The 50963-nt window shown below is 63.9% G+C and carries 56 protein-coding genes; 37 read left to right on the top strand and 19 right to left on the bottom strand.

The window, feature by feature from the left end; all coding sequences use genetic code 11:
* Together FJ418_RS29480 and FJ418_RS29475 are read right to left on the bottom strand one after the other, a co-directional pair.
* A partial coding sequence (locus FJ418_RS29480) for a VCBS domain-containing protein (RefSeq protein WP_210243172.1) occupies positions 1–550 on the bottom strand: 550 nt, incomplete at its 3' end.
* Positions 551–1174: 624 nt separating this feature from the next.
* Positions 1175–2668 carry an ATP-binding protein gene (locus FJ418_RS29475; RefSeq protein WP_140786100.1) on the bottom strand — a complete coding sequence of 498 codons (1494 nt, stop codon included), beginning with the start codon at positions 2666–2668 and terminating at the stop codon, positions 1175–1177.
* A gap of 234 nt (positions 2669–2902) precedes the next feature.
* On the opposite strand from FJ418_RS29475, the gene FJ418_RS29470 reads away from it, so the two are divergent.
* Entirely contained in the window at positions 2903–3157 is a 255-nt protein-coding gene (locus FJ418_RS29470; protein WP_140647915.1) for a hypothetical protein, read from the top strand.
* Between the two features lie 621 nt (positions 3158–3778).
* Here FJ418_RS29470 and FJ418_RS29460 read toward each other — a convergent pair.
* Positions 3779–4264 (bottom strand): hypothetical protein, encoded by a 486-nt coding sequence (locus FJ418_RS29460; protein ID WP_140871696.1) that lies wholly within the window; start codon positions 4262–4264, stop codon positions 3779–3781.
* A 188-nt stretch (positions 4265–4452) separates the two neighbouring features.
* On the opposite strand from FJ418_RS29460, the gene FJ418_RS29455 reads away from it, so the two are divergent.
* On the top strand, positions 4453–4818 hold the full coding sequence (locus FJ418_RS29455) for a RidA family protein (RefSeq protein ID WP_140647917.1): 366 nt from the start codon (positions 4453–4455) through the stop codon (positions 4816–4818).
* 31 nt (positions 4819–4849) lie between these two features.
* Positions 4850–6082, top strand: a complete 1233-nt coding sequence (locus FJ418_RS29450) for an amidohydrolase/deacetylase family metallohydrolase (RefSeq protein ID WP_140871694.1) — start codon at positions 4850–4852, stop codon at positions 6080–6082.
* A 212-nt stretch (positions 6083–6294) separates the two neighbouring features.
* Here FJ418_RS29450 and FJ418_RS29445 read toward each other — a convergent pair whose 3' ends face one another.
* Together FJ418_RS29445 and FJ418_RS29440 are read right to left on the bottom strand one after the other, a co-directional pair.
* Positions 6295–8082: an NAD(P)/FAD-dependent oxidoreductase gene (locus tag FJ418_RS29445; protein ID WP_140871692.1), complete on the bottom strand. Its 1788-nt coding sequence runs from the start codon at positions 8080–8082 to the stop codon at positions 6295–6297.
* A 201-nt stretch (positions 8083–8283) separates the two neighbouring features.
* A complete protein-coding gene (locus FJ418_RS29440; protein ID WP_140647920.1) occupies positions 8284–9231 on the bottom strand; it encodes a MurR/RpiR family transcriptional regulator in 948 nt (315 codons plus the stop codon).
* A gap of 277 nt (positions 9232–9508) precedes the next feature.
* Between FJ418_RS29440 and FJ418_RS29435 the strand changes: the two genes are divergently transcribed.
* From FJ418_RS29435 to FJ418_RS29410, 5 genes are all read left to right on the top strand, one after another.
* Positions 9509–10336 (top strand): ABC transporter ATP-binding protein, encoded by an 828-nt coding sequence (locus FJ418_RS29435; RefSeq protein WP_140858125.1) that lies wholly within the window; start codon positions 9509–9511, stop codon positions 10334–10336.
* Positions 10333–11184, top strand: a complete 852-nt coding sequence (locus tag FJ418_RS29430; RefSeq protein ID WP_140858127.1) for an ABC transporter permease — start codon at positions 10333–10335, stop codon at positions 11182–11184. Before FJ418_RS29435 ends, FJ418_RS29430 begins: the two co-directional genes overlap by 4 nt.
* A 64-nt stretch (positions 11185–11248) precedes the next feature.
* Positions 11249–12421, top strand: a complete 1173-nt coding sequence (locus tag FJ418_RS29425; protein ID WP_140858129.1) for an ABC transporter substrate-binding protein — start codon at positions 11249–11251, stop codon at positions 12419–12421.
* Positions 12422–12739: 318 nt separating this feature from the next.
* Positions 12740–13831: a Gfo/Idh/MocA family oxidoreductase gene (locus FJ418_RS29415; protein ID WP_140871690.1), complete on the top strand. Its 1092-nt coding sequence runs from the start codon at positions 12740–12742 to the stop codon at positions 13829–13831.
* A 184-nt stretch (positions 13832–14015) separates the two neighbouring features.
* Positions 14016–15458, top strand: coding sequence for an amidase (locus FJ418_RS29410; protein ID WP_140871688.1), 1443 nt, complete (start codon positions 14016–14018; stop codon positions 15456–15458).
* Here FJ418_RS29410 and FJ418_RS29405 read toward each other — a convergent pair.
* Positions 15453–15983 (bottom strand): hypothetical protein, encoded by a 531-nt coding sequence (locus FJ418_RS29405; RefSeq protein WP_140871686.1) that lies wholly within the window; start codon positions 15981–15983, stop codon positions 15453–15455. The two genes, FJ418_RS29410 and FJ418_RS29405, sit on opposite strands and share 6 nt — an antisense overlap.
* Before the next feature lie 406 nt (positions 15984–16389).
* On the opposite strand from FJ418_RS29405, the gene FJ418_RS29400 reads away from it, so the two are divergent.
* From FJ418_RS29400 to FJ418_RS29370, 7 genes are read left to right on the top strand one after another with little or no spacing between them, the layout of a single operon-like run.
* On the top strand, positions 16390–16479 hold the full coding sequence (locus tag FJ418_RS29400; protein ID WP_036257910.1) for a K(+)-transporting ATPase subunit F: 90 nt from the start codon (positions 16390–16392) through the stop codon (positions 16477–16479).
* A gap of 21 nt (positions 16480–16500) precedes the next feature.
* Positions 16501–18204 carry a potassium-transporting ATPase subunit KdpA gene (gene kdpA / locus FJ418_RS29395; RefSeq protein WP_140871684.1) on the top strand — a complete coding sequence of 568 codons (1704 nt, stop codon included), beginning with the start codon at positions 16501–16503 and terminating at the stop codon, positions 18202–18204.
* Positions 18188–18442 carry a hypothetical protein gene (locus FJ418_RS29390; protein ID WP_246683268.1) on the top strand — a complete coding sequence of 85 codons (255 nt, stop codon included), beginning with the start codon at positions 18188–18190 and terminating at the stop codon, positions 18440–18442. The genes kdpA and FJ418_RS29390 overlap by 17 nt, the downstream gene beginning before the upstream one ends.
* A complete protein-coding gene (kdpB, locus tag FJ418_RS29385) occupies positions 18439–20532 on the top strand; it encodes a potassium-transporting ATPase subunit KdpB (RefSeq protein WP_140871682.1) in 2094 nt (697 codons plus the stop codon). The genes FJ418_RS29390 and kdpB overlap by 4 nt, the downstream gene beginning before the upstream one ends.
* 12 nt (positions 20533–20544) lie before the next feature.
* Entirely contained in the window at positions 20545–21108 is a 564-nt protein-coding gene (gene kdpC, locus FJ418_RS29380; protein ID WP_140871680.1) for a potassium-transporting ATPase subunit KdpC, read from the top strand.
* Positions 21109–21162: 54 nt separating this feature from the next.
* A complete protein-coding gene (locus FJ418_RS29375; RefSeq protein ID WP_140871678.1) occupies positions 21163–23886 on the top strand; it encodes a sensor histidine kinase KdpD in 2724 nt (907 codons plus the stop codon).
* Positions 23883–24575, top strand: a complete 693-nt coding sequence (locus FJ418_RS29370; protein WP_140871676.1) for a response regulator transcription factor — start codon at positions 23883–23885, stop codon at positions 24573–24575. Before FJ418_RS29375 ends, FJ418_RS29370 begins: the two co-directional genes overlap by 4 nt.
* A gap of 251 nt (positions 24576–24826) precedes the next feature.
* Here the strand turns inward: FJ418_RS29370 and FJ418_RS29365 are convergent, their stop codons facing one another.
* Positions 24827–25423 (bottom strand): invasion associated locus B family protein, encoded by a 597-nt coding sequence (locus FJ418_RS29365; RefSeq protein WP_140871674.1) that lies wholly within the window; start codon positions 25421–25423, stop codon positions 24827–24829.
* A gap of 32 nt (positions 25424–25455) precedes the next feature.
* A complete protein-coding gene (locus tag FJ418_RS29360; protein ID WP_181167140.1) occupies positions 25456–25824 on the bottom strand; it encodes a hypothetical protein in 369 nt (122 codons plus the stop codon).
* Between the two features lie 60 nt (positions 25825–25884).
* Between FJ418_RS29360 and FJ418_RS29355 the strand changes: the two genes are divergently transcribed.
* From FJ418_RS29355 to FJ418_RS29320, 8 genes are all read left to right on the top strand, one after another.
* On the top strand, positions 25885–26181 hold the full coding sequence (locus FJ418_RS29355) for a hypothetical protein (protein ID WP_140647934.1): 297 nt from the start codon (positions 25885–25887) through the stop codon (positions 26179–26181).
* Positions 26182–26429: 248 nt separating this feature from the next.
* Entirely contained in the window at positions 26430–26897 is a 468-nt protein-coding gene (locus tag FJ418_RS29350; protein ID WP_140858321.1) for an NUDIX hydrolase, read from the top strand.
* Between the two features lie 186 nt (positions 26898–27083).
* Complete coding sequence (locus FJ418_RS29345) at positions 27084–27407, top strand: metalloregulator ArsR/SmtB family transcription factor (RefSeq protein WP_140710240.1); 324 nt, start codon at positions 27084–27086, stop codon at positions 27405–27407.
* The gene (locus FJ418_RS29340; RefSeq protein ID WP_140658085.1) at positions 27404–27814 is read left to right on the top strand and encodes an SRPBCC domain-containing protein; all 411 of its coding nucleotides are present in this window, start codon (positions 27404–27406) and stop codon (positions 27812–27814) included. Before FJ418_RS29345 ends, FJ418_RS29340 begins: the two co-directional genes overlap by 4 nt.
* Positions 27815–27892: 78 nt before the next feature.
* Positions 27893–28285, top strand: a complete 393-nt coding sequence (locus FJ418_RS29335; protein WP_140647937.1) for a VOC family protein — start codon at positions 27893–27895, stop codon at positions 28283–28285.
* A gap of 39 nt (positions 28286–28324) precedes the next feature.
* Complete coding sequence (locus FJ418_RS29330) at positions 28325–28558, top strand: hypothetical protein (RefSeq protein ID WP_140786118.1); 234 nt, start codon at positions 28325–28327, stop codon at positions 28556–28558.
* On the top strand, positions 28558–29001 hold the full coding sequence (locus tag FJ418_RS29325; protein WP_140871672.1) for a DUF1801 domain-containing protein: 444 nt from the start codon (positions 28558–28560) through the stop codon (positions 28999–29001). The genes FJ418_RS29330 and FJ418_RS29325 overlap by 1 nt, the downstream gene beginning before the upstream one ends.
* Before the next feature lie 78 nt (positions 29002–29079).
* On the top strand, positions 29080–29478 hold the full coding sequence (locus FJ418_RS29320) for a DUF1801 domain-containing protein (protein ID WP_140871670.1): 399 nt from the start codon (positions 29080–29082) through the stop codon (positions 29476–29478).
* On the opposite strand, the gene FJ418_RS29315 is transcribed toward FJ418_RS29320, so the two are convergent.
* Entirely contained in the window at positions 29468–29743 is a 276-nt protein-coding gene (locus FJ418_RS29315) for a hypothetical protein (RefSeq protein WP_140871668.1), read from the bottom strand. The two genes, FJ418_RS29320 and FJ418_RS29315, sit on opposite strands and share 11 nt — an antisense overlap.
* 33 nt (positions 29744–29776) lie before the next feature.
* Here FJ418_RS29315 and FJ418_RS29310 point away from each other — a divergent pair, with 33 nt between their 5' ends.
* Entirely contained in the window at positions 29777–32263 is a 2487-nt protein-coding gene (locus FJ418_RS29310; protein ID WP_140871666.1) for an EAL domain-containing protein, read from the top strand.
* Here the strand turns inward: FJ418_RS29310 and FJ418_RS29305 are convergent.
* Positions 32260–32820: a GNAT family N-acetyltransferase gene (locus FJ418_RS29305; protein ID WP_140871664.1), complete on the bottom strand. Its 561-nt coding sequence runs from the start codon at positions 32818–32820 to the stop codon at positions 32260–32262. The genes FJ418_RS29310 and FJ418_RS29305 overlap by 4 nt on opposite strands.
* A gap of 186 nt (positions 32821–33006) precedes the next feature.
* Between FJ418_RS29305 and FJ418_RS29300 the strand changes: the two genes are divergently transcribed.
* Positions 33007–33462: a DUF2214 family protein gene (locus tag FJ418_RS29300; protein WP_140871662.1), complete on the top strand. Its 456-nt coding sequence runs from the start codon at positions 33007–33009 to the stop codon at positions 33460–33462.
* Here the strand turns inward: FJ418_RS29300 and nth are convergent.
* The gene (gene nth / locus FJ418_RS29295) at positions 33459–34265 is read right to left on the bottom strand and encodes an endonuclease III (RefSeq protein ID WP_140871660.1); all 807 of its coding nucleotides are present in this window, start codon (positions 34263–34265) and stop codon (positions 33459–33461) included. The two genes, FJ418_RS29300 and nth, sit on opposite strands and share 4 nt — an antisense overlap.
* A gap of 22 nt (positions 34266–34287) precedes the next feature.
* Here nth and FJ418_RS29290 point away from each other — a divergent pair, with 22 nt between their 5' ends.
* Entirely contained in the window at positions 34288–34782 is a 495-nt protein-coding gene (locus tag FJ418_RS29290) for a DUF2244 domain-containing protein (RefSeq protein WP_140644552.1), read from the top strand.
* Between the two features lie 84 nt (positions 34783–34866).
* On the opposite strand, the gene FJ418_RS29285 is transcribed toward FJ418_RS29290, so the two are convergent.
* On the bottom strand, positions 34867–35682 hold the full coding sequence (locus tag FJ418_RS29285) for a class I SAM-dependent methyltransferase (protein WP_140871658.1): 816 nt from the start codon (positions 35680–35682) through the stop codon (positions 34867–34869).
* 114 nt (positions 35683–35796) lie between these two features.
* Here FJ418_RS29285 and FJ418_RS29280 point away from each other — a divergent pair, with 114 nt between their 5' ends.
* From FJ418_RS29280 to FJ418_RS29260, 5 genes are all read left to right on the top strand, one after another.
* The gene (locus FJ418_RS29280) at positions 35797–36702 is read left to right on the top strand and encodes a methylated-DNA--[protein]-cysteine S-methyltransferase (protein ID WP_181167139.1); all 906 of its coding nucleotides are present in this window, start codon (positions 35797–35799) and stop codon (positions 36700–36702) included.
* 127 nt (positions 36703–36829) lie between these two features.
* The gene (locus FJ418_RS29275) at positions 36830–37735 is read left to right on the top strand and encodes a ribokinase (RefSeq protein ID WP_140871656.1); all 906 of its coding nucleotides are present in this window, start codon (positions 36830–36832) and stop codon (positions 37733–37735) included.
* A complete protein-coding gene (locus FJ418_RS29270; RefSeq protein WP_210242119.1) occupies positions 37735–39192 on the top strand; it encodes an amidase in 1458 nt (485 codons plus the stop codon). The genes FJ418_RS29275 and FJ418_RS29270 overlap by 1 nt, the downstream gene beginning before the upstream one ends.
* A 105-nt stretch (positions 39193–39297) precedes the next feature.
* Positions 39298–39912, top strand: a complete 615-nt coding sequence (locus FJ418_RS29265) for a LysE family translocator (protein ID WP_140871654.1) — start codon at positions 39298–39300, stop codon at positions 39910–39912.
* A gap of 76 nt (positions 39913–39988) precedes the next feature.
* Positions 39989–40369 carry a hypothetical protein gene (locus FJ418_RS29260; protein WP_140871652.1) on the top strand — a complete coding sequence of 127 codons (381 nt, stop codon included), beginning with the start codon at positions 39989–39991 and terminating at the stop codon, positions 40367–40369.
* A 27-nt stretch (positions 40370–40396) separates the two neighbouring features.
* On the opposite strand, the gene FJ418_RS29255 is transcribed toward FJ418_RS29260, so the two are convergent.
* Positions 40397–41341: a nucleoside hydrolase gene (locus FJ418_RS29255; protein ID WP_140871650.1), complete on the bottom strand. Its 945-nt coding sequence runs from the start codon at positions 41339–41341 to the stop codon at positions 40397–40399.
* Between the two features lie 240 nt (positions 41342–41581).
* Between FJ418_RS29255 and FJ418_RS29250 the strand changes: the two genes are divergently transcribed.
* On the top strand, positions 41582–42007 hold the full coding sequence (locus tag FJ418_RS29250; RefSeq protein WP_140710216.1) for an Hsp20 family protein: 426 nt from the start codon (positions 41582–41584) through the stop codon (positions 42005–42007).
* A gap of 63 nt (positions 42008–42070) precedes the next feature.
* Positions 42071–42328, top strand: a complete 258-nt coding sequence (locus FJ418_RS29245; protein WP_140658061.1) for a DUF1150 family protein — start codon at positions 42071–42073, stop codon at positions 42326–42328.
* 86 nt (positions 42329–42414) lie between these two features.
* Here the strand turns inward: FJ418_RS29245 and ptsN are convergent, their stop codons facing one another.
* The 6 genes from ptsN to lptC form a co-directional block, all read right to left on the bottom strand.
* Positions 42415–42879 (bottom strand): PTS IIA-like nitrogen regulatory protein PtsN, encoded by a 465-nt coding sequence (gene ptsN / locus FJ418_RS29240; protein ID WP_140644559.1) that lies wholly within the window; start codon positions 42877–42879, stop codon positions 42415–42417.
* A gap of 61 nt (positions 42880–42940) precedes the next feature.
* Positions 42941–43528: a ribosome-associated translation inhibitor RaiA gene (gene raiA / locus FJ418_RS29235; protein WP_140644560.1), complete on the bottom strand. Its 588-nt coding sequence runs from the start codon at positions 43526–43528 to the stop codon at positions 42941–42943.
* Between the two features lie 279 nt (positions 43529–43807).
* Positions 43808–45337, bottom strand: coding sequence for an RNA polymerase factor sigma-54 (gene rpoN, locus FJ418_RS29230; RefSeq protein WP_140871648.1), 1530 nt, complete (start codon positions 45335–45337; stop codon positions 43808–43810).
* A 191-nt stretch (positions 45338–45528) separates the two neighbouring features.
* Positions 45529–46347 (bottom strand): LPS export ABC transporter ATP-binding protein, encoded by an 819-nt coding sequence (lptB, locus tag FJ418_RS29225; protein WP_140644562.1) that lies wholly within the window; start codon positions 46345–46347, stop codon positions 45529–45531.
* Complete coding sequence (locus FJ418_RS29220) at positions 46347–46940, bottom strand: LptA/OstA family protein (RefSeq protein WP_140658057.1); 594 nt, start codon at positions 46938–46940, stop codon at positions 46347–46349. Before FJ418_RS29220 ends, lptB begins: the two co-directional genes overlap by 1 nt.
* Entirely contained in the window at positions 46927–47640 is a 714-nt protein-coding gene (gene lptC, locus FJ418_RS29215; RefSeq protein ID WP_140644564.1) for an LPS export ABC transporter periplasmic protein LptC, read from the bottom strand. Before lptC ends, FJ418_RS29220 begins: the two co-directional genes overlap by 14 nt.
* Before the next feature lie 390 nt (positions 47641–48030).
* On the opposite strand from lptC, the gene sppA reads away from it, so the two are divergent.
* The 4 genes from sppA (at position 48031) to FJ418_RS29195 (ending at position 50784) form a co-directional block, all read left to right on the top strand.
* On the top strand, positions 48031–48987 hold the full coding sequence (gene sppA, locus FJ418_RS29210; protein WP_140658054.1) for a signal peptide peptidase SppA: 957 nt from the start codon (positions 48031–48033) through the stop codon (positions 48985–48987).
* Between the two features lie 76 nt (positions 48988–49063).
* A complete protein-coding gene (locus FJ418_RS29205) occupies positions 49064–49348 on the top strand; it encodes an integration host factor subunit beta (RefSeq protein WP_027165368.1) in 285 nt (94 codons plus the stop codon).
* 61 nt (positions 49349–49409) lie between these two features.
* Positions 49410–49742 (top strand): lipopolysaccharide assembly protein LapA domain-containing protein, encoded by a 333-nt coding sequence (locus tag FJ418_RS29200; RefSeq protein WP_140871646.1) that lies wholly within the window; start codon positions 49410–49412, stop codon positions 49740–49742.
* A gap of 79 nt (positions 49743–49821) precedes the next feature.
* On the top strand, positions 49822–50784 hold the full coding sequence (locus FJ418_RS29195; RefSeq protein WP_140871644.1) for an ornithine cyclodeaminase family protein: 963 nt from the start codon (positions 49822–49824) through the stop codon (positions 50782–50784).
* The last annotated feature ends 179 nt before the right edge of the window (positions 50785–50963 follow it).

The raw sequence follows: 50963 nt of genomic DNA, 5'->3' as shown, positions 1-50963 counted from the left end.
TCGCCGTCAGCGTCGGACTGGCGCTGTCCTCGGTCACATCGGCCACCGTCGGGGTGCCGATCACCGCCGCGTCGTTGGCGCCATTGATCACAACCGTCAGCGTTGCGACACTGAGCGTGCCGTTCGACATCTTGATCGTGTACTGAAACGTGTCAGTGAAGGTCTGGTTGGCGCCTAGCGCCTGGATTTCAGCGCTCAGGCTACTCGCGTCATAGTGAATCTTTCCGTCGGTCCCAATCCAGATTGTCGCACCCTTTTGGGTCGTTTCGGTCGCAGCGGCGACAGACGAAACAGATACGTCCTGTATCAGGAGATCCTTGTTATAATCGGCGAAGGCCTTGTTCGTGACTGTGATGCTGGCCCCTCCGTCGTCGTTCTTGGTGCCGTCATCCACCGAATAGATCGTCGTCTTGGTCCCGCCACCGCTTGCCGCAAGCACGTCGAACGTGAACTGAAGGCTGCCGTCCTCTGTGCCGGATTGAGTCAGATCGGCTGCCGCGCCCGAATTCGAAAACGTGACGGTCGAGCCCGAAACTGTTGTGGTCGCCATTGCCAATTTCCCCCTGTGATCCCTTGCGAACAATGGAAGTGTTCGCCCCAACGGTTACTGCTGATCCTGGTGCAGACGACGCAAGCGGATGCTTCCGCCTGCGGCGGTTGGTCAGGACCAAGCCACTCTGATTGAACGTAAAGACTTCTCTCGCCGAGAGACAAAACCCCACCCCAGAGCGCTTGCACGCTCGCACCCAACATTCCTAGCTGGCGTGCCCCCCTCGGTCGCCGCAATCGCGGGACAAGCATACCTATATTCAGGTATATTAGCTTTTTACGATTTGGAAACCATAACGGAATATATATTGCCGCGTAATGTTAACGATTCATTAGACATTTAACGAATCTGCCATCCCATCGATTGATGCCTGTGTCTCCCAAAGTGGGCTGCGATTTGGAGGGAATGATACGCATCAAAACAAAGACTTAAAGTGCACGGCTCAGTCCGTTTCGGCGCAGCGTCATTTGATGGCGCAGCGTTGACTTCGCATCGCTCGGTCGCTGGCATTTCTGTCGGAAATTTTATCGGAACATGTAGCGCTGCGTGCAACCGACAAAGCAGGCTGGCCGTCAACCAATGGCGCAAAGGCCGCCAGAGCCAGATCGCCAGCGTCTTCCGATGTCAGCCAGCCAGGCTGGCTTGCTCTGCGGCATTCGGGTCGCCCGGCGCGGTCGCCCAGGCGAGTTCGACCAGCGTCACCGTGCGCCGGCCCACGCCGTCGACCTGGCAGACGATGAGGCCTTGCTCCTCGATATAGTCGAGCAGCCGGCGCGCGCGGCGCAGCGAATGCGAGCCGTAGGCCCGCGCGATCGCCGCGTCGCTCGGACATGGCCAGCCTTCCTTCGCCGCGCGGGCGATCATCATGAACACGCCCTGCATGTCCTCGGGCAGCAGCGAAGCGCGCACGGAAACGTCGCGCCAGGCGTCGTCCTCGGCCATGTCGGAGCCGACGCCCGCACGCGCCCGCGTCAGCATGCGGCGGAATTCCGAAAGGTCAGGCACGACCGACGCGAGCCCCTCGATGCGGCAGCGAACGACGAACTCCTGGTAGAGCACGCCGATGACGCGGAACCCGGCATCCGGCTCGGCCAGGATGGCGCGCAGGATGCGGTCCATCCGCTCGCGCCGCTCGGCGAGATCCTCGGCGCTGGGCTGCGGTTCCGCCGGCTCGGGGCGGATGTCCAGCGGCGCGGCCTTGGCCGCCATCAGCTGGTCGAGCAGATCGGGCGAAGGCCGGCGTTGCGGCCTGACCGTCTCCGGCGGCGGCGCCGCGAGGATGATCGCGCGCGCATCTTCCAGCATCGCTTCCGGCAGCGGCATCAGCCGCGGCGTGCCGTTGCGCGGGCTGGTTTCGGTCTGGCCGATGCGCACGCTGAGTGGACGGCGCGACAAGGCCGGACCGAGCGCCATGAAATGCCCGCGCTCCAGGTCGCGGAAAGCTTCGGCCTGGCGCCGCTCCATGCCGAGCAGGTCGGCGGCGCGCGCCATGTCGATGTCGAGGAAGGTGCGGCCCATCAGAAAGTTGGAGGCCTCCGCCGCGACGTTCTTGGCGAGCTTCGCCAGCCGCTGCGTGGCGATGATGCCGGCAAGCCCGCGCTTGCGGCCGCGACACATCAGATTGGTCATGGCGCCCAGCGAGAGCTTGCGCGCCTCGTCCGAAACCTCGCCGGCGGCGGCGGGCGCGAAGAGCTGCGCCTCGTCGACGACCACGAGCATCGGATACCAATGGTCGCGCGCGACCTCGAACAGCCCGCCCAAGAATGCCGCGGCACGCCGCATCTGGTTCTCGGCATCGAGCCCTTCGAGGTTGAGCACCGTCGAGACGCGATGGATGCGCGCCCGCTCGCCCGCCGCCTGCAGGCCGCGCTCGGTATGCTCCTCCGCATCGATCACCAGATGGCCATAGCGTTCGCCCAGAGACACGAAGTCGCCTTCGGGATCGATGATCGTCTGCTGCACCCAGGGCGCGCTCTGTTCGAGCAACCGGCGCAGCAGATGCGACTTGCCGGAGCCCGAATTGCCCTGCACCAGCAGGCGGGTCGCCAACAACTCCTCCAGGTCGAGGGCCGCCGGCGCGCCCGCCGTCGTCTGCCCCATTTCGATTGCAACGGTCATGTCTCGACTCGGATCGTCTCCCTGCGCGCGACGGGCTTACCAACCTGAGCGCGGTGCGTCGAGCATGGGTCGCAGCCGTCGGCTCGGTGTTCCACACCTAAGGGCGGGCCCGTCCCTGGCGCGAATGGCGGCAGGCTGTCGCCAGCCACACTGGTCGGACCACCATTTCACTGGCGCTTTCCAACCATTGGCGTATCATCTTTTTCTGGGAGGGTTCATGGCAGGAGGAGGCCAATGAACGTCGCTGCGGAAGTACCCGTCATGGACCCGACGGTGCAAGACCTTGTTTCGTCTGCTCTTTCGAAATTTCGCGCTGGCGACACCGTCTCGACCCGGGCGATGCTCGACGTCATCCGCCGATCCGACCCGGCCTGCCAGGACAGTGACGACCATCTGATCGAACTGATCGTCATGGCTGCCGTTGGTAAGACCATGGGCGTCGTCTTCGACCACCGCTCCCCGGACGAACGATCGCCGCTTCTGTCATAGGCTGCCGATTGGCCCCAACGTCGTCATGTTGGTGCGTAGCGACGCGAAGCGGGAGCGAAGACCCAAGGATCCTGTGCCATTGAGCCTGCCGAAGAATGCCTGCGGTGCCAAAGCCTGCACCGCTGCGACGCCTCGAAGTTACGGAATGGATCCTCGGGTCTGCGCGCGTCGCTTCGCTCCTTGCTCCGCCCGTAGATGACGAAGGAGAGGCGATCTAGGCCAACCTCCGAAGCAACTTATGCGGAATGGTATGCGCTCAACCGGACCGAGGCTTCTGCAACCAAGAAAGCCGAGTTCGAGGCAAGGCGCCAAAGGATCATTAGCGATGCCGAACGCTTACGCGGCTTCGTCATTCTAGGGCGGAGCAAGGAGCGAAGCGACGCGCGCAGACCCTAGAATCCATGCCGTTACGCGTGCCGAAGAATGCCGCGGTCCAGAAAAAGAGGATGCATACGCAGGCGCTGCGGTGCCAAAGCCTTCACCGCCGCGATGCCTCGAAGGTCACGGCGTAGGATCCTCGGGTCTGCGCGGCCGTTCCGCCCTAGGATGACGAACTGACCGGCGCTTCGGCTATCTCCACAATGGTCGATTTTACCAACGCCGGCGCCGTCCGACGGGCCGCTAGCTTCCCAGCGGATGCGGCATATAGCCGACAAAACCGGCGATCTTCCAGCGTCCGCCGACCTTGCGGCAGAAATAGAGCGTCTGCCATTTGAGCCGGTCGACGCCGCCGTCGGCCTTGGCGATCGAGCCGTCGAACTTCTTGTGCAGCACCGCGCGGTCGCCATCGACATCGATGTCGCGCATGTTGGTGACGCGGAACAGCGCCTCGCGCAGCGGTTCGGCGAATTTCGTCGCCGCGGTTTCCTTGGCCTGCCGCAGCCATTCGTCGCGATAGACCTCCAGCCTCGGGAATTGCAGCCTCCAGGCATCGGCATTGTTGAGGAAATGCGCGTGCATGCCGAAGAAGCTTTCGGCGATGAAATCGTCCTCGACCATCGACCAGTCCTGACCGAGGAAAGCATCGATATCGCGCCGCACCAGCATTTCCCAAAGCGCGTGGCGGTCGGCATCGCCCTCCGGAAACGGATTCTTGTCTAAGGTCATGCTGGATCTCTCCTCATACGCGCGGCCGGTCGGAGGCGGCGTCGAGCGCAAGATGCTCAGGCTTCTGTAATAAAGCAACATGGATTTCGAAAAAATGTTGCTTTCCGACATTGCCTCTAGGAGGATCGTGCCGACGAGCGTAGACGGCTATGTGAACGGTCCCGCTCGATCGCCAGGAGGAGGCTCACTTGCCCAAGCAATGCTTTGGAAAATCGCATGTTCCGCTCTCGCCCGCCGTGCGCGCCGGCGATTTCGTCTATGTCTCCGGCCAGGTGCCGGTAGGCAGCGACGGGCTCGTGGTCAAGGGCGGCATCGCCGAACAGACCGAGCAGGTGCTGCAGAACGTCAAGGCGGCGCTGGCGCTTGCCGGCTGCACCATGGACGATGTGGTGAAGACCACCGTCTGGCTGGAGGATGCGCGCGATTTCGGCACGTTCAACACCGTTTATGCAAAGCATTTCCCGCAGGATCCGCCGGCGCGCACCACCGTCGAATCCCGCCTGATGATCGACATCAAGATCGAGGTCGAGGCGGTCGCCTACCGGCCGCTCTGATCGCGAACACGCAGCAGCAGGGAGTGCACCGATGCAGTTCGATCTCCTGATAAAGGGCGGGCGCGTCATCGATCCCGCATCGGGCCTGGACGCGCAGCGCGACGTCGCCATCGCCGATGGGCGTGTTGCGGCAATCGAGGCCGCCATCGATGCCGAACATGCCACGCAGGTGGTCGACGCCAGGGATTGTATCGTCGCGCCCGGCCTCGTCGATCTGCACAGTCACGTCTATTGGGGCGGAACCTCGCTCGGCGTCGATGCCGACCGGCTCGCCGCCAAGAGCGGCACCACCACCTTCATCGACGCCGGCAGCGCCGGCGCCGGCAATTTCCTCGGCTTTCGCCGCCATGTCATCGAGCGCTCGAAGGTCCGCATCCTCGCTTACGTCAACATCTCCTTCGCCGGCATTTTCGGATTTTCGAACACCGTGTCTGTCGGCGAATGCAGCGACCTCAGGCTTTGCGAGCCGCGCGAGACGGTTGCCGCGGTACGCGAGAACGCCGACGTGGTCGTCGGCGTCAAGGTGCGTTCCGGCAAGCATGCCGGCGGTTCGAGCGGCATCGCTCCGGTGGACCTGGCGTTGGAGGCCGCCGACAAGGCCGGCCTGCCGCTGATGGCGCATATCGACGAGCCGCCGCCGGGCCGCTCGGAAGTGCTGCCCAGGCTGCGCCGCGGCGACATCCTCACCCATTGCTTCCGCCCCTTCCCCAACGCGCCGGTCTTCGCCTCAGGCGCGGTGCGGCCGGACATGCGCCTCGCCCGCGAGCGCGGCGTCATCTTCGACATCGGCCACGGCATGGGCTCCTTCGACTTCGAGGTCGCCAAGGCGATGCTGGCCGAAGGCCTGGCTCCCGACGTGATTTCGAGCGACGTCCATCTCTACTGCGTCGACGGCCCGGCCTTCGACATCCTGGTCTGCATGTCGAAGCTCATGGCGCTCGGCATGCCGCTGGTCGAAGTGTTGCGCGCGGCGACCATGCATCCCGCGCAGGCGATTGCCCGGCCCGAGCTCGGTGCGCTGAAGGTCGGCGGCATCGGCGATGTCGCGGTGCTCAAAGTGATGCCAGGACGCTTCACCTTCGTCGACGCTGTCGGAGCGTCACTGGTCGCGGACCAGCGTCTGGTCTCCAACGGCATCGCCATCGGCGGCAAATGGTGGCCGAACGAGGCGCCCGACCACAATGAGACCGAGCGTTTCGAGGCGCCTGCGCGCCACACGCATGTGGATGTGGCGGCGAGACATTTTGGGCGGGGGTATGATTAGCTGATCTCTCCCTGAGGGGAGATGGCCGGCAGGATTGCGGCGGCGGTGCGTTTGACGAATGACTTCCCCCACTCCGTCGCTGCTTCGCAGCGCCACCTCTCCCCCCTCCGGAGGGAGAGGAAGGGAGCCAGCTGGAATAAGCGCGCGCCTTCCTCTCCCCCGTCGATCGGGGGAGAGGTGTCGAGCGAAGCTCGACGGAGTGGGGGTCGACCTTACCTCGCATTACTCGGCTCGCCATAGACAGGCGTCGCGATCCCCTCCATCCGCGCCTTGAGCTGCAGCGCCACATATTTCGAATAGAAGCGCGACAGCGCCAGGTTGCCGCCGTGGAACCACAGCGCTTCCTGCGCCGTCGGCTTCCACATGTTGCGCAATTCGCCCTGCCACGGACCCGGATCGCCCTTGACGCCGGAGCCCAGCCCCCAGCACGGGCCGACCTTGTCGGCGGCCTCGCGCGAGACGATCCCCGCAACCGTCTCGTTCATCGACTGGTAGCCGGTGCAGCAGACGATGGCGTCGACGGCGAGCTCGCTTCCGTCCTCGAACAGGATGCCGGACGGCGTCAGCGTCTTGATGCCGACGCCGCTCTTGACCTTGATCTCGCCCTTCAGGATCAGCTCGCAGGCGCCGACATCGATGTAATAGCCGGAGCCTGTGCGGTAGGCCTTCATCAGCAGCCCGGTCTCGTCCTCGCCGAAATCGATGGCGAAGCCGCTGTCGCTGAGGCGTTTATAGAAATCCGCGTCGCGCGCCCGGATCGCGTCATAGAGCGCGCGCTGGCCCTTCGGCACCAGCGCGAAGGGCGTCGAGGCCACGATCATGTCGGCCTTGTCGGTGGTGATGCCCCGGGCCAGCGCCTTCTCCGAAAAGATCTCGAAGCCGACATCCATCAGCGTGTCGGATTTCACCACGGTCGTCGGCGAACGCTGGACCATGGTGACCTTGGCGCCCGCTTCCCAGAGATCGACGCTGACATCGTGCCCCGAACTTGCAGCGCCGATCACCGCGACGCGCTTGCCGCGAAATTTCTCGCCGGTGGAATACTGGCTGGAATGCAAAAGCTCACGCTTGAAGCTGTCCGTGCCCGGCAATTCGATCGGCCGCGGCGGACCATAGGCGCCGGTGGCGAAGACGATGTGTTTCGGCTTCAGCGTGACGCGCTGGCCGACGCGGTCGACCACCACCGTCCACACCTTTTCGGCCTCGTCATAGGCGGCGCTGATGCATTTGGTGGCCACCCAGTAGTTCAGCTCCATGACGCGGGTATACATCTCCAGCCAGTCGCCCATCTTGTCCTTGGGCGTGAAGACCGGCCAGTTTTCCGGGAACGGAACATAGGGCAGATGGTCGTACCAGACCGGGTCGTGCAGCACAAGCGAGCGATAGCGGTTGCGCCAGGAGTCGCCGGCGCGCGCGTTCTTCTCGATGACAAGGGTCGGAACGCCCAGTTGCCGCAGCCTGGCGCCCAGCATGATGCCGCCCTGCCCGCCGCCGATCACCAGGCAATAGGGCTGCTCGTGCACGCCGAGGTCGCGCGCCTCGCGCGCCCTGGCTTCCGCCCAGGTTTCGCGTTTGGGGTCGGCCTTGTGGCGGATGCCGAGCGGCCGGGCCGGGCCTTTCCGCTCTTCGAAACCCTTGAGCTCGCTCATCGCGGTGAACAGCGTGCGGCAGCGGCCGTCCTTGAGCCGCAGGATCCCCTCGCCGCGCGCCACCGTCGTCTCGAAGCTGAACCAGGCTTCGACGATGCCATCGTCGACGCCTGGCTCTCCGGTCAGCCGCCAGTGCGACGGCTGCGCCAGGTGGAGCGTGGCCTTCAGCATCGCGCGGATCGCGGCCTGCCCCTCCATGGTCTTGATGTTCCATGTGAAAGTCAAAAGATCGCGCCAGTAGCAATCCTCCGCGAAAAGACCGATCGCAGCGTCGATGTCGCCGGCATCGAGCGCCCGGCCGAAAGCGCCGAGCCAGGTTGCCGCCTGTTGCGATGGTGCGATGTCGAGCATTTTTGTTCTTCCCTCCGAATATAATCGAACGACACGGCCACCTTTGTCGACCTTGTCGAAACTCGCCTTGAGGCGGTCGAGATTCAGGTCAGGCCGAGTCGAGAATGGTGGGTTCCGAGAACCGGAGCGGAGCGTACTTAGGTACGTGAACACCGGAAGCGCAGGAAACCGCCATTTGCAGGCCGGCCTCACCTGAATATCTCAATCCCCCAGCGGCTCCATCTCCTTGCCGGTCCGGTGGATCTGGGCGTTGTATTTGATCCGGCGCACCGTTTCGCGCGCCGGGCCGTCGATCCTGTAGGCGGTCGCCACCGCCAGCAGATCGATGGCCGCCAGGAAAGCATAGCGCGACGCCGTCGGCTTCAGCGTGTCGGGATATTCGGGAACAGCCATCGTCAGCCGCACATCGCAGACGCGCGTCAATTCGGTATCCGGCGCCGTCACGCAGATCGCGTTGGCGCGGTAATGCTTGGCGAGCTCCACCGCTTCGATCACCTCGCGCGTGCGCCCCGTTGCCGAAATCGCGATCACCAGATCGCCCGGCTTCAGCGTCGAGGCGGTCATGCGCATCAAATACGGATCGCATTGCGCGCTGATGGTGATGCCGTAGCGGAACAGGCGGTATTGCGTCTCCTGCGCCAGCGCCGACGAACTGCCGCCGAGGCCGAACACCGTCACCTGCCGCGCCTTGGCGATCAGTTCCGCGGCCTTTTGCAACTGTCCCGGATCGATCTGCCGCTCCGCCTCCTGCAGCGCGCGCCGCGCCTCGCCGAACACCGCGTTCCAGAACGGCATGCCGCTGTCGCCGTTCGCGGGTTGCGGCTTGGTGGCGAGATAGAGCGCGCCGACGACAAGGCTCTGCGCCAGCTTCAGCTTGAAATCGCGCACGCCATCGCAGCCGATGGCGCGGCAGAAGCGGGTGACCGTCGGCTCGCTGACCCCGGCGCGCTGGGCAAGCGCGGCGTTGGAAGCGTCGACCGCATATTTGACGTCGTCGAGCACGACGTCGGCGACGCGGCGCTCTGCCGGCCGCAATTCCGCATAACTGTCCTTCACCTGCGAGATGATATCGGGAATGCGCCGGAGATGGTCGTGCCGCTCGTCGTCCTCGTCGGTCGCTCGCAACGCCTGGCTGTCAGCTTCGGTCATTCGCCAAGTCCTCCCCAGCCCGCTTCTGGAACTATCATCTTCGCGATTATCCGCCCGCTGGCCATAGGCAATCAACCGAGACGGAGTATGTAGGAAAGTAACACACACGGCAAGGGATCATAAAATTTATGAAAACCAAACAGTTAGACAAAATCTGATTGGACCTGATTGCATCCGCCATCTGTCGCCGCTTGACAGTAAAGTAGGATAGTTACAGACTGATTTCGTGGACAGATGGGGCCTCCGGCAACGCATCGCGCAGTCTCCGAGGGGGAGCATGAATACGGCAAGCGCAACAACGCCGAAGCTTGGCGTGCAGGCAGCGACCAAGGTCTATCAAACGGCCTCCGGCGATCTTCTGGCGCTGGATCGCTGCAGCCTGGATGTGCGGCCCAACGAGATCGTATCCATCGTCGGCCCCTCCGGCTGCGGCAAGACCACGCTGTTGTGGTCGATGTCGGGCCTGCATCGCCTGACCACGGGGGCGATCCTGCTCGACGGCAAGGAGATCACCGGCCCGCGGCCCGAGATCGGCATCGTCTTCCAGGAAGCGAACCTCCTGCCCTGGCGCAATCTCGACGCCAACATCAACTTCCCTTTCGAGATCAAGGGCGAGAAACCCGATCGCGCCTGGATCGCGCATCTGTTGAACCGCGTCGGACTCGACGGCTTCGGCGGCAAGTTCCCGCGCGAGCTTTCCGGCGGCATGCAGCAGCGCGCCGCGATCGTGCGCGCGCTGGCGCTGAAACCCTCGGTGCTGCTGATGGATGAGCCTTTCGGCGCGCTCGACAGTTTCACCCGCGAGGAGATGAACCACCTCGTCGAGGAGATCTGGCTCGACACCAAGACCACCATCGTCTTCATCACCCACAGCATCGAGGAAGCGATCTTCCTTTCCGACCGCGTGGTGGTGCTGACGACGCGGCCCGGCCGCGTCGCCAAGGTCTACGACGTGCCGTTCCCGCGGCCGCGCTCGCTGGAAATCATGGCGACGAAGGAGGTTTTCGATCTCACCAACAAGATCAAGATGGACATTGTCGGCGAGCGCGTCCGGCCGAGCACGCCGGAGCGGCCGTCGGCCGAAATCGTGAGGATCAGGCCGTGAGCGGGGGCGACGCCATTCCGGAATTCTCCAAGGTGAAGTCAGGCGGCGATGGCCAGGATGTCAGCCTGACCAATCTTTCGGCCTTCGCCAGCGGCCCCGGCATCAAGTCCGGCGCCGAGGTGGCGGCCATCCTCGCCGTCGCGGTGGTGATCGTCGGCGGCATAGAGCTCGCGCTGCGCATCTTCCACGTGCCGCAATACATCATGCCGCCGCCGAGCTCGATCGCCTACGCCTTGTTCGACGAGTTCCCGCTGATCGCGCCGCATCTCGGCTACACGCTGGTCGAGCTCGTCTCGGGCTTCGCCATCGGCGCCATAGTCGGCCTGGTGATGGCGGCGGTGATCACCCAGTTTCCCTTCGCCGAAAAAATCGTCGCGCCCTACATCCTCATCCTCGTCACCACGCCGATGTTGGCGCTGGTGCCGCTGCTCATCCTGCGCTTCGGCTTCGGCTATACGCCGCGCATCATCGCCGTGGCCTTGGCCGCCGGCCCGATGGTGATGATCAACGCCGCGACCGGCTTCCGCCGCGTCGACAGCGCCAAGATCGCTTTGGCCCGCTCCTATGGTGCCAGCACACTGCAGATCTTCTGGAAGATCCGCGCGCCGATGGCGCTGCCGATGATCCTGGTCGGGCTGATGATCGGCGCGATCTTCGGGCTGCTCACCGCCGTCGGCGCCGAGATGGTCGGCGGCGGCTTCGGCCTCGGCAACCGGCTGACCTCCTATTCGTCGATGATCCAGATGCCGCAATTCTTCGCGGTGGTGCTGATCCTCTCGACGCTCGGCATCCTGATCTACGTGCTGTTCTTCCTGATCGGCAAGAAATGGGCGAGCTGGGAAACATAAGCGCGAAAGGACGAGGTCGCCCGGGAGGCGGGCGAAGGCAAGCAATCAACAAAAGGGGAATGCCATGATCAACGAAAGCTCATTCGACACAGCGACAAGAGCGGGCATCAGCCGCCGCTATTTCCTGCAGGTGACGGCGGCCGGCGTCGTGACCGCCACCGCGCTCGGCGCGTCTGGCCTGAAGGCCAGGGCGGCGGCTTATGAGAAATTCACCTGGATCTCGCCGCGCGGCACGCTCGAGGTGCTGGACGACTATCCCTACTGGTCGGCCAAGAAGGCCGGCTATTTCGGCGACCTCGCCACCGACATGCAGCCGGGCCCGTCGGATGGCACCGCGACGGTGAAGTTCGTCGATGTCGGCCAGGCCGACATGGGCTTCCCCTCGCCCGGCGTCTTCTCCTTCGCCATCCAGAACGGCATGAAGCTGAAGTCCGTCTTCCACATGGGCGCGCGCGACACCTTCAGCATCGCCTTCCGCAAGGGCCAGGGCACCAAGAACCTCAAGGATCTCGAAGGCAAGACCATCCTGCTCGGCTCCGCCGCCTGGCAGGCGATCGTCGATCCGCTGCTTGCGGCCCAAGGCGTCGACATCAAGAAGGTGAAATATGTCGAGGCCGGCTGGCCGACCTGGGGCACCGCGCTTGCCGGCGGCCAGGGCGATGCCGCGCTCTCCTGGGAGGGGCTGCGCGCCGAATGGATCGCCAAGGGCCTCGACTTCGAATACTGGCTCGGCGTGCAGAACTCGAAGCTGCCGGCCAACACCTTCGTCGTGCGCGCCGCCGATCTCGAGGACGCCGACAAGAAGGCTTTCCTGGAGAAATATCTGCGTGGCTGGGCGATGGGTCTCGAATTCGGCTACCAGAACCCGCGCGCCGCGGTCGAGGCCGTGTTCGAGCAGTTCCCGACCTTGGCCAAGAACCTCGGCCCCGAACTCGGCACCACCTCGATCCTGCAGCAGATCAACGTCTTCCGCGGCGACATGGACAAGCGTGGCGGCTGGGGCTCGCACGACATGGCGAGCTGGCAGGGCTTCTTCGACGAGATCCTCAAGATCGGCCAGATCACCGCGCCGGTGAAGGCCGAGGACGTCTGCACCAACGACCTGATCCCGGCCGCCAACGACTTCGACAAGGCCAAGGTCAAGGCCGACGCCGACGGCGTGAAGCTGTCGGAAGGCTTTGCCGCGCTCGACGTCGACAAGATCAAGGCGCACCTGTTCGATTCGGCCGTGAAGTAAGGGGGCTGGCTCCTTTCCTCTCCCTCCGGAAGGGGGAGAGGTGGCGCCGCGAAGCGGCGACGGAGTGGGGGAAGGCGTTCGCCAAACGCGTAGCCGCTGCAAGACAGGCACAATCTGGCGCGCAAGAAACCAGGCGCGCGGCGAAGGTCGACCCCCACTCCGTCGAGCTTTGCTCGACACCTCTCCCCCGATCGACGGGGGAGAGGAAGGGGCCGGGTGATGAGCGGCGGCGCTGACCTAAGGTGGTTGTCCCAGATAGGCATACGAGCGGCGATCGATCGCCGCCCATGACTGAATCAAGAAATTAGGGAGGCTGAAATGGCCGACAAAGTTAAAATTCTGGTGGTTGGTCTGGGCAATATGGGCGCCTCGCATGCCAGCGCCTATCACCGCTCCGACGGCTTCGAGATCGTCGGCATCATGAGCCGCAGCATCAAGAGCAACAAGAAGATCCCGAAAGAACTCGCCGGCTACCCGCTCTACGAGGATTTCGACCTGGCGCTGAAGGAGGCCAAGCCGGACGCGGTCTCCATCAACAGCTGGCCGAACACGCACGCCGAATACGCGCTGAAGGCGATCGCCGCCAACTGCCATGTCTTCATGGAAAAGCCGCTGGCCACCAACATCGCGGACGCCGAGAAGGTTGTGGCCGCGGCGCGGGCGAAGTACCGCAAGCTGGTGCTCGGCTACATCCTGCGCGTCCACCCGTCCTGGATCAAATTCATCGAGGTCGGCAAGACGCTCGGCAAGCCGTTGGTGATGCGCCTCAACCTCAACCAGCAGAGCAGCGGCACCGCCTGGCACTGGCACAAGAACCTGATCGATTCGCTGATCCCGATCGTCGACTGCGGCGTGCACTATGTCGACGTCATGTGCCAGCTGACCGGCGCCAAGCCGGTGCGCGTGCACGGCATCGGCGCGAAGCTGTGGGCCGAGGCCGACAAGCAGAATTACGGCCATTTGCACGTCACCTTCGATGACGGCTCGGTCGGCTGGTATGAGGCGGGCTGGGGCCCGATGATGAGCGAGACGGCCTATTTCGTGAAGGACGTGGTCGGTCCCAAGGGCGCCGTCTCGATCGTCGCCGGCCAATCGGGCAGCAGCGCCAAGGACGCCGAGGAGGTGTCTGATTCCGCCGACATCGACCGCCACACCAAGACCGACGCGCTGAAGATCCATTATGCGCAGGTCGACGGCGACAAGAATTTTGCCAAGCCCGACGAGATCGTCAGCATGGAGGACGAACCTGGGCATCAGGAGCTTTGCGACCGCGAGCAGGCCTTCTTCCTGCGCGCCATCCGCGAGGATCTCGATTTGACCGAACAGATGGATGCCGCGGTGAACAGCCTGCGCATCGTCCTGGCGGCCGAGCAGAGCATCGCGGAAAAGCGCACCGTCGAGCTGGGCTAAAGCCGTCGCTCCCTCATCCGGCCGCCTCGCGGCCACCTTCTTCCCTGCGCGGAGAAGAGGTTGGCGCCGACGCCGACAATCTCTTCTCGCAGCGGGGAGAGGCCAGCCGAGCGAAGCGGAGGCTGGGTGAGGGCGAGTACGGGTCAGTTCTCAGCTGACAGCACTTGCAAGTGGGAGGAAACACATGGTCGCGATCTCGAAGAGCTTGCTCGAAACCTACACCCAGTCCGACGCGCTGGCTCTCGCCGGACTTGTGAAGCGCGGCGAGGTTTCTCCCGCCGAGCTCGTCGAAGCGGCGATCACCATGATCGAGCGCCTCAACCCGGAACTCAACGCGGTCGTCCATCGTCTCTACGACCTGGCGCGCGCCCAGGCGGCGTCGGTTGACAAGAACGCGCCCTTCGCCGGGGTTCCCTATCTGCTCAAGGAGCTCGCTTCGTCCTGGACCGGCGCGCCTCTCACCAATTCCTGCCGCTACCTCAAGGACTTCGTCGCCGATTCCGACAGCGAGGTGGTGCGCCGCATCAAGGCGGCGGGCCTTGTCCTGGTCGGGAAATCCAACGCGCCGGAGAATGGCTGGTCGATCACCACTGAGCCGAAACTCTACGGCACGACGAAGAACCCGTGGAAGGAAGGCGTCACGCCGGGCGGCTCGAGCGGCGGCGCTGCTGCCGCGATCGCCTCGCGCATGGTCCCGATCGCCGAAGCCAGCGACGGCGCCGGCTCGATCCGCGTTCCGGCTTCCTGCTGCGGCATTGTCGGCCTGAAGCCATCGCGCGGCCGCGTCAGCCTGGCGCCCTTCGGCGACTATTGGTATGGCGGCGCCTATTTCCTCTGCTGCTCGCGAACGGTCCGCGACACCGCCGCCTATCTCGACGCGGTGGCCGGCGCCCTGCCTGGCGACGCCTACACGCCGCCGGTGCCGGCGGACAGCTGGCTCAGCCTTTCCGCGCGAGCGCCGAAGAAACTGCGTATCGGCTTTACCGTCACGCCGCCCAACGGCACGGCGATTGATCCTGACGTCAAGGCAACCGCGCTCTCCACGGTCGCCGCGCTGGAACGTCTCGGCCACGACATCGAGGAGCACGACATGCCGCTCGACGCCGATGCCGTCTGGAAGATCTACACCGACATGACCTGCGTGCAGACGGCTGCCACTTTCGGCTTCCTGGAGACGCTGGTCGGCCGCCCCGTCACGCCGAACGATGTCGAACCGTTGACCTGGGCGATCATCCAGCGCGGCCGCGCGACCAGCGGCATCAAGCATATTTCGGATGTCGAGCAGTTGAGGTTGATCGGCCGCGATATCGTCGGCGACCTCAACCCCTATGACATCTTCATCACCCCGACGCTGACGCAACTGCCGCGTCCGCTCGGCTATTACGACATGTCGGAGACCGATCTCGATCGCTACAACGCCAAATGGGGCGACGCGGTCTTCAACTTCCCCTTCAACATCTCCGGCCTGCCGGCGATCTCGCTGCCGCTCGGGCAGTCGGCCGGCGGCGTGCCGATCGGCGTCCAGCTCGTTGGCCGCTATGGCGACGAGGCGGCGGTGTTGGCGCTTTCCACGCAGTTGGAAGGGGAGATGCCGTGGAAGGATCGGCGGCCGGGAACTGGATTATAATCCACCACCTGAGAGCGGCGGTTCTGACGACTGCTCGGGCTCACGACTTAACGCCTGGAGCCGATAGACGTTCAGGGTTTCGACCATCTGCTCGGCCGACAACGGCCATACACCGGGCAACAAGGCTTCAGCTCCCAGTTTTTTGCTGATCCGCGTAAGCGGTGAAGCGGTTTTAGCCCCCGGTCGAAAATTGTAAGCAACTGCCTGGTTGCCTTTGGGTAAATTATAGACAAAGAAGCCGTCAATGTCTGCCCAAAGAACTTGCTTCTGTGAACGGACTAGTCCGCCGCATAGAGTAAATCCGCAGCTATTCAGCCGCAGCGATTGTGGACGGATTATCAGCCAGCCGAACAGAGGTAAGCACAACCCAAAGAGAACCAGTCCAAGCTCGGTTAGGACACGTTCGAAATCGGTATCCGGCACAATCGTTGCACCGGCCCAGAAGAGTGCCAAGCTTCCAACAAGATACAGCACGGCTTTGCCTCTGGATCCACTTATGATCTTGGGTTCAAAGATCTCGCTCACTTCCTCGCCTTCCGCTGCAGGTATGTCGATTGACCCGGTCTTCAGAATTTCACGGACTAAACCACCATATAAGTTTACGGCGCCTATTCAGCAGGTTGGATAACGCGGTCGCCACCCGCCCAAAACCCCTATAAAATTCCTATATCTTTCCCATCCCTCCCGTCTCGAACCTTTATGGCGATCGGGTCCATATTTCCATTCGAAGAAACGCTGTGAACCGCCGTCGCCGCCAAGGTGACGAGCGCGTGCGTGCAGTTTTCAGCCCGCCTATGCGGTCTGTGGACACAAGTGGAAAACAAGGAACACCTGCAATGGACCTCATAGTTCTCGGGATCGGGATTTTATTCTTCGCCCTGTCCTTAGCCTACGTCAAAGCCTGCGAGAGAATCTGAGAAAGGGCCGTACCATGCTTTTTGACTACATCCTCGGCGGCGCGGTGACCTTGTTCCTGCTTGCCTACCTCACCTACGCGCTGATCCGCCCAGAGCGCTTCTGACCGGCACGCGGAGAGCCCATCATGACCATAAATGGCTGGATACAGATCCTTGTCTATTGCGGGATCCTGCTTTTGCTCGTGAAGCCGCTCGGCTTCTATATGTACCGCGTCTTCAGCGGCGATCACACCTTGCTGTCGCCGGTGCTCGTCCCTATCGAGCGTGGCCTCTACCGCCTCGCCGGCACGAGCGACAGGGAAGAACAGCACTGGGCCGTCTACGCGACGGGCATGCTGCTCTTCAATCTCGCCGGCCTGCTGGTCCTTTACGCGCTGCAGCGGCTGCAGGGCGTGCTGCCCTACAATCCCGCGGGCATGACCGCGGTCGACCCGCAGCTGGCCTTCAACACCGCCGCCAGCTTCATCACCAACACCAACTGGCAGAACTACGGCGGCGAAAGCACGATGTCCTATCTCGTGCAGATGGCCGGCCTCACCGTCCAGAACTTCGTCTCGGCCGCTACCGGTATTGCCATCGCGATCGCCTTGATCCGCGGCTTCGCACGCGCCTCCGGCAAGTCGATCGGCAATTTCTGGGTCGACCTCACCCGCTGCACGCTCTACGTGCTCCTGCCGCTCTGCATCGTGCTGACGCTTGCCTATGTGTGGCTCGGCATCCCGCAGACCCTTGGGCCGTATGTCGATGCCACCACGCTGGAAGGCGCCAAGCAAACGATCGCGCTCGGGCCGGTCGCGTCGCAAGTCGCCATCAAGATGCTCGGCACCAATGGCGGCGGCTTCTTCAACGCCAACGCCGCGCATCCGTTCGAGAATCCGGACGCCATCTCCAACCTGATCCAGATGCTGTCGATCTTCGCGCTCGGCGCCGGCCTCACCAATGTCTTCGGCCGCATGGTCGGCAGTGAGCGCCAGGGCTGGGCGATCCTCGCCTCGATGGGCGTGCTGTTCCTCGTCGGCGTCGCCGTCTGCTACTGGGCCGAGGCCGCCGGCAACCCGCTGGTCCATGCGCTCGGCATCGACGGCGGCAACATGGAAGGCAAGGAGACGCGCTTCGGCATCGCCGCCTCGGCGCTGTTCGCGGTCATCACCACGGCCGCCTCCTGCGGCGCCGTCAACGCCATGCACGATAGTTTCACAGCGCTCGGCGGCATGATCCCGCTGATCAACATGCAGCTCGGCGAAGTCATCGTCGGCGGTGTCGGCGCCGGCTTCTACGGCATCCTGATGTTCGTGGTCGTCGCCGTCTTCGTCGCCGGCCTGATGGTCGGCCGCACGCCGGAATATCTCGGCAAGAAGATCGAGGCCAGGGAGGTCAAGATGGCGATGCTTGCCATCCTGTGCCTGCCGCTGGCGATGCTTATCTTCACGGCCATCGCCGTTGTCCTGCCGAGCGCCGTGGCCTCGATGGCCAATGGCGGTCCGCACGGCTTCACCGAGGTGCTCTATGCCTATACCTCGGCCGCCGCGAACAACGGCTCGGCCTTCGGCGGCCTCTCCGGCAACACGCCCTGGTATAATCTGACCATGGCGGTCGGCATGCTGATGGGCCGCTTCCTGGTCATCATCCCGGCTTTGGCCATCGCCGGCTCGCTGGCCGCCAAGAAGACCGTGCCTGCCTCCGCCGGCACCTTCCCGACCGACGGCACGCTGTTCGTCGGCCTGCTGGTCGGCGTCATCGTCATCGTCGGCGGCCTCACCTTCTTCCCGTCGCTCGCCGTCGGTCCGATCGTCGAGCATCTGGCGATGATCCATGGACAGACCTTCTGAGATGACCATGCCCCGCTTCAACGACATACGTGGCAACGACCGTCACCAGACCGGTGACGGAGCGCCCGACAACGGAAGGGACGAAAAGCCTCGTCCTTTCCCGACCCTTTCGACCTTTCTCGGCATGGCGGCCGTGCTGTTCGTGCTGTGGCTGCTGGCCATCGGCCTTCCGCGCCTTTTCCCGAAGACCGAACACCCGGCGCCGTCCAACATAACCGATACTGGAGCCCAAAAATGAGCCAGTCCAAATCCGCTGTTATCATGGATGCGCGCATCCTGGTGCCCGCCATCGGCGGCGCCTTCCGCAAACTTGATCCGCGCACACTGGTCAAGAATCCGGTGATGTTCGTCGTTGCGGTCGTCTCGCTGCTGACCACCGTGCTTTTCATCCGCGATCTGATCGCCGGCGGCGGCGATCTCGGTTTCACGCTGCAGATCATCATCTGGCTGTGGTTCACCGTGCTGTTCGCCAATTTCGCCGAGGCGGTGGCCGAGGGCCGCGGCAAGGCGCAGGCCGACTCGCTGCGCAAGGCGCGCACCGAAACCCAGGCCAAGCTGCTCACCAACGGCGACCGCACCAAATTCAAGTTGGTGCCGGGCACCAGCCTGAAGGTCGGCGATGTCGTGCTGGTCGAGGCCGGCGACATCATCCCATCCGACGGCGAGGTGATCGAAGGCGTGGCCTCGGTCAACGAAGCGGCGATCACCGGCGAATCCGCGCCCGTCATCCGCGAATCCGGCGGCGACCGTTCGGCCGTCACCGGCGGCACCCAGGTTCTGTCCGACTGGATCCGCGTGCGCATCTCAGCCGCTTCCGGCCAGACCTTCCTCGACCGCATGATCTCGCTGGTCGAGGGCGCCGAGCGCCAGAAGACGCCGAACGAGATCGCGCTCAACATCCTGCTTGTCGGCATGACGCTGATCTTCGTGCTGGCCACCGCGACCATCCCGAGCTTCGCCTCCTATTCGGGCGGCTATATCTCGGTGACGATCCTCGTTGCGCTCTTCGTGACGCTGATCCCGACCACGATCGGCGCGCTGCTGTCGGCCATCGGCATCGCCGGCATGGACCGCCTGGTGCGCTTCAACGTGCTCGCCATGTCCGGCCGCGCCGTCGAGGCCGCCGGCGACGTCGACACGCTTCTCCTCGACAAGACCGGCACCATCACGCTCGGCAACCGCCAGGCAACCGAGTTCCGTCCGGTCAAGGGCGTCACCGAGCAGGAGCTGGCCGATTCAGCACAGCTTGCATCGCTGGCCGACGAGACGCCGGAAGGCCGCTCGATCGTCGTGCTCGCCAAGGAGAAATACGCCATCCGCGCCCGCGACATGGCAACCTTGCACGCGACCTTCGTGCCCTTCACCGCGCAGACCCGCATGAGCGGCGTCGACATCGACGGTTCGTCGGTGCGCAAGGGCGCGGTCGATGCGGTGCTCAATCACGTGAATCAGGCGACCGTCGCCGCCCATGGCACGCGTCCGACGACGGAAACGATCCGCGACCTGCAGGCGATCGCCGACGAGATCGCCAAGGCCGGCGGCACGCCGCTGGCGGTCGAGCGCGACGGCCGCCTGCTCGGCGTCGTCCACCTCAAGGACATCGTCAAGGGCGGCATCCGCGAACGTTTCGCCGAGCTGCGCAAGATGGGCATCCGCACGGTGATGATCACCGGCGACAACCCGCTCACCGCGGCTGCCATCGCCGCCGAAGCCGGCGTCGACGACTTCCTCGCCCAGGCGACGCCCGAGAACAAGCTGTCGCTGATCCGCGAGGAGCAGGCCAAGGGCAAGCTGGTCGCCATGTGCGGCGACGGCACCAACGATGCGCCGGCGCTGGCCCAGGCCGATGTCGGCGTCGCCATGAACACCGGCACCGTCGCTGCGCGCGAGGCCGGCAACATGGTAGACTTGGACTCCGACCCGACCAAGCTGATCGAGATCGTCGAGATCGGCAAGGCGCTGTTGATGACGCGCGGCTCGCTGACGACCTTCTCCATCGCCAACGACGTGGCCAAGTACTTCGCCATCATCCCGGCGATGTTCGCGGTCTTCTACGTCGCGCCCGGCCAGTCCACCGGTCCGCTGCAGGCGCTCAACGTCATGCATCTGGCGACGCCGCAGAGCGCCATTCTGTCGGCCATCATCTTCAACGCGCTGATCATCATCGCGCTGATCCCGCTGTCGCTGAAAGGCGTGAAATACCGCGCCATCGGCGCGGGCTCGCTGCTCACCCGCAATCTGCTGATCTATGGCCTCGGCGGCATCGTCGTGCCGTTCGTCGGCATCAAGGCGATCGACCTGGTCGTCACGGCCCTAGGCCTCGCATAAGGATTTGCCCCGATGTTCAAGCAACTCAGACCCGCCTTTGTCATGATCGTCTTCTTCACCGTGCTGACCGGCCTCGTCTATCCGATCGGCATGACCGGCATCGCCCAGGCGCTGTTTCCGAACCAGGCCAATGGCAGCCTTATCGAAAAGGATGGCAAGGTCATCGGCTCCAGCCTGATCGGCCAGGCTTTCGCCAGCGACCGCTATTTCCACGGCCGGCCGTCGGCGGCCGGTGACGGTTACAACGCCGCCTCCTCCGGCGGCTCGAATCTCGGCCCTACCAACCCCAAGCTCATCGACCGCATCAAGGGTGACGCCGGGAAGCTGAAGGCCGAGAACCCGAACCAGCCGGTGCCCATGAACCTCGTCACCACCTCGGGCAGCGGCCTGGATCCCGACATCAGCCCGGAGGCCGCCTATTTCCAGGTGCCGCGCGTCGCCAAGGCCCGCGCCATGGACGAGGCCAAGGTGAAGGCGCTGGTCGACAGCCATGTCGAGGACCGCGAGCTTGGCGTCCTCGGCGAGCCGGTGGTCAACGTGCTGGCGCTGAACCTGGCGCTGGACGAGCTGAAGTAATCCGCCCGCGCCGGGGATCGACACGATCCCCGGCGCAATTCATGATTGGACCTGATGCCGGACGACAGGACCGACCCTAAGAACCGACCCTCCCCCGACGCGCTCCTCGAGCATGCCGAGCGCGAGGGCCGTGGCCGTCTGCGCATATTTCTCGGCGCCGCGCCCGGCGTCGGCAAGACCTATGAGATGCTGATGGCGGGCCGCGCCCGCCGCGCCGACGGCATCGACGTCGTGATCGGGATTGTCGAGACCCATGGCCGCAAGGAAACCCAGGCCCTGGTCGACGGCTATGAGGTGATCCCGCGCCGCCTGGTCGAGTATCGCGGCCAGACGCTCGACGAGATGGACATCGACGCCATCCTGAAGCGGCGCCCTGCGCTGGTCCTGGTCGACGAGCTTGCCCACACCAACGCGCCCGGCAGCCGGCACCCCAAACGCTATCTCGATGTGCAGGAGATCCTGGCGCAAGGCATCGACGTCTACACCACGCTCAACATCCAGCATGTCGAAAGCCTGAACGACGTCGTCGCCCAGATCACTCGCGTCCGGGTGCGCGAGACGGTTCCCGATTCCATCATCGACGAGGCCGACGACATCGAGATCATCGACCTCACACCCGACGACCTGATCAAGCGCCTGCAGGATGGCAAGGTCTATTTCCCCAACACCGCGCAGCGCGCGATCGAGAATTACTTTTCGCCGGGCAATCTGACGGCGCTGCGCGAGTTGGCCCTGCGCCGCACCGCCCAGCGCGTCGACGAGCAGCTGCTCAACCACATGCAGTCGCATGCCATTCCGGGCCCGTGGGCGGCCGGCGAGCGGGTTCTCGTCTGCGTCGACTCGCAACCTGGCGGGGCGGCCCGCATCCGCTATGCGCGCAGGCTCGCCGACCGGCTGCGCGCGCCCTGGACGGCGCTGCACGTGGACACGCCGCGGCTCGCCGGCTTGTCCGAGGAGGACAAGGACCGCCTGGCCAGGAATCTGCGCCTTGCCGAACAGCTCGGCGCCGAGATCGCCACCATTCCCGGTCAGAACGTCGCCCAGGACATCGTGCGCCACGCGACGGCGAACAACTTCACCCATATCGTCGTCGGCAGGCCGACCCGCTCGCGCTGGCGCGAGCTGATCGAGGGCTCGCTTACCTATGACCTGATCCGCAATGCCGGCGACATCAGCGTCCATGTCATTTCAGGCGCCGAGCGCGATGGCGACACACCGCCGGCACGGGTCAAGGCCGCGCCCGAGCAGAAGCCTGTCCAGATCTGGCCCTATCTGTTCTCGACGGCCTATGTCGCCGGCGCGCTAGCCGTCAGCTCGATCCTCGACCAGTTCCTCGACGTCCGCAATCTTGCCAGCGTCCTTCTTCTGGCCGTGCTGACCGCGGCCGTGACCTTCGGGCTCTGGGCGGCGCTCTATGCGTGTTTTCTCAGCGCGCTTGCCTTCAATTTCTTCTTCCTCGAGCCGCGCTACACGCTGACGATCAGGGATCCGGAAAGCATCGTCGCCTTCACGGTCTTCCTCGTCGTAGCCGTGATCGCCAGTAACCTGACCGCGCGTGTTCAGCGCCAGGCGGTTGCCGCGCGCTCGCGGGCGCGCGCCACCGAGGACATCTACTCCTTCTCCAAGAAGCTCGCCGGCGCCGGCACGCTCGACGACGTGCTGTGGGCCACCGCCTTCCAGATCGCCTCGATGCTGAAGGTCCGCGTCGTGCTGCTCCTGCCGGAAAACGACACCATCACCGTCAAGGCCGGCTATCCGCCGGACGACACGCTGGCCGAAGCTGATATCGCGGCCGCCCGGTGGGCCTGGGAGCACAACCGTGCCGCCGGCCGCGGCGCCGACACCTTGCCTGGCGCAAAACGCCTCTATCTCCCCCTGCGGACGGGGCGCACCGCGATCGGCGTGGTCGGCCTCGACAACGACAAGCAAGGGCCCCTGCTGACGCCCGAGCAGCAGCGGCTGCTCGACGCCCTGGCCGACCAGGCAGCGGTCGCCATCGAGCGCGTCCAGCTCGTCGCCGATGTCGACCGCGCCAGGCTGGCCGCCGAAGCGGACCGCTTGCGCTCGGCGCTGCTCACCTCGATCTCGCATGACTTGAAGACGCCGCTTGCCGCGATCATGGGCGCGGCCGGCACCCTGAAGGAATTCGCGCCAGCGCTGCCGGAAAACGATCGCGCCGAACTTCTGGCGACGGTCGTCAGCGAAGCGGAGCGGCTGAACCGCTTCATCGCCAATCTGCTCGACATGACCAGGATCGAGTCGGGCGCTATGGAGCCAAACCATGCATTCCACTATGTCGGCGATGTCGTTGGATCGGCGCTGAACCGGGCGCGGAAGATCACCGCCGAACACAGAATAGAAACCGACATTTCGGCCGACCTGCCGATGCTGCGGCTCGATCCCGTTCTGTTCGAGCAGGCATTGTTCAACCTCCTCGACAATGCCGCCAAATACGCCTCGCCCGGCTCCGCCATCCGGCTGCAGGCCTGGGTCGACAACGGCGCCGTCATCCTGCAGGTGATGGACGAGGGACCGGGCATTCCGCCCGACGACCTGGAGCGGATATTCGACACCTTCTACCGCGTGCGCAAGCGCGACCAGGTGCGCGCCGGCACGGGTCTCGGCCTGTCGATCAGCCGTGGCTTCATCGAGGCGATGGGCGGCACGATCGCGGCGGCCAACCGCACCGACCGTCCGGGCGCGATCTTCACCATCCGCATGCCGGTGCCGACTGAGTTGCCGGCGCTCGGCGCACCCCTTACGGACGACGCGGCATGACGAACCAGACCGTCTCCATCCTGGTCGTCGACGACGAACCGCCGATCCGCAAACTGCTGCGCGTCGGCCTCGGCAGCCAGGGCTACGCGGTCTTCGAGGCGCCTAACGCCAAGGCGGCGATCGAACTCATGCAGGCCGAACGGCCCGACCTTATCCTGCTCGATCTCGGCCTGCCCGGCATGACCGGCCTCGAGTTGCTCGGCAAATGGCGCGGCGACGGCCTCGACGTTCCGGTCGTCATCCTGTCCAGCCGCACCGACGAGGCCGGTATCGTCGCCGCGCTCGAGCTTGGCGCCGATGACTATGTGACCAAGCCTTTCGGCATGAACGAGCTGGTCGCGCGCATTCGCGTGGCGCTGCGCCACAAATTCCAGCAGCAGGGCGAGAAGCCGGTGTTCCACACCGGCGACCTTTCCGTCGACCTGGTGAAGCGCATCGTCAAGGTCGAGGACAAGGAAGTGAAACTGTCGCCCAAGGAATACGACATCCTGCGCATGCTCGTGCAGTATGCCGGCAAGGTGCTGACGCACCAGTTGCTGATGAAGCAGATCTGGAACGACTCCACCGACGTCCAGTATCTGAGAGTCTATGTGCGCCAGCTGCGGCAGAAGATCGAGAAGACGCCGGACCAGCCGCGCTACATCATCACCGAGACCGGCGTCGGCTACCGTCTGCGCGAGGTGGAGTAGCGAGGCAAACCGTGGTGGTTGGCCGAAGCCTTCCAACCTCGTCATCCCTGGGCGGAGCAGCCGCGAAGCGGCGTCGCGGAGACCCTGGGATCCATTCCGTAACCTGGATTGTAGAGCGCAGCGGTGCAGAATTCTGCACCGTGAGCGGCGCTCCTATGTCACGGAATGGATCCTCGGGTCTGCGCCGCGTCGCTTCGCTCCTTGCTTCGCCCGTGGATGACGAAGCGTTCAGTCGGCCGGTCTCCGACAAACTAGTCCGCCGACAGGTCCGCCGTCCGCGCCAGCGCGCTGCCGAAGCCGTTGAGCGAGATGGTGAAGGAGATCGGCTGCGTCGTGTCGGCCGCCGTGGCGTTGATCTTCAGCGTGGTCCCGTTCTGCAAGAGCGGCGTGGTATCGGCATCGAACGTCACCGGCACCAGGCAGCCGACCGCCTGGCAGGTGTTGAATTGCAGCGTCCCGTCCAGCTTCTTGTCGTCGATCTCGAGCGAAATGCCGTTGGCCAGGGCAAGCCCGAAGGGCAGCGCCAGCGTGCCGGCGGCGTCCTGGCCTGTCTTGGTCGTCAATTCGATCGCCAGCAGCCGCTGGCCGCTCTGCTTGTTGAACTGCTGATGCGACAGGCTGCAGACCTTGCTGGTGCCGGTGACCTGGCAATTGACCGTCCAGTCGCCATGCGTTTCCGACAGCGCCGAGGCGCCGCCCGGCAGTTGCGGCTTGGCCGCTGCGTCGGCGGGCTGGGCCGCTGGCGCCACCTTGTCGCCCTTGTTCTGCGCGGCAAATCCCACCGCCGGCACACCGGCAATGCAGGCGGCTACCAGCATCGCCGCGAGATACGCGTACTTCGTCCTCATGACTTCCCTTCTTGGCCGCCGCCCCGCGTCAGCTAGAAGCTGACCTTGAGAGACGCGCTGACCGCGTTCTGCTTGACCGTTTCCCCGAAGGCGCCGTTGTACCTGACCGCCAGACCAACGCCGTTGACGCCATTGAGCTCCAGCCCGGCGCCGACCCGATAGAGCGGCGAATCGATGGCTTCCGTCAAGTGCAATGCCGGGTTGCCGGGCAGATTCTCGGCGGCGGCGAAACGCCCCTCGATCTCCCACTGCTTGGTGGAGAATTCGACGCCGGCCTTTCCGTAGATGCGGAAGCTGGCGATGTCGCTGACCGGGATGTCGGCCCCGACCTCCAGTGCCGGCGTCACGGCATAGCCAATCGCCCAGCTTCCGTGGGCCGCATCACGTTTCGCAGTGCCCATGGCGTTATTGACCGCCCGCACTATATGAAGTGCATGGTTTTTCGTATGGGAGCCGTGCGGATGCTTCGTCACACTCTGGCTGTTCTGGCAGGCGCCGTGCTGGCGGCAGCGATTTCTCAGGTTGCGTCGTCTCATGCGCAGATCGTCATCCCGACGAATCGCGACGCATTGGTGCAGCAGAACCAGCTGCAGCAGTTGCAGAACCGCTTGCAGCGGCAGCAATACCAGCAGCAACAGCAATTGTATCGCGAGCTTGACCGGCAGAGCGCGCCCAAGCCCAAGCCCGATGTGCCGGTATATGACAAGACCTGTCGGATGGAAGCGGTCGGCAACACGATTTCACGGGTTTGCCGCTGACATTTTGTTTTTTTCAGTTTATTAGCCGACTTACTTGCTGGCAAAATGGCGGATTGCAAGGGCGGTGTTTCTAGAGCAATTCCAGGAAAAGTGTGACACGGTTTTCCGTCGGGAATAGCGTCAAAACTAAAGAGATAGAGCGGTTCGCCGTTTCCGAGAAACGGTGAAACGCTCTAGGGTTTGCAGGAGGACAGGTTTTTGCCGCGCGAGAGCGTATGGCAGGGATGCTGCTCTCACCGGAATTTGGGATGGCAACAACCAAGAAGAAAGCAGTTCGCAGAGCCAAGAAGGGCCAACGGATCCGCCAGGTGGCGGCCATTCCGTATCGCTTGCGGGAAGACGGCAACCTGGAAGTGTTGCTGGTCACCTCACGCACCACACGGCGCTTCATTGTGCCAAAGGGCTGGCCGATGAAGGGCAAGAGCGGGCGCAAGGCGGCAACGATCGAAGCCCAGGAAGAAGCAGGCGTTCTCGGCAGGACGCTGAAGCAGCCTGCCGGCACCTATTCCTATTGGAAACGCATGACCAATGGCTTCATTCGCGTGGACGTCGCGGTCTATTTGCTCGAGGTCACCGAGGAGCTTGCCGACTGGCAGGAAGCCGCGAACCGGCAGCGTGCATGGCTTCCAGCAGCCGACGCCGCCCTGCTCATCGACGAACCGGAGCTTTCGACGCTGCTTAGGGATCTGACCGTTCCGGTGGTCGATCCGGCATAAAGCAACCATCCTATTCGGTGTCGTTCGGGAAAGGTCGTGCCGGCGTGTCGGTATAGGCCCAAAGCCATTTCCCTGGGCAGCGGCCCCCTTGTTGCGGTCGCTTTGCTGCGGCTGGCGATTCGCTGCTTGACTCATACATATCCCAGTGGTTATACGTAATCAATAGCCAACGGGTTATTGATTGAGATGTCGGCCTCGCACGATATACTGTTCAGGACGCTTGCCGATCCGACACGGCGCGCCATCTTCGAACGTCTCTGCCGCCAGGGCGAGCAGACGGTCGGTGCCCTGACCGCGCAGGCCGGCGTATCGCAGCCGGCGGTGTCGAAGCATCTCGGCGTCCTCAAGGAGGCGGGCCTGGTGCGCGACCGCCATGAGGGCCGCCAGACCCATTACAGCGCCCAGCTCAAGGCGCTGGCGCCGTTGATGGACTGGACGCGCCACATGGCGGGGTTTTGGGAAAGCCGGTTCGACGATCTGGAGGAACTGCTCAAAAGGATGGATCAATGAATGAAGTGCCGGCCGCAACGCGCTCCGTTATCGTCGAGCGCGAGATACCTTTTCCGCCGGAAAAGATCTGGCGCGCGCTCACCCAACCGCATCTCATCGAGGAGTGGCTGATGAAGAACAGCTTCAAGCCGGTCGTGGACCATCGCTTCAATCTGAGCGCCGAATGGGGAGGCGTCGACTGCCAAGTGCGGACGGTCGAGCCCAACAGGACCCTGTCCTACAGCTGGGACACCAAGGACCTCGAGAGCGTCGTCACCTGGACGCTCACCCCGACTGGCACGGGCACGCATCTGCGCATGGAGCAGGTCGGCTTCCGCACCGATCAGGAGCCGTACTACCGCGGCGCCACGGTGGGCTGGAAGCGCAACTTCACCGCCCTGGAGCAGCTGCTTTCGCGGATCGATTGAAGTCCGCCGAAGCTTCAAAAGACAGACACGGTCCTGGCGGGGCGGCAAACCGCGGGCGCAAGCAATGGAGACACGACAATGAAGATCAAGCTGACCAGCATCTATGTCGACGACCAGGAAAAGGCTCTTCGTTTCTACACCGACGTCCTGGGCTTCACCAAGAAGGCCGACTTCACCAACGGGCCTTTTCGCTGGCTGACAGTCACCTCGCCTGACGATCCGGACGGCACTGAACTGCAGTTGGCCCTCAACGACAATCCGGCTGCAAAGACTTATCAGCAGGCCATCTTCAAGCAGGGCCAGCCGGCTCTGATGCTATTCACCGACGACATCAAGAGCGACCATGAGCGCATCAAGGCCAATGGCGGCAGCTTTGCCATGGCGCCGACCGCGGTGACCGGCGCGACCATCGCCCAGCTCAACGACACCTGCGGCAACCTCATTCAGCTTTCGCAGCTGGCGCGCTGGTAGGCAGCTCGATCCGTATCGTCATTTGCAAGGGAGGTTAGATTGAACTGGAGCAAATGGATCAGGCAGCTTCACCGCTGGCTGTCGATCATCTTCACCGTCACCGTCATTGCCAATTTCGCCGCCATGGCCATGGGCCCACCGCCCGCCTGGATCGTCTATTCGCCGTTGATCCCGCTTTTCCTGCTGCTGTTCAGCGGGCTCTACATGTTCGTGCTGCCCTATGCCGTCAGGTGGCGCAGCGAGCAGACGAGCGAGCGAACGGGATCGGCCTGATGGCGAAGGCAAAAGCAAAGGTTGCGCGATCCGTGGACGCGGAACCTGTCCTGCTTTCAGGCGGCAACCCGCAGATCGCCAAGGGCTATGGCGACGCGCCCGTCCAGGCCTATATCGCGGCGATGCCGGGCTGGAAGAGCGAGGTCGGGCGCCGGCTCGACCAGCTCATCGTTGAGGCCGTTCCCAACGTGCAGAAGGCCGTCAAATGGAACTCTCCCTTCTACGGAATGGAAGGCGAAGGCTGGTTCCTCGGCGTCCATTGCTTCGCCAGATACATCAAGGTGGCCTTCTTCCGCGGCCTGTCGCTGGAACCCGTGCCGCCCGTCGAATCCAGGAGCAAGGATACGCGCTATTTCCACATCCATGAGAGCGACCGGCTCGACGAGGAGCAATTCGTTTCCTGGGTGAAGCAGGCGAGCCAGTTGCCCGGTGAACGGATGTAAGCGCACGAAAGATCAAGCGTCGCCTCCCTGAAAAGGCCATGGTGGCGATCTCTTATCAAGCCCGAAGGAGAACCGGATATGCAAGAAGGCAGCACGCAGGACGACAAGTCTGCATCCGAGCTGATCGACGGAAGGATCAAGGAACTCGGCGACTGGCGCGGCGAGACGCTTGCCCGGCTCCGCGCCCTGATCAGGCAAGCCGCGCCGGAAGCCGTCGAGACATGGAAATGGCGCGGCGTGCCGGTCTGGGAGGATGCCGGCATCATCTGCACCGGCGAGACCTACAAGGCCGTCGTCAAGCTGACCTTCGCCAAAGGCGCGGCGCTGTCCGATCCCAAGAAGCTCTTCAACTCCAGCCTCGAAGGCAACACCAGGCGCGCCATCGATTTCAAGGAGGGCGACGCGGTCGACGCCGATGCCCTGAAGGCGCTCGTCCGCGAAGCCGTGGCCCTCAACAAATCCAAGGCTAAACGCTGAGAGACAGCTGGGGCGCTATCGGATTGATGTTGCCGGCTTTTTCTTCCGAGTCCCCGCACTCTGGATCGATACTATGCACAAAAATATCGGCATCAAGCGGCGTACGCATCCTTTTGTTGCTGAGCAACAACTCATAAAACAAATACTGAACAAATTTATCGGCTGTTAAGCCAGGCACGCTATCTGGATTGATGTCGCCAGTAACCGGACGACATGTGGGGAAAAACATCGTCTCAACCGGCGGATGAGCCAGTCGGACAGACACCGAGGGAGCCCGCGCACGCTCCATGGGAATGGGATGAAGCTGTCATCGACCGATGCCGCCCCGCGTCTCATCGGGCTCGTCTGGCCTTTCGTCGCGGTCGTCCTGATCCAGGCACTGGTTGCGACGCTTAGCCTCCACACGCTGTCAGCTGTCCGCGCCTATGTCGGCGGCGAAAGCCAATGGTCGAAGGGACAGAAGCACGCCATCTATTTCCTCAGCCTTTATGCCGACACCGGCCGGGGAGAGTATTTCAGCGAATATCGTCAAGCCATCGCCGTGCCGCTCGCCGATCGCGCCGCGCGGCTTGCGCTCGAACAGGCCGAGCCCGACGCGAATGCGGCCAGGCTCGGCTTTCTTGGCGGCAACAACCATCCCGACGATGTCGCCGGCATGATCTGGCTGTTCCGGAATTTTCGCGCCGTGAGCTATCTCGACATCGCCATCCGCCACTGGGCTACGGCCGACGAAATGATCCTCGCCATCGAAAGCCTTGGCGACGACATGCATCGCAGGCTCGAGAACGGACCGGCCTCGACGGCCGAGATCAGTCTCTGGAAGGCGCAAATCCACCAGCTCGATCTCCGGATCGGGCCGCTCTCCAAAGCCTTTTCCGACAGTCTGGGCGAGGGATCGCGCTTCATCAAGATGGCGCTGACGGCGGCCAATCTCGCCACCGCCGCACTGCTTATCCTGCTTGCCGTCTGGCGCACGCGCAAGCTGATGAAGCAACGCCAGGCCTTCCAGAACGCTCTCAATGCCGAGCGCGAGCGTGCCCAGATCACATTGGCTTCGATCGGCCAGGCCGTCATCAGCACCGATGCCGAGGGGCGGCTGGACTATATGAATGCCGGAGCGGAAAGGCTGCTTGCTTGTTCGCTGGCCGCCGCCAAGGGCAGGCCGGTCGCCTCATTGTTCCGGCTCGTCGACAAGGACAGCGGCGTCGAGGAGACCGATCTGGTCCCGCGCCTGCTGGCGGGCGAGCCGCGCCGCTCCAATGTGCGCCCGCAGCTTCTGGAGCGTCCCGACGGTTCGGTCGTGCCGGTGGCGCTGAACGGTGCTCCGCTGATCGTCTCCGGCACGGTCCTGGGGTCCGTCCTGGCCCTGCACGACATGACACGTGAGCAGGACTATATCGAGCGGCTGTCGTGGCAGGCATCGCATGATGCGCTGACCGGTCTCGTCAACCGCCGCGACTTCGAGAACCGTCTGGCGAGCGCGATCTCCGAAGCGCCGGAAAGGCCGCGCCGGCACGCGCTGATGTATCTCGACCTCGATCAGTTCAAACTGGTCAACGATACCTGCGGCCATGCCGCCGGCGACCAGCTGCTGCGCCAGATCTCGGTGCTGCTCGCCAATGAGCTGCCGCCCGGCGACATCCTGGCGAGGCTGGGCGGCGACGAGTTCGGCGTGCTGCTCTTCGATTGCGATACCGACTGTGCCGCCGCCACCGCCGAACGGTTGCGCGCGACGGTCCAGGATCTGCACTTTTCCTGGGAAGGGCGTCCCTTCAACACAAGCGTCAGCATCGGCATGGTCGAAGTCGCCAATGTCGGCATGACGCTGGAGGAGGTGCTGCGCGCCGCCGATGTCGCCTGCTACATGGCCAAGGAAAAGGGCCGCAACCGCGTCCAGATCCACAGCGACGGCGACACGGCGTTGCGCGAGCGCTTCGGCGAGATGGCCTGGGTGCAGCGCCTGCATGCCGCACTGGACGAGAACCGCTTCAGGCTGCATGCGCAGGAGATCGCGCCGCTGCGGGACGATATTGCCGAGCCAGGCGAGCATATCGAAATCCTGCTCAGGCTGACCGACGACGACGGCAGCTTCGTCACCCCGCAGAGCTTCATTCCGGCGGCGGAGCGCTACGGATTGATGCCCGCGATCGATCGCTGGGTGGTGCGCAACGCTTTCGCCACATTGGCGGCCAGACGCACCGATCCGCGCGCGACGCCGATATCCACCTGCGCGATCAATCTCTCCGGCGCCACGTTCGGCGACGAAACGTTTCTCGGCTTCATGCGCGAGCAGTTCGCCGCGCACGCCATTGCGCCCGAAACGATCTGCCTGGAGATCACCGAAACCAGCGCCATCGCCAATCTGACCGAGGCCATGCGTTTCATCGCCGACCTGCGCGGGCTGGGCTGCCGCTTCGCGCGCGACGATTTCGGCTCCGGCATGTCGTCCTTCGCCTATCTGAAGCATTTGCCGGTCGATTACCTCAAGATCGACGGCAGCTTCGTCAAGGACATGCTCGACGACCGCATCGATCGCGCGATGGTCGAGATGATCCATCATATCGGCAAGGTGACCGGAAAACGCACCATCGCCGAATTCGTCGAAAGCGACGGCATCGTCGAAGCCTTGAAAGCGATCGGCGTCGACTATGCGCAGGGCTATGCGATCGCGCGACCCCAGCCATTCGACGCGGCCGCGGTCCTGCACGGCGGGCACACGGCACAGGGTGCGGTGACGGATGCCTGGGACACGCTGGCCAAGACCCTGCGCCGCAAAGCTGGTTAGGCCTTGGCGCCGCTCGATCCGGCCGGCCTCTCCAACAGGATCGTCGGCTTTTCGTGATAGGTGGTGCGCAGGATCTCGCGATAGCCGTTCTTCTCGGCCACCTTGAGCGACGCGCCGTTTTCCGGATCGATGATGCAGACGGTTCTCGCCAGCCCCAACGCCTCGTCGCTCCAGGCGACAATCCGCCCGACGACTTCGCTCGCAAGCCCCTGGCCATGCGCCTCCGAGACCAGCGCCCAGCCTGCCTCCGGCACGCCTTCGATCGACGGCTCGATCTCGCGCTTCAGATCGTGGAACCCGGCCTCACCGATGAAGCGCTTCGTCTCCTTGTCCTCGATCGCCCAGAAACCGTAGCCGATCAGCGACCACAGGCCGGCATGGCGCAGGAAGCGCATCCAGCTCTCCTCGCGCGTGCGCGGCTTGCCGCCGATGAAACGGGTGACGGCGGGCTCCGCCCACATGACGGCATAGGTTTCAAAATCGTCCAGCCTGTGCGGCCGCAAAACGGTGCGCGCTGTTTTGAGAAGCGGCACGCCGGCTTCCGTCTTGATGCTCATGGCATTGCCCTCCATCGACGCGACAGCGCTTAGCAAAACAGCACGCTCGATCAAGAGCCAGGCCAATGCGTTGGCTCTTCCAGCCATAATGGCCAGGCACGGCTGCATCGCTATGGGCTTTTCGCCTGGCGATGCTAGTTTGCGCGCGAAACCAACCCAAAAGCGCAAGTCGACCGGAGACGCACCATGGACACCACGGACCTGTTGCTGGCGATCGCGCATCACCTTCTGGTGTTCTCGCTGGCCGGCATCATCGGCGCGGAGTTCGTGCTGGTGCGCGGCGATCTGGCAGCGGCGACGCTGAAGCGCCTTGCCGGCATCGATCGCTATTACGGCATCGTCGCCGCGCCCATCGTCATCGTCGGCGTCTGCCGTGTGTTCTTCGGCCTGAAAGGCTGGGAATTCTACATCTACAATTGGGTGTTCTGGGCAAAGATGGTGGCCTTCGCCATCGTCGGCCTGCTGTCAATCGCGCCGACCATGCGCTTCATCTCCTGGAACAGGCAGGCGAGCGGCAATCCGTCTTTCGCGGTGCCGGCGGCGGAACTGGCTTCGGTGAAGAACTATGTCCGCGCTGAGGGCTTCATCTTCCTGCTGATCCCCGTCTTCGCCGCGGCGATGGCGCGCGGCTACGGCTACTAGGCCTCGGCCGGAAACGTCTCGTCCAGTGGCGCGATCGGCACCAGCGGGGCCGGCACGTCGGTGGTCTTTTCCTTAGACTTGCAGATATCGGCGATGACGCAGGCCGGGCAATCGGGCTTGCGCGCCTTGCAGACATAGCGGCCGTGCAGGATCAACCAGTGATGCGCATGGCGCATGAATTCAGCCGGGATGACCTTGAGCAGCCCTTCTTCGACCTGCTCCGGCGTCTTGCCGGGCGCCAGCCCGATCCGGTTGCCGATGCGGAAGATATGTGTGTCGACCGCCATTGTGTGCTCGCCGAAGGCGACGTTGAGCACGACATTGGCGGTCTTGCGCCCGACGCCCGGCAGCTTCACCAGCTCGTCGCGATCCTGCGGCACCTGGCCCGCATAATCGTCGATCAGCGCCTTCGACAGCGCGATCACGTTCTTCGCCTTGTTGCGCCACAGACCGATGGTGCGGATATAATCGCCGACCTTGGCCTCGCCCAGCGCCAGCATCTTGGCCGGCGTATCGGCCGCCGCGAACAGCGCCTTCGTCGCCTTGTTGACCCCGGCGTCCGTCGCTTGCGCGGACAGCACCACCGCGACCAGCAGGGTGAAGGCGTTGACATAGTCGAGCTCGCCTTTCGGCTCAGGCCGCTGCACGCAAAAGCGCCGGAAAATCTCATGCACCTCGGCGGGGCTATAGAGCGACCGCGAGGCGGCCTTTCGCGGCCGCCGACCAGGCGCCCGGCTGCCACCGGCAGTGGAGGGTTGAGACTTTTTGACAGCTACGGATTTTTTCGATTTGGGAGGCGCCATTTCCTTCCTATAATATTCCCTCATGAGCGACACAAACGCCTCGTTCCAGGCCGACGAGCCATTTTTCCAAGCCTTGCTGACGCCGCACCGCTCTCTCGGCCGCACCGGCTTCCTGATCCTGATGGGAGCGCTTCTGTTCGGCTGGGCGGTCACCGGCGCCTTCTTCCTGGCGCACGGCGCCTGGCCGGTGTTCGGCTTCTTCGGCCTCGACGTGATCGCCGTCTACATCGCCTTCCGCGCCAATTACCGGGCCGCGCGCGCCCGCGAGGAAATCTCGGTCTCGCGCACCAGTCTCGACATTCGCAAGACAGCGCCGTCCGGTCGTTCGGAGGCGCATCATTTCAATCCGTTCTGGACGCGGTTTTCGATCGCCCGCCACAGCGAGATCGGCATCACCAAGATGGCCGTCGAAGCGCAGGGCAAGAGCGTGGCGATCGGCGGCTTCCTCAATCCCGACGATCGCGAGAGTTTTGCCACCGCCTTCTCGCGCGCGCTGGCGACCGCCAAGACACGCTGAGCATGATTCCGAACCGAAGATCCGCGTCAGCGAAAAGTGGACGCCGGTTTTCGGACAAGATCATGCTCGGAGCAAACAAGCCTTTCAGAACCGGTAGCGCAACAGCCTGCCGACCTTGCGCATCGCTGGGATGAGCTTCCAGAGACCGACGAACAGACGCGCCGACCAGCCCAGGCGCGCCCCTTGCTCCGGCTTGTAGGATGGGATCTCGCCGATGAAGCGAAGTTTGGGCACCGCCCGCTCCAATTCGCGCGGATCCTCTATGGCCCAATGGACTTCTGCGCCGGTTGCCTTGATGGCCGGATTGAGGCGCATCAGTTTCAGGCCGAACCGGCTATAGGCGTCGAACATCAGCTCGCCGCCGGCAAGATGCGAGACAAGCCGCGCAAGCAGCCGCGGTCCCTCCTCGGCTGGAAGATAGGGTGTCAGCCCCTCGGCCGCCACGATCGCCAGGCGATTGCGGGGCACCGCGGCCAGCCAGCCCGGTTCGGTCACCGAGGAAGCGATCAGATGGTAACGGTCCCTGGACGGATAGAGCCTGCGCCTGAGCTCGACGACGTCCGGATAGTCGACGTCGAACCAGTCGACGCCTTGCGGCGGGTCGACGCGAAATATCCGCGTATCGAGCCCGCATCCCAGATGCAGCACGATCGCGTCCGGATATCTTGCGAGGAAATCCGCGACGCAGACGTCCAACGTCTTCGCCCTGATCGCAAATCCCAGCCCGAGATTGCCGTCGACCTTGAGCCTTGCGAAATCATAGTCGATCTTGCGCACCGCCTCGTCGGCGAAGCGATCCTGAAGCAACGAATTGGGCAGCCGGCTCTCCAGCGCCTTGCCGTAGAGCGTCATCAGCAAGGTTTCCCTTGCCCCGGTCAGATCAACCTTTTCGCCGGCCATGATCGTCCTTGTCGGCTCGAAGCTCACTCTATCTGGGCGTGGATGGCAGGAAGGCAAGTTTCGGGTGGAGGCAAAGTTCTGGAAGACCGATATTCGGGACAAGGAGATATTGCCATGAACGCTCAGATGACCATGAATACCCGCATGAAACCGACCGCGATCCTCCAGAACGACATCACGCCGGAAGGCAGCGACTACGAGGTCGTGCGCCGCGCCATCGAGAAGATCAGCCTCGACTATCGCGACCAGCCCTCGCTCGAGGTCCTGGCCGAAGAGGTCGGCGAGACGCCCACCGGCCTGCAGAAACTCTTCACCCGCTGGGCCGGCCTGTCGCCCAAAGCCTTCCTGCAGGCGGTGACGCTCGACCATGCGCGCAGGCTGCTCGATGCCGGCATGCCGCTGCTGGAGACCTCGTTCGAGCTCGGCATGTCCGGTCCCGGCCGGCTGCACGACCTCTTCGTCACCCATGAGGCGATGTCGCCCGGCGACTACAAGACCCGGGGCGCGGGTCTCACCATCCGCTACGGCTACCACATCTCGCCTTTCGGCATCGCGCTGATCATGGTCACCGACCGGGGTCTCGCGGGCCTCGCCTTCTGTGACGCCGGCGGCGAGCGGGCGGCCTTCGCCGACATGTCCGGCCGCTGGCCGAACGCGACTTACGTCGAGGACATGTCGGCCACCCAGGCTTACGCCGCGCGGGTCTTCGACCCGACGCAATGGCGCGCCGACCAGCCGCTGCGCGTGGTGATGATCGGCACCGATTTCCAGCTTCGCGTCTGGGAAGCGTTGCTGCGCATCCCGATGGGCAGGGCCTGCACCTATTCCTCGATCGCGGCAAGCATCGGCGCACCCAGCGCCAGCCGGGCCGTCGGCGCGGCCGTGGGCGCCAACCCAATGTCCTTCGTGGTGCCTTGTCACCGGGCGCTGGGCAAGTCCGGCGCGCTCACCGGCTATCACTGGGGCCTGACGCGCAAACGCGCCATCCTCGGCTGGGAAGCGGGGCAAGTAGCGTCGTGAAGTCGACGGCCAAGGCCCTGTGGAGATCTTCCTAGCACTTTGATTTTGCGCATGATCCTTTCTAAAATCGGTTCCGATTTTCGGGGGCATGCGTTAGCCTCCCGCGCAACCAGCGGGAGGCACTTTCTTGATTATCGTTGTCGGCTCTATCAACCTCGACCTCATCGCCAATGTCGACCGCTTGCCGGCGCCGGGCGAGACGGTGCGCGGTTCCGGCTTCGCCACCGCGCCCGGCGGCAAGGGCGCCAACCAGGCCCTGGCCGCGGCGCGCGCCGGCGCGCAAGTGCGCATGGTGGGCGCGGTCGGCAAGGATAGCTTTGCCGCCGAGGCGCTCGCTCTTCTCAAGGCCGGCAATGTCGATCTGTCCGGTGTCGGCCAGAGCTTCGCCTCCACCGGCACGGCGTTGATCCTGGTCGGCGCCGACGGAGAGAACGTCATCGCCGTCGTGCCGGGCGCCAATGATTCGGTGGTGCCGGGCGATATCGCCAAGGCCTTCCTCAAAAAGGGCGACGTCGTGCTCTTGCAGCATGAGATCCCGCTGCAGGCGGTCGAGGCCACACTCGACGCGGCGCGCGCGGCGGGCGCCGTCAGCGTGCTCAACACCGCCCCTTTCCGTGCCGAGGCCGCCAGCTTCGTCGGCAAGGCCGACTTTGCCGTCGCCAACGAAACCGAGTTCGATCTCTATGGCGAGGCGCTGGCGCTTTCGGGGCGCGATCGCCCTGCCCGCATGCGCGACTATGCCAAGAAGACAGGCCGCGCCATCGTCGTCACGCTCGGGGGCGACGGCGTGCTGGCCGCCACGCCGGACGATTTCCTCACGGTTCCGGCGCTGAAGATCACGCCGGTCGACACGGTCGGCGCGGGCGACACCTTCTGCGGTTATTTCGGCGCCGGCCTGTCGTCCGGCCTGCCGCTTCAGGAGGCGCTCACCCGCGCCGCCGCGGCCGGCTCGCTCGCCTGCCTCAAACCCGGCGCGCAGCCGGCAATTCCACCGGCAAAGGATGTCGATGCCGCCTTGGCGGCGGCGCGGTAATGGCCATGCGTCCCGTCACCAAGCACGCAGTGCCGCCGGCCGGCGATATCTGCCGCCTCCCCGCTGTCGAGCTTGCAGGGAAGATCAGGCAGCGCCATTTGTCGGCGCGCGAGGTGGCCGGCGCTTTCCTCGACCGCATCGAGGCGGTGAACCCGCTGGTCAACGCCGTCGTTTCGCTGCGCGAGCGCGCCGATATCCTGGCCGAGGCCGACAGGGCCGATGCTCATCTGGCCCACGGCGGCGAGGCCGGATCGCTCTTCGGCCTGCCGATCGCCATCAAGGACCTCGCCCTGACCAAGGAGCTCAGAACCACCTTCGGCTCGCCGATCTTCGCCGATTTCATCCCCGACGTGGACGATTTCTTCGTCGAGCGCGTCCGCAAGGCCGGCGCCATCATCATCGGCAAGACCAATGTCCCGGAATTCGGGCTGGGCTCCAACACCTACAATCCGGTCTTCGGGCCGACGCTCAACGCCTTCGACCCGGCGCTGACCGCCGGCGGCTCGAGCGGCGGCGCGGCCGTGGCGCTGGCGCTCGACATGGTGCCGGTCGCCGATGGCAGCGACTTCGGCGGCTCGCTGCGCAACCCGGCAGCCTACAACAATGTCTACGGCTTCCGTCCCTCGCAGGGCCTTGTGCCTGCAGGCCCGGACTTCGATGTCTTCCATTCGCAGATGGGCGTCGAAGGGCCGATGGGCCGCAACATTCGCGACATCGCGCTTTTGCTCGACGAACAGGCCGGCTATCACCCGCGCGCGCCGCTGTCATATGCCAAGGAGGGTTCGTTCCTCGACGGCTTGAGCGCGAAAGCGTCCGGCGGCCGCATCGCCTGGCTGGGCGACCTCGGCGGCCACCTGCCGACGGAACCGGGCGTGCTCGACCTTTGCGAGGCCGCGCTTGCCCGCTTCGCCGCTGCATCCTTCCGCAGCGAGGCCCTGGTTCCAGATGTCGATTTCGAGGCGCTCTGGCAGGCCTTTGTCACCTTGCGCCAGGCGAGCAGCGGCTGCGGGCTGAAGGCGCACTACGACGACCCGGCAAAACGCAAACTTCTGAAGCCCGAGGCTGTCTGGGAAGTGGAGCAGGCGATGGGCCTGACCGCGCCGCAGGTCCATGCCGCCAGCGTCCGGCGCACCTCGTGGCACCGAACGCTGCTTTCGCTGTTCGAGCGTTTCGACCTGATCGCGTTGCCGACCGCGCAGGTCTTCCCATTCGACGTCACGACCCACTGGCCGCGCGAGGTCGCGGGACGACCCATGGACAGCTATCACCGCTGGATGCAGGTCTCCGCCTTCGCCACCCTGGGCGGCTGCCCGGCGCTTAGCGTCCCGGCGGGGTTCGACGAGAAAGGCCGACCCATGGGCATGCAGTTGATCGGCCGCCCACGCGGCGACCTCGCTGTGCTCAAGGCTGGCGCCGCCTATGAGGCGATATTGCCGTGGACGGCGGGCGCCTGCTGAGCAGCCTCTGAATCGGGCAAGTCGGCACCGCTTGCGCCAACAGTGAAGCCGTGCATTGATCCAGCAGCCACCGCCGCATCACCTCTGTCCGTCCGAGGAAAGACCATGTCGCTGGAACTTTACGCAACCTATGTCGTTGCCTGCATCGTCATCATCCTGGTGCCCGGTCCGACGGTGACGCTGATCATCGCCAACAGCATCCGCCACGGCTCGCGCGCGGGCCTGGCCAACGTCGCCGGCACCCAGGCCGGGCTCGCGATCATGATCGCCATCGTCGGCATCGGCCTCAACACGCTGATCGCCGGCATGGGCCACTGGTTCGAGTGGGTGCGGCTGATCGGCGCCGCCTATCTGATCTGGATGGGCGTGCAGATGTTCCGCTCCAAGGGCACGCTCAATCCTGACGGAACGGCGAGAAAACCGCGCGGCGGCTTCTTCCTGCAGGGTTTTCTGGTGGCGATCAGCAATCCGAAGACCTTGGTCTTCTTCGGCGCCTTCTTCCCGCAGTTCATTGCGCCACAGGGCAATTACACGCTACAGATCGTCGTGATGGGCCTGACCGCGATGACCTTCGCCCCCATGTCGGATTCGACCTATGCCCTTGCCGCGGGCCGCGCCGGGCGCGTTCTGTCGGCCAGCCGCGTCAGGCTGATGTCCAGGATCAGCGGCAGCTTCCTGGTCGGCGGCGGGCTATGGCTGGCGTTTTCGAAGGCGAAGTGAGCGACGGACCCGCCGTCCCCCCAATTATTTTTGCAAGCATATTGAAGAGCTGTGAGCGCCCCCACAACTCTTGGTCATGAACAAGTCAAACGTTTCCTTTCGGAATCGCTTGCTTATTTGGCGATACGAGTACAGCGACGCCATCCTCGGCGTCGCTTTCTTCTGCGCCTTGGCACTGACGGTTGGGGCTTCCGTCTTAAGGCTGCAGAACGATCCTGTCGTTGCAACGCAACGTGTGACGGGCGTAGTTGAGCATGTCAGCTTGGCACCTATTAATCCCAAAGCCGCAGTTGGTCGCGGGATCTACTATATCTACGACGTCCGTCTTCAAGACGACAATGCGCTGGTCTTGGTCGATGGCGATGTGGGGACTCCTCACTCTATCGGCTCGATCATCCCCATCGAGCGGCAGCACCACAAGCGGGGCGTCGACACCTACCGATTGTTCAACGGGTGACGGCGCACGCCTTGTAATCCTCGACGGTCAGTTGAGTCGCCCCAGCCTCTCGACCAGCAGCGCGAAGAAGCCGTCATGGTCGATGTCACGCATCACCATGGCGTTCTTTTTCCGCTTGGTGACACCCCACCAGTCGATCACCGTCATGCCAATGGTGAGCTCCGACGCGGTCTCGACGCTGACGTTGCAGTGGCGGCCCTTGAACAGCTCCGGCTTGATCAGATAGGCGATCACGCACGGATCGTGCAGCGGTCCGCCATCGGTGCCGTATTTTTGCTCGTCGTAGCGCTCGAAAAACTCCAGCATCTCGGCGGTCGCGGTGCCGACCTTGGTGCCGAGCTGGCGGAAAGCCTGCGTGCGCTTGGACGTGGTCAGCGCCTTGTGGGTGACGTCGAGCGGCATCATCACGATCGGAATGCCCGACTTGAACACCAGATCGGCGGCCTGCGGGTCGACATAGATGTTGAATTCGGCGGCCGGCGTGACATTGCCGCCCTCGAAGAAGCCGCCGCCCATCAAGACGATTTCCTTGATGCGGGGCGCGATTCTCGGCTCGCGGATCAGCGCCAGCGCGATGTTGGTGAGCGGTCCGAGCGGGCAGAGCGTGATCGTGCCGCTTTCCTCGCGCATCAGCGTCTCGACGATGAAATCGACGGCGTATTGTTCCTGCAACGGCATGGTCGGCTCCGGCAGTTGCGGGCCGTTCAGGCCGGTCTTGCCGTGCACCTCCTCGGCGGTGACGAGTTCGCGCGCCAGCGGCCGGATGGCGCCGGCATGGACCTTGATGTCGGGCCGGCCGGCCAGTTCGCAGATCTTGCGGGCGTTGTTCTGGGTCAGTTTCAGCGGCACGTTGCCGGCAACCGCAGTGATGCCGACGATCTCCAGCTCCGAACTGCCGAGCGCCAGCAATATGGCGACGGCATCGTCCTGGCCGGGATCGGTGTCGATGATGATCTTTCTGGACTGGGGCATTTCAATTCCTTTGGGGAGTCTTTTTGGGCGGGATTTAGAGCATGATCCCGAAAAGTGGGACCGGTTTTCGGACAAGATCATGCTCCAACGAAGTGCTGAACCAGGATGGCGGTTCAACGAAACGTCATCCTGATTTCAGTGGCTTGAACTTGATCGCGCGGCGGACCATATCAAGACCATCGGGAAAAATGCCATCCGGGTTTTTCCAGTTTGTGTCGCTCTTCAGAGGACAGTGTAACAATGAGTCGAATGACGCCCTTCTCCAGCCCGCTTCTTCTGGGCTTCGATGCTATGGAAAAGACGCTTGAGCGTCTGGCGAAGTCCGGCGACAGCTATCCCCCGTACAATATCGAGCGCCTCAACGCCGCCGATGGCAAGGCCGAAAGGCTGCGCATCACGCTGGCCGTTGCCGGTTTCGCCGAGAGCGACCTCGATGTCACCACGGAGGAAAACCAGCTAATCGTGCGCGGACGTCAGACTGACGACACCGAGCGCGAATTCCTCCACCGCGGCATCGCCGCGCGCCAGTTCCAGCGCTGTTTCGTGCTGGCCGACGGCATGCGGGTGATCGCGGCGGAGCTGAAGAACGGCCTGTTGTCGGTCGATCTCGACCGGCCGGAGGCCGAGCGGCTGGTACGGAAAATAAACATATCGGTGAAAGACTGATCTTTGCCGATGGCTCTATGCGAGGCGGCCAATCCTGGCGTCCTCGCGCCAAGGAGGCTTGAAATGACCAGAACTGACGAAACGACCACCATGACCAGCGGCGAACTCGCCCATCTCGGCGAAGGTTCGGTCGCCTATCTCAGGAAAGTGTCGAGCGACGACCTGCGCGGCCGCTTCCCCGGCCTCGACGAAATCGCGCCCGGTATGGAGCTGTGGGCGCTGTTTGCCGCCAACGGCCAGCCGATCCTGCTTTCCGATGCCCGTGACCGGGCGCTGGCGGGTGCGCTGGAGAACGACCTGACCACAGTCGCGATCCACTAACGCGACCCCTGGCCTTCGAGACTCCTGGCCTTCGAAATTAAAAGGGCCGCCCACGGCGACCCTCCGAAGGTTTCAATCCTAAGATTTCAGGCCGCGTGCGAGGCCTGTGTGTCCGACAGCAAAGCGTGGATCGCCACCGCGTCGCGCGTCCCCCTGATCTTGGCCACCGTGTCGGCGTCGCGCAGCACCCGCGCGATGCGCGACAGCGCCTTGAGATGGTCGGCGCCGGCGCCTTCCGGAGCAAGCAGCAGGAACACCAGGTCGACCGGCTGGTCGTCGAGCGCCTCGAAATCGACCGGCGTTTCCAGTCGGGCGAAGACGCCGGCGATCCGCTTCACGCCGGCGAGCTTGCCGTGCGGAATGGCGATGCCGTTGCCGACGCCGGTCGAGCCCAGCCGCTCGCGCTGCAGGATGGTGTCGAACACCTCCCGTTCCGGAATCCCCGAAATCGCCGACGCCCTCTCCGACAGCAATTGCAGAAGCTGCTTTTTGGAATTCGCTTTCAACGCCGGCATGATCGCCGGGACGCTGATGAGATCACTGAGATCCATGCTTGAAAAATCCCTTGCTCGCCTGCCGCGCCAGTCGTCGCCCCCTCGCGCGGCTGGCTTTTTATCCCTGCGCGACTTTGGTCGTCGACGGATCGATCCAGCCGATATTGCCGTCCGGCCGGCGGTAGACGATGTTGAGATGGTCGGTTCCGGCGTTGCGGAACAAGAAGACCGGGCTGTCGCTGTTGTCGAGTTCGATGACCGCCGACGCCACCGACATGGTCCGCAGCGTCATGCTTGATTCGGCGACGATGACCGGAGCGAAGTCCTCCGGAATATCTTCCTCATCGTCGGTGAGAGGAGCCATCACGGTGTAGGCGATGTCGGTCGGCTCTTCGCCATTGCCGTTGCCCGTATTGCGCGACTTCAGCCGGCGCTTGTAGCGCCGCAGCCGTGTTTCAAGGCGGTCGGCGGCCGCCTCGAAGGCCAGCGTCGGATCCTGGGCGTCGCCGGTCGCCTGCAGCGAAGCGCCGGAATCGAGCCGGACCATGCAGTCGGCGGAGAAACGCGACCCCGATTTGATGACCGTGACATGTCCTGAAAAACCCCGATCGAAATATTTCTCGATCGCCTCGCCGACCCGGTCGTTGATGCGCGTACGGAACGCATCGCCGATGTCCATGTGTTTTCCCGAAATGCGTAGATTCATCTGAAAACTGACCTTCCTTGCTCAGGCTTCAAACTGTTCCCGAGTTTATACCCGTGGTGCGCGCGCACAAGCTTTGCAGCGGCATGCGCGCCGATTTTAGACCCGAACTTTCCGGTTGATCACAAGTCGCCTTCTTGGCCGTCCGCGGCCTTGTCTGACGGACCCATTCGCAAGCTGGCATTACCGCCCTGCTCATGCGGGCGGGCTTCTAGCCACTTCATTGCGGCTTGTCAATCAAGCATGGGAATTGTGGAGAATAGTCGAGATTCCGGGGGCGGCCTAGCGGCCGGCGTTCGCCAGCGCTCGCTTCTCCCGCCGCCGCTGCACCGACGATGGGATGTTCATGCCTTCGCGGTATTTCGCGACGGTACGGCGCGCGATATCGACGCCGCTTTCCCTGAGCATGTCGACGATGGCGTCGTCGGAAAGCACGTCGGCGGGCTTTTCCTCGTCGATCATCTGCTTGATGCGGTCGCGCACGGCCTCGGACGAATGCGCTTCGCCGCCTTCGGCCGAGGCGATCGACGCGGTGAAGAAATAGCGCAGCTCGAAAACGCCGCGCGGCGTCAGCATGTATTTGTTGGCGGTGACGCGGCTGACGGTCGATTCATGCATGCCGATGGCGTCGGCCACTGTGCGCAGGTTGAGCGGCTTGAGGTGGCGCACGCCGTGGACGAGGAAGGCATCCTGCTGCCGCACGATCTCGGACGCCACTTTGAGGATGGTCTTGGCCCGTTGGTCGAGACTGCGCGTCAGCCAGTTGGCGTTCTGCAGGCATTCGGCGAGAAAGTCCTTTTCCGCCTGGTCCTTGGCGTGGCTCGAAATGCGGGCGAAGTAGACATTGTCCACCAGCACGCGCGGCAGCGTGTCGGCGTTGAGCTCCACCGCCCAGCTGCCGTCATTGGCGGCGCGGACCTCGACATCGGCGACGATCGCATCGCTCGCGCCGCCCGAAAACGCCAGGCCGGGGCGCGGATCGAGCGCGCGGATCTCGGCCAGCATGTCGAGCAGATCCTCCTCGTCGACGCCGCAGATGCGTTTCAGCGTCTGGAAATCCCGCCGCGCCAGAAGCTCCAGATTGGCGACCAGCGCCTTCATCGCCGGATCGAGCCGGTCGCGCGCAGCAAGCTGCAGCGACAGGCACTCGGCAAGGTCGCGCGCGAAAAGTCCCACCGGCTCGAAGGTCTGGCAGACGCCAAGCACATGCGCCATCGCCGCCTTATCCGCGCCGAGCCGGACCGCGATCTCATCGAGTTCGGTGCGCAAATAACCGGCTTCGTCGAGCCCGTCGGCCAACTCACCCGCGATCAGCCGCTCGCCGGGGCTGAGCGAAGCAAGCGCGATCTGCTCGCCGACATGCTCGCGCAGCGTAATGGCGGCCGCGGCCATGTCGCCGACGTCGAACCCCTCGGACGATGCTGCGCCCGCGCCGCCCCCAGCGGCCGACTTCCATTGCGCCGTGAGATCCGGCCCCAGCCTCTCGCTGGTGCCTGGATCGTCGGGAAACAGGTTCTCCAGGGAAGAATCGAGCTTTTGCGAGATCGCTTCCGCGCTCCACTCCGTCTCGCCCTCGAACCAATCGCCTTCGGTATCCTTTTCCGGCGACGCCTCGCTTTTCTGGGATAGATCGCCGGCGGCATCGTCCTGCGGTTCGGCCCGTTCCAGCAGCGGGTTGCGCTCGATCTCCTCGTCGATGAAGCGCTCGAGCTCGACATGGGTGAGCTGCAGCAGCCGGATCGACTGCATCAGCTGCGGCGTCATCACCAGCGACTGGGACTGTCTGAGCTGCAGTTTGGCTGCCAGCGCCATGGTGTGATTCAAACACCTCGTCTACGCATCGGACTGTGCCGAAGCAGATTTTCCCGGCCAGGCATAGAAACTGGCCCGGCTTTTGCTTGTCAAGGAAAACGCTAGCAGTTGCGGCTTACCGGAGCGTTATCGAGCGCTAAAATGACCGAAAGCCGTGACGCGGCCATCGAAACCGCGTCGGAACCCGCGGGTCAGAGCGTAAAACCCTCGCCGAGATAGAGACGCCGCACATCGGCGTTGGCGACGATCTCATCGGCGCGGCCATGCGTCAGCACCTGGCCGGCATGGATGATGTAGGCGCGGTCGATCAGGCCGAGCGTCTCGCGCACATTGTGGTCGGTGATCAAGACGCCGATGCCGCGCGCCGTGAGATGGCGAACGAGCTGCTGGATGTCGGCGACGGCGATCGGGTCGATGCCGGCGAAGGGCTCGTCGAGCAGCATATAGGCCGGCCGCGTCGCCAGCGCCCGCGCGATTTCAAGGCGACGCCGTTCGCCGCCCGACAGCGACATGGACGGCGCCTTGCGCAGATGGCTGATGTGAAACTCCTCGAGCAGTTCGTCGAGCGTGCGCTCGCGTTCCTTGCGGCTCTTTTCCACCACCTCCAGCACGGCGCGAATGTTCTGCTCGACATTCAGGCCGCGAAAGATCGACGCTTCCTGCGGCAGGTAGCCGATGCCGAGGCGAGCACGCCGGTACATCGGCATCGAGGTGACATCGAAGCCGTCGATTTCGATCGAACCTTCGTCGACGGGAACAAGGCCGGTGACCATGTAGAAACAGGTGGTCTTGCCTGCGCCGTTGGGGCCGAGCAGGCCGACCGCCTCGCCGGCGCGCACGCCGAGCGTCACCCCGCTCACCACCTTGCGGCCCTTGTAGCTCTTGGTCAGCCCCTTGGCGATCAGGGTGCCCTTGAACTTCGCCTTGTCGGTGCCGACCGTCGCCGGCGCAGCGGGTTGTGCGGCCGCCCGTCCCGGAAGACGAGCCAGCAGCGAAGTCACGCCGGCCATTAGTTGCTCGACGCTCCCTGCTGCTGCGCGTCCTGTTTCTGCGGCTTGAACATCATGATGACGCGCGGACAGCCCTCGACGTTGCCGAGGCCGCTCTTCATCTGCACGGTGAGCTTGCAGCCCTTGAGCACATTGTCGCCCTGCGACAGCACCACTTCCTTGCCCGAAAGCACCAGCACCTGCGTCTTCATGTCGAATTTGCCGGTGTCGCCGGTGGCGATCTGGTCGTTCGATTTGATGTAGACTTTGTTCTCGACCTCGAGGTGGTCGATATTGGCCGCGCCCGTCATCGCCGACGCGCCGGCCGCCGCGCTTTTGTCAGCTTTTGGGTCCTTGACGTAGTAGACCGTCATCTTGCCGGCTTTGAGCAGGGTCGGCCCTTGATTGACGGTGACGTTGCCGCTGAATATGGCCATGCTGTCGGCCTGGCGGACCTCAAGCTTATCGCTTTCGATCTGGATCGGCTGGTCGCCTGACAGTTTCAACCCCGGGATCTGGCTGGTCGCGCTCGATTGCGCGAACGAATGCACGGTTGCCAAAAGCAGCAATGCGGAAGCAGCGCCCGGAAGCCATGCGGATTTACTGCGACGCATTCTGTTCTCCACCGTTTACCCCCGCTGCCTTCAGCGCAGTTGGATCTATGTTGACGCGAACCCGGTTCTCGAAGACCACGAGCCTGCCATTGTCCTCGACCGACATCGAATCCGCGGTGATGCGCGACCCGCCGCGGCTGACGTCGACCGGATTGCTCGTCTTCATAGAGCCTTTGCCCATGTCTAGGAAGATCGATTTGAACTTCGCCACCAGGCCGTCCGTCGTCGTCACGCTGACCTCGCTGGTCAGGTCCATCGTATTGGCGTCGCGATTGTAGATACCGTGCGCAGCGTCGACCGACACGATGTTGTCGGTAGCGACGGGCAGTTTGGCATTGATGCCGTCGAGGTCGATGACGGCTTGCTGCCCGACATCCTGCGTCGCCCGGGTCGCCGTAAGCGAATAGGGCAGCTTCTGCTTGGTGAAGCCGTTGAGCTTCGGATTGGCCATCACCAGCTTGCCGTCGGAGAACGCCGTACCATCGGCCTGCACCGAGACGGACAGGGGCGCCTTGAGGTAGGAGTAGACCGGAAAGGCGACGGCGATCGCGACCGCGAGCAGCGGCACGGCGAATTTCAGCACGCGGACGCGGCGGGAGTGCCGCTGCGCGCGGTTGAAGGCATCGCCACGCGTGCCGTCTTGGCTCGCGGGAGCCGATGCCTCACCGGCATCGCTCGTTTCGTCAGATCGCGCCAACATGACTTTTCTAATGGACCTTTGCCCGCCCAAACACCGCCTATAGGTGGTATGCCGGCACCTACAAGCAAGCACAAGCGGAGGAAAACTGCAAAAATGTGACAACTGCCGCCCGCAAAATCGAGAGGAATCCGGCGAGACGGCTTGTACTTCATAGCAGATACGGACTGCTTGCGTTAATTTTTCGTGAGGCCGGCGTCAACGCCGAAGCCCCAAACCAGGTCTTTCAAGGCAATTCCAGGACAAGTCCGAGCGGTTTTCCGACGGGAATTGCATCAGGACAAGGAATAGTGCGTATCACCATTCCGTGAAGCGGTGACCGCTCCAGGAAACGGTAGCCGTGCGCCGAGGCTTGCTTTAAAAGCGTGCTTCCACCCATCCACGAGGCTGACGATGGCAATGAGAGCCGACGACCTGATCGACCGCCGCCGCTTGCGCCGCAAGCTGACGTTCTGGCGCGTCGCCGCGTTTCTGGTTCTGGCGGCTGCAATTATCGCCTTCTCGGCCTGGGTCTATGACGACAATTTTACCGGCCGGGCAGTGCCTCATATCGCCAAGGTCAAGATTGAAGGCACCATCACCGAAGACGAGGAACTGCTCAAAAGGCTGGAAGCTATCCGCACGTCGCCGGAGGTGAAGGGCGTCATCCTCTCGATCGATTCGCCCGGAGGCACCACGGTCGGCGGAGAGTCGATCTTCGATCAGGTGCGCAAGCTTGCCGGCGACAAGCCGGTGGTGGCCGAAGTCGGCACGCTGGCGGCATCCGCCGGCTACATGATCGCCAGCGCCGCCGACCACATCGTCGCCCGCAAGACCTCCATCGTCGGCTCTATCGGGGTGCTGATCCAGTATCCGGACGTCAGCGGCCTCATGGATAAGCTCGGCATCAAGCTTGAGGAAGTGAAATCGTCGCCGCTCAAGGCTTCGCCCTCGCCCTTCAAGCCGACCAATGACGACGAGCGCGCCATGGTGCGCAAGCTGATCCTCGACAGTTACGACTGGTTCGTCGGCATCGTCGCCGACCGCCGCAAGATGACGCATGATCAGGCGCTGGCGTTGGCCGACGGTTCGATCTTCACCGGCCGCCAGGCTTTGGCCAACCATCTGGTCGACGCCGTCGGCGGCGAGCAGGAGGCGATCGACTGGCTGGCGACAAAGGGCGTGGACGGCAAGCTCAAGGTCGTCGAGTGGAAGGACAAGGACAGGCGCGGCGGTTTCCTGTTTTCCCAGTCGATGGCAAAAATGGCGGCCAAGGCGCTCGGCCTGCCCGATGCCGGCGGCGATGTCATTCACGAGCTCGGTGCCGACCGCTTGTTTCTTGACGGTCTCGTTTCGGTCTGGCACCCTTGAGGGCCGTTGGTACCAGCCAAAAAAGCAATAAAATCATCCTGATAATCGATCGCTGTGGTTTTACGGGGAACGTTGTATGATCAAATCCGAGCTTGTGCAGATCATTGCTGCACGCAACCCGCACCTTTTTCTGCGCGATGTCGAAAACATCGTCGGCGCGATCTTTGACGAGATCACCGATGCGCTTGCCGAGGGCAACCGGGTCGAATTGCGCGGTTTCGGCGCCTTTTCGGTGAAAAACCGTCCCGCCCGCACCGGCCGCAATCCGCGCACCGGCGAATCCGTCGAAGTCGAGGAAAAGTGGGTGCCGTTCTTCAAGACCGGCAAGGAGTTGCGCGAAAGGCTGAACGGCGGCAAATAGGCGCCGCGCCGGCGGGTTGAAACGGGATCTTGGCGCAAAGCCGCTTCACCATGGAGATCTGATGTTCAATCGCTTCATCCTCGTCGTGGTCTTCGTGCCGCTGGCAATCATCCTGATCGCGCTCGCCGTCGCCAACCGCGGCGCCGTCGCCTTCACGGTCGACCCATTCCATCCCGGCAACCCGGCGCTGACGCTGAGCCTGCCGCTTTTCATCCTCCTGTTCCTGGCTTTGGCCATCGGCATGGTCGTTGGCAGCTTGGCCACCTGGGTGAAGCAGGGTCGCTATCGCAAGCTCGCGCGCCAGCGCGGCCTCGAGGCGGAGAACCTGCGCCAGGCGGTGAGCCGCGCGCCCGTGGCGCCCAACGGACCGGCGCTGCCCAGGCCGACGAATTAGAGTATGATGCCGAAAACCGCGAAGCGGCTTTCGGGCGACATCATGCTCAATCTTTAGCTAACGCCTCACGGAGCCTCCGATGCTGACCATTTCGGCCGCCGAGGTCGACCGCGCGCTGACCTTTCCGGGCCTTGTCGAGACATTGCGCACCGCCTTCCGCGAAGGCGCCGTGCAGCCGGTTCGCCATCATCATGGCGTGGAGCGCCCGGATGGCGCCGCCTCGACCCTGCTTTTGATGCCGGCCTGGACCGACTTCAACGCCGCCGGCACCTCTGCGGGAGGCCATATCGGCGTCAAGATCGTCACCGTGTCGCCGGACAACAACACAAAAGGCAAGCCGGCGGTGATGGGCCTCTACCTTTTGCTGGACGGCGTCACCGGCGAGCCGCAGGCGTTGATCGACGGCCAGCGGCTGACCCAGTGGCGCACGACCTGCGCCTCGGCGCTCGCCGCCTCCTATCTCGCCCGCAAGGACGCCTCGCGGCTTCTGGTGATCGGCGCCGGCGCGCTGTCGCCCTTCCTTGCTAAGGCGCATTCGGCGGTCCGGCCGATCACATCCATCCGCATCTGGAACCGCACGCCGGCCAATGCCGAAAAGGTGGCAGCCGCCTTGCGCGCCGAAGGCTTTCCGGCGAGTGCCGCCGGCGATCTCGACGCCGAGCTTGCCGAGGCCGACATCGTCGCCTCGGCGACGATCTCGAACACGCCGCTGGTCAAGGGCGCGCTGCTGAAACCGGGCGCCCATGTCGATCTCGTCGGCGGCTTCACGCCCGATATGCGCGAGGCCGATGACGACGCCATTTCCCGCGCCCGCGTCTATGTCGACACCCGCGCCGGCGCCACCAAGGAGGCGGGCGACATCGTCCAGCCGCTGGCCTCGGGCGTGCTGAAGCCGGAAGCGATCGTCGCCGATCTGCACGAACTCGCGCGCGGCGAGAAACAGGGCCGGCAAGACGACAGCGAGATCACGCTGTTCAAGTCGGTTGGCGCGGCGCTTGAGGATCTCGCCGCCGGCATCGCCGTCTACAAGGCGCTCAAGTAGCCGCTAATGCATGTCGCGCAAAAGTGACCTCGGTTTGGAGTGCGCCCCTGGGGGTGGACAATGATCAGGCCGCTGTTTTGCCAGTCTGCCGGATGTGTTGATCTCGAACTGCTGCGGGCTCAGATAACCGAGCGCTGAATGAAGTCTGCGGGTGTTGTAAACCTCCTCTATGAAGCGGG

The organism is Mesorhizobium sp. B2-8-3 (genome assembly GCF_006440815.1).
GTDB lineage: Bacteria > Pseudomonadota > Alphaproteobacteria > Rhizobiales > Rhizobiaceae > Mesorhizobium.
The sequence above is the reverse complement of the archived record's forward strand: the minus strand, read 5'-3'. Positions and strand labels throughout refer to the sequence as shown.

What these genes read in the sequence shown, in the direction of transcription:
- lptC (WP_140644564.1), bottom strand. Translation starts at nt 47,640, where the DNA reads ATGTTGGCGCGATCTGACGAAACGAGCGATGCCGGTGAGGCATCGGCT.
- ptsN (WP_140644559.1), bottom strand. Translation starts at nt 42,879, where the DNA reads ATGGATCTCAGTGATCTCATCAGCGTCCCGGCGATCATGCCGGCGTTG.
- raiA (WP_140644560.1), bottom strand. Translation starts at nt 43,528, where the DNA reads ATGAATCTACGCATTTCGGGAAAACACATGGACATCGGCGATGCGTTC.
- nth (WP_140871660.1), bottom strand. Translation starts at nt 34,265, where the DNA reads ATGGCGCCTCCCAAATCGAAAAAATCCGTAGCTGTCAAAAAGTCTCAA.
- FJ418_RS29445 (WP_140871692.1), bottom strand. Translation starts at nt 8,082, where the DNA reads ATGCTCGACATCGCACCATCGCAACAGGCGGCAACCTGGCTCGGCGCT.
- FJ418_RS29285 (WP_140871658.1), bottom strand. Translation starts at nt 35,682, where the DNA reads ATGGCCGGCGAAAAGGTTGATCTGACCGGGGCAAGGGAAACCTTGCTG.
- FJ418_RS29435 (WP_140858125.1), top strand. Translation starts at nt 9,509, where the DNA reads ATGAATACGGCAAGCGCAACAACGCCGAAGCTTGGCGTGCAGGCAGCG.
- FJ418_RS29280 (WP_181167139.1), top strand. Translation starts at nt 35,797, where the DNA reads ATGAACGCTCAGATGACCATGAATACCCGCATGAAACCGACCGCGATC.
- FJ418_RS29470 (WP_140647915.1), top strand. Translation starts at nt 2,903, where the DNA reads ATGAACGTCGCTGCGGAAGTACCCGTCATGGACCCGACGGTGCAAGAC.
- FJ418_RS29340 (WP_140658085.1), top strand. Translation starts at nt 27,404, where the DNA reads ATGAATGAAGTGCCGGCCGCAACGCGCTCCGTTATCGTCGAGCGCGAG.
- rpoN (WP_140871648.1), bottom strand. Translation starts at nt 45,337, where the DNA reads ATGGCGCTGGCAGCCAAACTGCAGCTCAGACAGTCCCAGTCGCTGGTG.
- FJ418_RS29450 (WP_140871694.1), top strand. Translation starts at nt 4,850, where the DNA reads ATGCAGTTCGATCTCCTGATAAAGGGCGGGCGCGTCATCGATCCCGCA.
- FJ418_RS29305 (WP_140871664.1), bottom strand. Translation starts at nt 32,820, where the DNA reads ATGAGCATCAAGACGGAAGCCGGCGTGCCGCTTCTCAAAACAGCGCGC.
- FJ418_RS29300 (WP_140871662.1), top strand. Translation starts at nt 33,007, where the DNA reads ATGGACACCACGGACCTGTTGCTGGCGATCGCGCATCACCTTCTGGTG.
- FJ418_RS29390 (WP_246683268.1), top strand. Translation starts at nt 18,188, where the DNA reads ATGGACAGACCTTCTGAGATGACCATGCCCCGCTTCAACGACATACGT.
- FJ418_RS29410 (WP_140871688.1), top strand. Translation starts at nt 14,016, where the DNA reads ATGGTCGCGATCTCGAAGAGCTTGCTCGAAACCTACACCCAGTCCGAC.
- kdpA (WP_140871684.1), top strand. Translation starts at nt 16,501, where the DNA reads ATGACCATAAATGGCTGGATACAGATCCTTGTCTATTGCGGGATCCTG.
- FJ418_RS29205 (WP_027165368.1), top strand. Translation starts at nt 49,064, where the DNA reads ATGATCAAATCCGAGCTTGTGCAGATCATTGCTGCACGCAACCCGCAC.
- FJ418_RS29345 (WP_140710240.1), top strand. Translation starts at nt 27,084, where the DNA reads ATGTCGGCCTCGCACGATATACTGTTCAGGACGCTTGCCGATCCGACA.
- FJ418_RS29260 (WP_140871652.1), top strand. Translation starts at nt 39,989, where the DNA reads ATGAACAAGTCAAACGTTTCCTTTCGGAATCGCTTGCTTATTTGGCGA.
- FJ418_RS29460 (WP_140871696.1), bottom strand. Translation starts at nt 4,264, where the DNA reads ATGACCTTAGACAAGAATCCGTTTCCGGAGGGCGATGCCGACCGCCAC.
- kdpB (WP_140871682.1), top strand. Translation starts at nt 18,439, where the DNA reads ATGAGCCAGTCCAAATCCGCTGTTATCATGGATGCGCGCATCCTGGTG.
- FJ418_RS29360 (WP_181167140.1), bottom strand. Translation starts at nt 25,824, where the DNA reads ATGGGCACTGCGAAACGTGATGCGGCCCACGGAAGCTGGGCGATTGGC.
- FJ418_RS29415 (WP_140871690.1), top strand. Translation starts at nt 12,740, where the DNA reads ATGGCCGACAAAGTTAAAATTCTGGTGGTTGGTCTGGGCAATATGGGC.
- FJ418_RS29220 (WP_140658057.1), bottom strand. Translation starts at nt 46,940, where the DNA reads ATGCGTCGCAGTAAATCCGCATGGCTTCCGGGCGCTGCTTCCGCATTG.
- FJ418_RS29320 (WP_140871670.1), top strand. Translation starts at nt 29,080, where the DNA reads ATGCAAGAAGGCAGCACGCAGGACGACAAGTCTGCATCCGAGCTGATC.
- FJ418_RS29365 (WP_140871674.1), bottom strand. Translation starts at nt 25,423, where the DNA reads ATGAGGACGAAGTACGCGTATCTCGCGGCGATGCTGGTAGCCGCCTGC.
- FJ418_RS29270 (WP_210242119.1), top strand. Translation starts at nt 37,735, where the DNA reads ATGGCCATGCGTCCCGTCACCAAGCACGCAGTGCCGCCGGCCGGCGAT.
- FJ418_RS29255 (WP_140871650.1), bottom strand. Translation starts at nt 41,341, where the DNA reads ATGCCCCAGTCCAGAAAGATCATCATCGACACCGATCCCGGCCAGGAC.
- FJ418_RS29200 (WP_140871646.1), top strand. Translation starts at nt 49,410, where the DNA reads ATGTTCAATCGCTTCATCCTCGTCGTGGTCTTCGTGCCGCTGGCAATC.
- FJ418_RS29440 (WP_140647920.1), bottom strand. Translation starts at nt 9,231, where the DNA reads ATGACCGAAGCTGACAGCCAGGCGTTGCGAGCGACCGACGAGGACGAC.
- FJ418_RS29335 (WP_140647937.1), top strand. Translation starts at nt 27,893, where the DNA reads ATGAAGATCAAGCTGACCAGCATCTATGTCGACGACCAGGAAAAGGCT.
- FJ418_RS29310 (WP_140871666.1), top strand. Translation starts at nt 29,777, where the DNA reads ATGAAGCTGTCATCGACCGATGCCGCCCCGCGTCTCATCGGGCTCGTC.
- FJ418_RS29375 (WP_140871678.1), top strand. Translation starts at nt 21,163, where the DNA reads ATGCCGGACGACAGGACCGACCCTAAGAACCGACCCTCCCCCGACGCG.
- FJ418_RS29400 (WP_036257910.1), top strand. Translation starts at nt 16,390, where the DNA reads ATGCTTTTTGACTACATCCTCGGCGGCGCGGTGACCTTGTTCCTGCTT.
- FJ418_RS29425 (WP_140858129.1), top strand. Translation starts at nt 11,249, where the DNA reads ATGATCAACGAAAGCTCATTCGACACAGCGACAAGAGCGGGCATCAGC.
- FJ418_RS29195 (WP_140871644.1), top strand. Translation starts at nt 49,822, where the DNA reads ATGCTGACCATTTCGGCCGCCGAGGTCGACCGCGCGCTGACCTTTCCG.
- lptB (WP_140644562.1), bottom strand. Translation starts at nt 46,347, where the DNA reads ATGGCCGGCGTGACTTCGCTGCTGGCTCGTCTTCCGGGACGGGCGGCC.
- FJ418_RS29350 (WP_140858321.1), top strand. Translation starts at nt 26,430, where the DNA reads ATGGCAACAACCAAGAAGAAAGCAGTTCGCAGAGCCAAGAAGGGCCAA.
- FJ418_RS29355 (WP_140647934.1), top strand. Translation starts at nt 25,885, where the DNA reads ATGCTTCGTCACACTCTGGCTGTTCTGGCAGGCGCCGTGCTGGCGGCA.
- FJ418_RS29250 (WP_140710216.1), top strand. Translation starts at nt 41,582, where the DNA reads ATGAGTCGAATGACGCCCTTCTCCAGCCCGCTTCTTCTGGGCTTCGAT.
- kdpC (WP_140871680.1), top strand. Translation starts at nt 20,545, where the DNA reads ATGTTCAAGCAACTCAGACCCGCCTTTGTCATGATCGTCTTCTTCACC.
- FJ418_RS29370 (WP_140871676.1), top strand. Translation starts at nt 23,883, where the DNA reads ATGACGAACCAGACCGTCTCCATCCTGGTCGTCGACGACGAACCGCCG.
- FJ418_RS29475 (WP_140786100.1), bottom strand. Translation starts at nt 2,668, where the DNA reads ATGACCGTTGCAATCGAAATGGGGCAGACGACGGCGGGCGCGCCGGCG.
- FJ418_RS29245 (WP_140658061.1), top strand. Translation starts at nt 42,071, where the DNA reads ATGACCAGAACTGACGAAACGACCACCATGACCAGCGGCGAACTCGCC.
- FJ418_RS29325 (WP_140871672.1), top strand. Translation starts at nt 28,558, where the DNA reads ATGGCGAAGGCAAAAGCAAAGGTTGCGCGATCCGTGGACGCGGAACCT.
- FJ418_RS29265 (WP_140871654.1), top strand. Translation starts at nt 39,298, where the DNA reads ATGTCGCTGGAACTTTACGCAACCTATGTCGTTGCCTGCATCGTCATC.
- FJ418_RS29290 (WP_140644552.1), top strand. Translation starts at nt 34,288, where the DNA reads ATGAGCGACACAAACGCCTCGTTCCAGGCCGACGAGCCATTTTTCCAA.
- sppA (WP_140658054.1), top strand. Translation starts at nt 48,031, where the DNA reads ATGGCAATGAGAGCCGACGACCTGATCGACCGCCGCCGCTTGCGCCGC.